Source organism: Paucihalobacter sp. (genome assembly GCF_036825875.1).
Classification (GTDB): domain Bacteria; phylum Bacteroidota; class Bacteroidia; order Flavobacteriales; family Flavobacteriaceae; genus Paucihalobacter.
Genome location: NZ_DAISXK010000010.1, coordinates 1 through 42,312, shown reverse-complemented (window position 1 = coordinate 42,312; position 42,312 = coordinate 1). Strand labels below are relative to the sequence as shown.

The window sequence follows — 42,312 nt, the reverse complement described above, 5'->3', positions numbered from 1 at the left end:
CGCAAGATTCTACATCGGATGGATTGTCAGCTAATGGCGTATCGTTGATTGTGACTTCAAAACTGTTCTCTGCATCTTCACATGAGCCACTGGCTGCTGTGTAAACATAGATGGTTTGGGTGGTCGTAATCTTATCGCCTGCGCTTAATGCTGTGCCTGTGCCGTTTGGTCCTGTGAAGTAGTTACCATTGGTTAACGCTGGTAGTTCGTATTCATCGCAAGATTCTACATCGGATGGATTGTCAGCTAATGGCGTATCGTTGATTGTGACAGTAAAGCTACTTTCTGCGGATGGACAGGGTCCAACTGCTGGACTAAATATATAAATAGTTGCAGTTTCTTTAATAAGATTTCCAGCGCTAAGTGCATTTCCTTCACCATTTGGAGCTGTAAAATAATTTCCACTGGTTAGTACAGGCAACTCATACTCATCACAAGCTTCAACATTTGAAAGTATATCGACTTCAACAGTAACTTCAGTTACCACAACCTCAGCCGTATCACCTTCACAAACATTATCACCTACTATAGTGTAGGTGTAAGTTCCTGCACCAGTTAATGCAGGACTCCAAGCTCCACCTTCATCGGGGTCACCATTTAAAGCATTAAATAAATCTTCCGTAGTAAAGGTTTCACCATCACATATTTCTAAAGCTCCATTCTCGCCAGCGTCGTTTGGCGTTTGTACGGTAACCTGAACCGTGCTGGTAGCTATTTCAAAACAAATATCGGTAGCTGACACAGTAACCTCATAAGATCCCGCTGGTAATCCTCCTACCACTGTCTGCGCATTATTTGTTACAATTGGAGTACCTTCATTAATGGTAATAGTATAAGGGGCATCCGCATTCGTTGTTATATTGACAGTTATAGTTCCATTAGAGGCGCCTTCGCCACAAACTGGAGTGGCCACAAGTTCTGTCACTAAAGGACATAAATTCGCTGAAAGTGACGCCAAACTATCACCTAAATCATTGATATTGTTGGCAACAGCATAATCGGAAGTGGCAACACTTCCAGCATTGCCTCCTGAATTAGGGTCGAATTGTGTGTTTCCTGAAATATCTTGAATTAAACTAAGGCTTAAATCACTTCCCACTCCTAAAATAAACATTTTAGAACCTTTTGCCTTAATAGCATTTGCCAATTGAACAGGATTATAAATTTCAGCTTCTTCAGTAGTAGAACCATTTCCACAAAAATCATAACTAGAGCCGGGTTGATTTGCGTTAACCGTATAGGTTGTTGGTACGCCGTCTGTTATCATAAAAACCAAGTCTGCGGTTGGAAGGGCATTAGCTCGTATAAGGGCAGCTTGCCAATTAGTACCACCCAATACATTATTTGGTTGAGGCACGGTATAAGTTTGACCATTTAAAGCTATTCCGTTAAAATAGTTGTTTACCGATGCAATTAAAGTTGGTGTTACTGGAGTATAAGATGGAATTACGTAATCTGATACGGAACCAAATTCAATAAGTGCTACGTTTACGTTGTTACACTCTAGATTTTGAAGAAGTGCTAACACACCATCGCGAACCAGATTCTGACTACCCGCTAAAGAGTTAGATTCATCTATGATAATCGTAATATTTAAATTATCCTGACAAGCAACCGTTAAATTTGGATTGTTGCTAACCGAATAATCCGGACAACTATTACAGTTGTTACCAGGGGTTCCAGAAGGACAAAAAGTCTGAGCTTGTATTTGTCCAATTCCTAGAAAAAGCAGGATAGTAAAAAAGCCAATGGCCTTGACGCATAATTTTTTACAAATTGAAGAAACATATAAAAATTGTGCTAACAATAAAAGGAAGTAATTAATAGCATTCATAACGTTTGATTTTGGTTAAACCATACATTATAGGAATAAAAGAAGTGTAAATTTGGGTCTAAATGCTATTAACCAACCAAATAATTGCTATTAATCTTTTGTAATGATGTGTAAATTTAGAAATAAAATTAAGACTTGAATTTTATTTTGTTGAATTACTTTTAAAGTGTGTTTAAAAGATTTGACATGTAAGAATAAACTTATTTTAGTAAATGCCGTTCCCTTGCTAAGAGCGTATTTTTAAGCAACATAGCGATGGTCATTGGACCAACACCACCTGGAACTGGCGTTATAAAACTTGCCTTTTTGCTTACATTTTCAAAATCTACATCGCCTGTTATGTAGTAACCTTTTTCTGAGGTTTCATCGGGAACTCTTGTAATACCAACATCAATAATTACGGCACCGTCTTTTATCATTTCAGCTTTTAAAAAGCCAGGTACTCCTAAGGCAGAAATAACAATATCAGCTTGCGAAGTTATCTGCGTTATATTTTTTGTATGACTGTGAGTCAATGTGACTGTTGAATTTCCTGGAAATCCCTTTCTTCCCATTAGAATACTCATTGGTCTTCCAACAATATGGGATCTACCTATAATAACGGTGTGCTTTCCATCGGTTTGTACCTTGTATCTCTCTAATAATTCTAAGATTCCAAAGGGTGTTGCAGGAATAAAAGTGCTCATATCTAATGCCATTTTTCCAAAATTCATCGGATGAAAACCATCCACATCTTTATCTGGGTTAACGGTCATTAATACTTTTTGGGTATCGATTTGTTTTGGTAACGGTAGCTGAACTATAAATCCATCAATTTCTGGATTCTGATTGAGTTCTTCTATTTGTTCAAGCAGTTCAATCTCACTGGTTGTATTAGACATTCTAATCATTGTTGACTTAAAACCAACACGCTCACATGCTTTCACTTTACTATTCACATAAGTAAGACTCGCACCATCGTTACCCACAATTACAGCAGCCAAATGTGGTACTTTTTCGCCCTTGGCTATCATTTTATTTACTTGTGCTGTAATTTCATTTTTAATGTCGTTACTTACTTTTCGGCCGTCTAGGATTGTCATAATTGGTTATTTGTATGAATTAGTTGTTTTAGATACGGATTTACCTTAATCGTTTTACTCTTCTATATTTTATAGAGTTGACCTTTTTTAAACATTAATTTCATTCTTAAAACTACATCACATCTTCCGAGGCTCTTAGTTTTTCAGTGTTTTCAACTAGCATCAATTCGTCTATTATTTTCTGGATGTCTCCATTCATAATATTGGACAAATCGTAGAGTGTTAAACCAATTCTATGATCGGTTACACGACCTTGGGGATAATTATATGTTCTAATTTTAGCACTTCTATCACCTGTTGTAACCATACTTTTTCGCTTTTCTGAGTCGGCTGCTTCTTTTTTTGCTAGCTCTAACTCGTATAATCTGGAACGCAGTACTTTCAATGCTTTTTCTAGGTTTTTGTGGGATGATTTTTCGTCCTGACACTTCACTATCATACCAGTTGGTTCGTGATGCAGTTTAATAGCAGAATAAGTAGTGTTTACCGACTGACCACCAGGACCTGTAGAAGTGGTGCGTTCTATGCGCACTTCGCTCATGTCTAATTCCAAATCAAACTCTTCGGCTTCAGGCAAAACGATAACCGTTGCCGCACTGGTGTGTACACGACCTTGTGTTTCTGTTTGCGGCACACGTTGAACGCGATGCACACCGGCTTCAAACTTTAAGATTCCATAAACATCATCGCCATTAACTTCAAGAATAATTTCTTTATAACCACCGGAAGTGCCTTCATTAAAATCTACCACATTCACACTCCAACCTTTGCTTTCGCAATACTTGGTGTACATTCTGTACAAATCTCCTGCAAAGATACTAGCTTCATCACCACCAGCACCAGCACGTAATTCTATAACAGCATTTTTAGAATCTTCTGGTGATTTAGGAATAAGCATAAACCTTATTTTGTCCTCCAAAGCGGGTAGTTGCGCTTTGGCTTCTTCTAACTGCATTTGAGCCATTTCAACCATTTCAGGATCACTACCATCGGCTATTATACTTTCGGCTTCGCTAATATTATCAGTTAATTCCTTATAGATTTCGCGTTTATCAACAATTTGTTTAAGGTCTTTATATTCCTTATTTAGTTTTATATAGCGCTTTTGATCAGTCATGATATCTGGTTGAATGATTAAATCACCAACTTCATCAAAGCGTTGTTTTATAAAATTTAGTTTTTCTAACATGATATTTTAATGTGAACGCAAAAATACAATATTTTAAGAATTTTAAATGAGCGTTGACCGCTTAAGTTAAACTGAAATTCAGTGTTTTTATAACAGTCACAAATCAAATTTAAAAATCTATGGCCACCCCAATTCCTAAAAGTTGTCGCCATTGTACTTTCGCACCTCGTTCTTCGGTAATATCGTTTTCAGCATCTAAAACGACAGTCCTTTTTATGTCATCGTCATACCGAATATGTGAGCCAAAAGTCGCCCTAATATATTCATTTACCTTAAAATCGAATACAACTTCCCAATCAATATCTATATTCCCAAAATTATTGATATAATCGGTGTAAAGGCTTGTAACGGTTCTTACTTTTACATTTTCAAACGGCTCAAACATATAAGAATTGGCTAACAATATCCCCAACTCACGCCTAATCTTTTTACCGCTTCTTATAACATTACCTTGATCATCAAAAACGGCCGGCTCTACTCCAAAAGCACCTTGGTTGGCTAATTCTTTATCAAGCACGAATGTAGTTTTCAAAGTTAATGGCGAGGCATAAATTGACATTTTGTCAATACGTTTACCATATTCAACACCCAGTCCAAAAAACAGGTATCCTGGTGCCATTAACTGAGAAATCGGTGTTGAGGTATCTGGATAATTATACCCGTTTGAGAATTGAGTAGAAAAACTAAACCTGGCCGAGGCATACCAGTTACTCAAAGTATCTTGTTGATATCCGAAATTTGAAATGATTTCAAACAAATCATCCGTTTTTCTAAGTCCGATATTTTCCTGCTTATTTATACCATATCTAGCATTTAAAGAAGAGTTCCAAAACATATGTTTATACTTATAATTGGCCGCTGTTCTTGTAAAAATCGTAGCGGAAATAGAATTAACACCACCCGCATTCCAATTGGTGAATGATACCTGATTTATATTCAAACCTGCATTTTTCGTAAGTGTCCAAGTTGGTATATCTAGACTTTTATCCTTCTTAAAAAAAATCGAGTCTGGTTGGGCACTTATATATTCAAAACTAATTAAAAAAAGAAAGAAAAATATAAAGCTTACGTTGGGTTTGATTGATGATTTAATATTCAAAGCTTCCAAATTCACTGTTGATAGTTAATTTTTTTGTTTCTGATGGTAACACTTTACCAATAATTTTAGCGTCTACATTAAAAGACTTTGAGATATTGATAAGATCTTGGGCAATTTCTGGATTCACATATAATTCCATTCGATGGCCGCAATTAAAAACTTGGTACATTTCTTTCCAATTTGTGTTGGATTGTTCCTGAATCAATTTAAATAATGGCGGAATTGGAAATAAATTGTCCTTGACGATGTGATTTTTTTCAATAAAGTGTAAAACTTTCGTTTGGGCACCACCAGAACAATGCACCATACCATGTATATCTTTTGAATTATATTTTGAAAGCATTTGTTTTATAACTGGCGCATAAGTTCTTGTGGGTGACAATACCAATTTTCCTGCATTTAAAGGCGAACCTTCAATAGCATCGGTTAGTTTTATACTTCCTGAATATATCAATTCGTTCGGAACCGCAGCGTCAAAACTTTCCGGGAACAATTTGGCTAAATACTTATCGAATACATCATGACGTGCCGAGGTCAAGCCATTACTACCCATACCGCCGTTATACTCGGATTCATAAGTCGCTTGGCCATAAGAGGACAACCCTACAATAACATTACCGGCTTTAATATTGGCATTCTCAATCACATCTTTTCTTTTCATTCTTGCCACTACGGTCGAATCTACAATAATAGTTCGCACCAAATCGCCTACATCGGCAGTCTCACCACCTGTAGAATGAATAGTGATACCGTGCTGTTTTAAATCTTGAATTAACGTTTCTGTGCCATTTATAAGAGCGGCAATAACTTCACCAGGAATCAAGTTCTTATTACGACCAATAGTAGATGACAACATAATATTATCAGTCGCACCAACGCAAATTAAGTCGTCAATATTCATAATGAGGGCATCTTGGGCGATGCCTTTCCAAACGGAAATGTCTCCAGTTGTTTTCCAATACATATAGGCTAAAGCACTTTTGGTACCAGCACCGTCGGCATGCATTACCAAACAATAGTCGTCATCATTTGTTAAATAATCTGGAACAATTTTACAAAAAGCCTTTGGGAATAAACCTTTATCTACATTCTTAATAGCATTGTGCACATCTTCTTTTGAAGCCGAGACGCCGCGTTGTGCATATCGTTTACTGGTAGAATCGCTCATTTTTGAATTTTAAGATACAAAAATAAACAATGCAATTAATTAACGGTTACGAATGGGGTTGGATTTGATAACGGTTGGAACATTTCTCATAATCTCATCTTTTTTGGCTGAACCTCCGAAATAAAAATTAACCCCAAATCCTAATCTAAAGAAGGTGTCATTAGAGTCGCCCGCCTCTAGACCATCTAAAGTGTCGTCAATCATATAATTAAAATCAGAAAATAAGGTGACACCAACCTTTTCTATTATCATATATTCTATACCTGTACCAACTTGTAATTTTTGAAAGGTGTCCTCGAAATAGTTAGACGCAGTAAAACCTGAACCTATAAATAAAAATGGTGATAACTTTTGGTATGGAAGTAGCATAGCATGTACATTGATATCGAATGACATAAAACCATTATTAGCAATATTCTCATTGGCAAGATTAAATTTATGATAATCAATCGATAAAAATATGTGTGATGTTAAATACCGTTTGTAGCCAGCTTTAAAATACATTTCAAAAAGCGGGTTGTCAAAATCGTTATTGGGCACCGAGGTTCCTATACCTAAGTCAAGGATGTTACTACCTCTAAAATCGAAAAATGACGCCTTTTTTACAGCCCTATTTATTTCTGAATCCGGCAGTTGAGCTCTTGTATTATGGGTTATCACAAAGCATGTTATGACACTCAATAAAGTATACTTATATGAATTTTTCATTGCTATTAATCTCATCTATTTTGACCTAACAACTAGCAATTTGAAGTTCACATTTGGGGCAATAAAGAACAAAGTAAGGAATTTATTGACTAAACACCTAATTTTTAACTAAATAAAAAAGACAATAGAATTATAAATCCTATTGTCTTTCTTTTGTAGCGCCAAATTTATGCTGTAAGCAGGAATCAAAACGGAAGTATAAATTAAGACTTTTTAAAGTTCTCAATTTGGGCAACTGCGTCCTGCAACTCTTTATCATTAACAGTGTCTGAATCGTCAATTGTTAATAACACAGTAGCAAAAACTAAAGCGACTACACTGAATAGTAACTTTTTCATTTTTACAAATATTGATTAATAGCACTACAAAAATAACAATTTAACTCACTGCCAATGAATGTTTCATATTTTTTTCGCCTATCAACCCGCTAAACTCGATAACTTGCAAAATTCAATGGTTGAAATGCCAGTTTTCAACAAGTAAACACTTAGTTATTAACACAAAAAAATCCGTTTTTCATAAAACAAACGGATTTTTTAGTAAAAACTGAATTATACTAACTTACTTGGTAAATAGTAATTCTCTGTATTTAGTTAACGGCCAAATTTCATCATCAACTAATAGCTCTAACTTATCCGAATGGTATCTGATTTCATCAAAAAATGGCATTACTTTAAAGCAATAGGCGTCTGCCTTTTTTTCTATATCATCGATATTGTTTGCGGATTTTCTGGCATCAATCATCTGTGTAATCTTGGTATTAATCATTTCGATATGCCCAGAAATTTGCTCAATCAAACTCATTTGCTCTTTGGCTAATTTTTTAAAACCTGTGCCATATACTTCTTTAAGTCCACTCACGTTTTCAATAAGCGTATTTTGATATTTTATTGCCGTAGGTACTACATGGTTTCTGGCAATATCACCAATGACACGACTTTCAATTTGAATTCTTAAAATGTACTCTTCCATTTCAATTTCGTAACGCGCTTCAGACTCTATCCTGTTCATGACGTTTAAATCTTCAAATAGTTTAAGTGAAGATTCAGATATTTTCGCCTTAAGAGCTTCCGGAGTTGTTTTGTTGTTGCTTAACTTTCGCTTCTTCGCCTCCTTCTCCCATTCATCACTGTAGCCATTACCTTCAAATAAAATACGCTTGGATTGTTTTATGTATTCGCGTAAAACATTAAAAATGGCATCATCCTTTTTCATGTCTTTCTTTGCAATTAAAACATCTACTTCTTGTTTAAAATCGATAAGTTGTTTGGCTACAATCGTATTTAAAACGGTCATCGCACTTGCGCAATTAGAGCGTGAACCAACGGCTCTAAATTCAAACTTATTACCAGTAAATGCGAACGGTGAAGTACGGTTTCTATCGGTATTATCGAGTAATATTTCAGGTATTTTACCTACTACGTTTAACTTAAGGTCGGTTTTTTCTTGAGGCGATAATTTACCTTTTGTTACATTTTCTAAATCGTGTAAAACCTTGGTTAACTGCGCACCAATAAATACTGAAATAATTGCTGGTGGCGCTTCATTCGCTCCTAATCTATGATCATTACTTGCTGAAGCAATGGCAGCACGTAAAAGTTCTTCGTATTCGTTTACAGCTTTAATGGTGTTGATAAAGAAGGTCAAAAATTGCAGGTTACTCATGGGTGTTTTACTCGGGCTCAATAAATTAATCCCAGTATCGGTACTTAAGCTCCAGTTGTTGTGCTTGCCACTTCCATTGACTCCTGCAAACGGCTTTTCGTGAAATAATACACGGAAATTATGACGTTCTGCTACCTTATTCATCACATCCATTAATAAGGAATTGTGGTCTACGGCTAGGTTGGCCTCATCGTAAATTGGCGCTAATTCAAACTGATTTGGTGCTACCTCATTATGTCTCGTTTTTACCGGAATTCCTAAAAGCATACATTCGTGCTCTAAATCGCGCATGTATGACAAAGCACGATTTGGAATAGTACCAAAATAATGATCATCTAATTGCTGACCTTTTGCTGAAGAATGCCCTAAAAGCGTTCGCCCTGTTAGAACCAAATCTGGTCTTGAATTAACCAATGCACTATCTATTAAAAAGTATTCTTGCTCCCAACCTAATGAAGCGTTTACCTTTTTCACATTCTTATCAAAATATTTACAAACATCAACTGCAGCACTATCAACTGCTTGAAGCGCTCTTAACAACGGTGTTTTATAATCTAAGGCTTCGCCTGTATAAGCAACAAAAACCGTTGGAATACACAAAGTTGTACCATAAACAAAGGCAGGAGATGTAGGATCCCAAGCGGTATAGCCTCTGGCTTCAAATGTATTACGAATGCCACCGTTTGGAAAACTAGATGCATCTGGCTCTTGCTGCACTAATTGACTACCTTCAAATTTTTCAACAGCCATACCAGCACCAACAGTTTCAAAAAAAGCATCATGCTTTTCGGCTGTTGCGCCTGTAAGTGGCTGAAACCAATGCGTATAATGCGTTGCACCTTTTGACAATGCCCAATCTTTCATAGAGGATGCGACCTGATCGGCAATATTTCTATCAATTTTAGTTCCTTTTTTTATAGCACTCATAACGCCTTTATAAGCATCTTTAGAAAGGTGCTGACGCATAGCGGTTTCATTAAATGTATGGCTCCCAAATAATTCAGAACGTCGTTCACGTTCTTCAATCTGAACAGGTATTCGGGACATCGATTCTTTTACTGCGTGAAATCTTAAGTTTGACATAGGTTGTTTGTTTTAATATAATTAAATGTGACGGTGATTTAACGTTTGCAAAAGTATGTAATCGAAGTGTTCTTTATTGACAAACCAACATCAAATTATTAACAATTTTTCATTTATAGACAAAAATATTATAGTTTTCACAAAACAACCCCATAAAAAATATGGTAGCAATAAAAATATTAATTGCTTTCAACAAAATAACCCTATAAATTTTTGATGAAATGATAAAAATTTATATTTGCTCCGAATAACTAATATCAACACCCTTAAATTATTCAATATGGCAAAGATTAAATTAGAATATATTTGGCTTGATGGTTACTTCCCAACCCAAAATATGAGAAGTAAAACCAAAGTTGAAGAGCACGAAAATTTTAAAGGAACACTTGAAGAAATTGGCAATTGGTCTTTTGATGGTTCTTCTACCAAGCAGGCTGAAGGTGGTTCATCAGACTGTATTTTAAAGCCTGTGGCGATTTACCCAGATCCTGAGCGCATTAATGGCTACTTAGTAATGAACGAGGTATTAAATCCAGATGGAACGCCGCATGTTTCTAATGGTAGAGCTACGATTGATGACGATGATAATGATTTCTGGTTCGGTTTTGAGCAAGAGTATTTTATCATGGATACAGCTACAGAATTACCTCTCGGTTTCCCTAGAGGTGGCTATCCAAAACCGCAAGGAATGTACTACTGCTCCGTTGGTGGATTGAATACTCATGGAAGAGAACTCGTCGAAAAACATGCGGATTTGTGTATTGAAGCAGGCTTAAATTTTGAAGGCATCAACCAAGAAGTAGCTTGTGGACAATGGGAATTTCAATTGTTCGCTAAAGGTGCTAAAAAAGCTGGTGATGAAATGTGGGTAGCACGCTATTTATTAGACCGACTTACCGAAAAATATGGCTATTACATTGAATACCATCCAAAACCTTTAGGTAAAGATATGGATTGGAACGGCTCCGGTATGCATGCTAATTTTTCAAACTCAGTTTTGAGAAGTTGTGGCGACCGTGCGACCTACGAAAAAATATGTGAAGCGTTCAGACCTGTAGTTAAAGAACATATAGAAGTTTACGGAGAATTTAATGATCAGCGTTTGACTGGATTACATGAAACTGCCTCCATTACAGACTTTAGTTATGGTGTTTCTGACAGAGGCGCCTCAATTCGTATACCTATTGCTACTGTTGAAAGAAACTGGAAAGGTTGGTTGGAAGACAGAAGACCAGCTTCAAATGGTGATCCTTATAAAATAGCGGGCAGAATAATTAAAACTGTTAAATCCGCAGTAGTTTAAATTAAAATTGTATTCTTTAAGTTGATTGATTTGGCGTCCTTTAGAGGGCGTCATTTTTTTTGCGAAGCTTACCTAAAAATCAAAACCATAAATACAGCATAACCTAACATCAATGCTGCTCCTTTTATTCTGGAAATTTGATATTTCTTAAGAATGAACAACATGGGCAACAAAACTGCTGAAAATCCAATCATCCAAAAAATATTAGTCGATAAAATTTCTGGAGTGTTAGGGTTTACCACAATTGGCTTTATCATCGCCGTTAAACCGAGCACCGAAGCAATATTAAAAATGTTAGAACCGATAAGATTTCCTAAAGAAATGGCTTTTTCTTGCTTGAGAGCCGCAATTACCGACGCTGCTAATTCTGGTACTGAGGTACCAATGGCAATCACTGTAACCGAAATTGCATAATCGCTCACACCAACTGATTTAGCTAGTTGTTGTGCTCCATCTACCAACCATTCTGACCCAAAATACAAGGCCGATCCTCCAATAATAAGCCATAATATAATTTTGAAATTAGAAACCAATTGAAGCGAATCATCTAATTCTTCCACATTAGCAATACGGTTACGGGCCGCAGACCTTATTAAAATTACTAAAAAAATCAACAATGAAGTAAATAGAATTAATCCTTCAACAAAACTTAAAACATTATCGTTTTTTAAAAAATAATACAAAGCAATTGAGACCATCATCATCATCGGCCAGTTAAGTCTATAAAAGCTTCTATCAACCACAATAGGAGAAATTATAGCAGTAATACCCAACACCAATCCAATATTGGCAATATTTGAACCGATGACATTTCCCAGAGCGATATCAGAATTTCCATCCAAAGCGGCTTGTAAACTTACCAGTAATTCTGGTGCTGAGGTCGCAAACGACACCACCGTCATCCCAATTACCAACTTAGATATTTTAAATTTAAAAGACATGGCTACCGACGAACGCACCAAAAACTCGCCTCCTACTACTAATAATGCCAAACCGACTAAAACTAATACGATACTCATACTTCAATTTCTAAATTTCATCCGCGAAGATAAGATATCAAAATGCATTACAGAATGAGCCACTAGTTTTTTTGTAAACTGCTTTTTAAGTTAATTAACTATTTTTTTAGTTGTATAACTGCTTTTTTAGTTGTTAATTTGTAATTAAATAATTGATATCGTGCAAAAACTAACCAATAAAGAAGAAGAAATTATGCACATTTTATGGCGCCTTCAAAAGGCCTTTGTTAAAGATGTGCTATTTGAAATTAAAGAAGATAAGCCACATTATAACACGCTCTCAACCATTATTAGAAATTTGGAAGACAAAGGATATGTAGGTCACAACGCTTATGGCAAAACACACCAATACTATCCTTTGGTAGAAAAAGAAGCGTATAAAAAACGTTTTATGAATACAGCTATTGAAAATTATTTTAATAGCTCTTATAAAAATGTGGTGTCATTTTTTGCTAAGGAAGAAAAAATTAGCGCTGATGAGCTAAGAGAAATCATTGCTTTAATTGAGAAAAAGCAATAATTATGGACTATATTTTAAAAGCAAATCTCGTTCTGCTCCTATTCTATTTGTTTTATCAATTGATCTTAAAGCGTCACACCTTTTATAATGCAAACAGGTGGTTTTTGTTAGCGGGATTGGCGATTTCAGTTTTAATTCCGTTGGTTACAATTTCCAATTATATCTATTACGAACCCGTTACATTTCACACCAATGCAAATATTAATTTGCTACTTGCTGAGGCAACTGTTAGCGATTCACCGAAATCATTTAACTATATCTATTGGCTTTTTTATGCTTATATCACTGGCATGGTAGCTTTCTTTATTAAACTACTTTTAAACATAAAATCACTTTTTAATTTAATTTCAAAAAGTAAAACAGTACAAAAGAAAGCCCATAAACTCGTATTGAGTGCACAAAATACTGCGCCTTTTTCGTTTTTTAATTGGATTGTTATCAACCCAAAACAATTCAGTACTAAAGAACTTGACTTGGTATTACAACATGAAATTATTCACGTAAAAGAGTATCATTCTATAGACATGATGCTTTCGCAACTATACGCTATTGTGTTTTGGTACAATCCAATAGCTTGGTTCTACAAAAAAGAATTGCAGCAAAATTTAGAGTTTATAGCCGATCAAAAAGTTTATGACCAGGGCGCGAATCAACATCTGTATCAAAAACTCCTTCTTAAAACCAGCATCCCTAATCAAGAGCTGGCATTTACCACTACATTTTATAATTCCACCATCAAAAAACGAATCGTTATGTTACACAAACCAAAATCAAAACAAATTTTTAAAATTCAATTCATATTGATTATTCCAGTTTTAGCAGCGTTTTTACTCAGTATGAACACCAAAGACGTTTATGTGCCTTTAGAAGTTGAGTATCCTGTAAACGATACCACTAGCAACGCTAAAGACATTAAAATTATTTTCACCAAGGACATGAGTGATCCAACTTTAGAATCTATTAAAGGAGATTTAAAGAAAAACGACATTTTAATGATTATTAAAAAGATAAGCCGAAATAATGAAGATGAGATTACTGAAATTGATGTTGATTTTGACACTGAAAATGGCACAGCAAATTATAATATGGTAAACTCAAACGGAATCGCTCCGTTCTATTTTGAAATGAATGCATCCGATGGCAGTTTTGGGGTTGGAAGCATAAAAAATCACAGTTCAACTAATTCTTTAAAATTTATTTCAGAAACGATTAACAAAAGTGAAATCTTAGGCGATTCTATAAGATTTGAAATAGATAGTACGAAATCAATTAAATTAATAAGTAATGCTTTAACAATAATTGATAAAAATGACAGTATAACTTACATAAATGCTTCAAGTGCAAAAAATAACAACATTTTCACAAATACCGATATTGTTGTCTATATCAATAACAAACAAGTGGGTACAGAAGCACTGAAAAATATTCTACCTGATAATATTGAAAGCATGACTGTCATAAAAGATAAAAAAGAACTTAAAAAATTAAATCACGCAGACAAAGATGGCGTTATCCAGATTGTACTTAAAAGTCAAAAAAAATATTCTATTAATCCTGTAGGAGTTTCCAAAATAGAGTCCAAACCAAAATATGAAACAGATCCTACAAAATCATTTATGTTTTATGAGGAATTAATGAAATCTAAATTACTATCTAATATACAATTTGATGATATTGACGCTTCATTATCCAACCTGAAAATGCATTATTACATTACAAAATACGACACTATCGTCATCACCCAAAATGGAAGCCGAATTAGCAGGGCGGAATTTGATAAAATTAATGCAGATGATATTCAATCTATTGAGGTGATAAAAGACTCTAAAATACTTTCTAAATTAGGTTATCCCGATAAAAAAGAAATAATAATATTAAAAACCAACGCATTATCAAATCATCTAGCACTAAAACCAAAAAACACAGTTACGAATTATGAGTTAAATGGCGCTTCTTATCAATATAATGACGACTCAGACAAATCAAAAAATGGTATTACCAATTATATTTATAAAGAAACCACAGATGAAGAATTAAAACTTCAAATTAAAAAATTTAAAGAATTTGGTGTAACCATGAGCTATTCAAAACTTAAGCGCAACAAGAATAATAATATAACCAATATTAAAGTAAGGCTTCAAAATGATGACGGTCAAGAGATAGAAGATACCTTTTCAGAAAAAAACGGTGCCGTTGTTATGGAGTATGGCTTAAGTAATGGCAAGCTAAAAATTTCCAAATTAACTGAATAAAAGCACAAATCTAAATATCAGAAACACCTTAATTTATAATTGAATTAGGGTGTTTTTTATTGCACCAAAATTTTCCTAATTGCTGTTTGACCTTCGCTGGTGATATTAAGCAAATACATTCCTGAAGAAAGATTTATATCCATAATTACATCATTATAAATACGCTGCGATTGCAATTGTCTTCCTTCCATGGTAAGAATTGTAACATCCATAGGGTTATTAACCCCTGTAAATTGCAGATAATTCTTAGCGGGATTTGGATAAACTTTTAGCTGATTTAAAGCAGAGTCTGTGATACTCAACTCTTGATCCCAAACTTCACCAACCATATTGCCCCAAATATATTCAACCAAATCAGGTAAATCAATAAAAGGATTTCGGTTATGTTGCCATTCGTACACCACGTTGTTGCGATTCATTTCAAAATCGTCGGGTGCATCATTTCTGTGCCAAGTAAGAATGGTTTGTAAATCACCCAACTGCCCAGTAACATTAGGAAACCCATCTACAACAGATAGACCATTAAATCTAATATCCATGTAAAGTACACCTCTCGCAACATCACCTTTAAATCCACCTAGAGTCCCAGCTGGACCATTGTATTGACCGTAATGCTGATTGCCGCGACTGCTATTTTCAGAAGCATCTACGGCTCTTAAAGCATGTGCATCGGAGTTACCGTGTCTCAAGGAATCTGCATTGGTTATCCAGAAAAAATCTATACCATCGGCAATATCATCATCATCAATGCTATTAAAACCACCACGCGATCTTGGATAGGTGTGTTCTCTATTCCATTTTCCAACACCGCTAGAACCTGTTTGAAAATCAAGTTTTGGTTTGCCTTCTTCTCTGTACACTAACCAAACTTGATTGCTGTTTAGTGGATTTTGATCGGCGGCTTTAAGTATATCTATAACATCGGCATAGCTATGTATCCTAACCTTGTTTTGATCGGCAATAATATTTTGTAAGGCTTGCTTTAAATCATCGCCTGCTAAACCATTTAATGAATTGTAATAACCATCTGGCCGTGTACTTTCAACTATGCCATAAGTTGGATTGATGGGCGTTCCCCAAGGTGCCATGACAAAATCATTGTCGACGATCCGTACTTCAACAACGCTATTATTTTTTATATAAGGCTCTTCAAGGTTGAGAATTCTTATTTTCATGACTTCGTCGCCTTCGTCAAAATCGTCGTCAATGATGTTAATAGTAGTAGAAACGGCACTTTCCCCATTTGGAATAGTTAAAGTCGTATCTCCTGTAAAATCTTCTTCATTAAATCCATCGTTATTCAAACTAATGGTAAATGTAAAATCTTCACTTACCACAAAATCGGCTGTGAATGTGATATCAAACACATCTCCTTCATTGTACATCTCTTGTGGCACGGAAATAGTGATACCGTTGAAAATAATACCGCTGCCATCGTTATTTTGTCTTGGCGTTGGTGTGGTTGCTTCGTAAAACACATTGCCTTCACCGTCAACAAAACGCTGAATTGAATTTGTGTTATTATTAGGTCCTTCGTTTATTTGTTCGTTCACACCTAATAATTCTAACAATCCTGTTGCTATTGGGTCGTTTGTGCCATACACAAGAGCATCTATTAAATTGGTTTGCGTTGCTAGGGTTTCACCAGGAAAATCATCTATGCATGCTTGATAAATGGCCAGAGCGTCTTCGCCATTTTGAATAACGTTAGGCGGAATAATATACTGCGGAAAAGGAACAACAGTAGTGCTACCAATTAACAACAAACCATTGCTGTCAGTGGTGTAGCCAGCCAAATCTAATGCAAGATAGCTTCGGTTTCCGCCAGAAGCAGAGCCATTAAAAAACACTAAAATAAAACCATCCAACGGGAAATTTGGTGTTGCCGATTTAAGCTCAACAAACTCCTTATCGTCCACACCTGGTGTATCGCAATCTAATTCATTAATAACAACTATTTGGGCAAACATGGAACTGCCAATAAAAGAGGCAATCAGCGCGTAAAATAACTTCATACTTTTATTTAATTTTTAGGGATATTCCTATGGTTTTCTCTTTTAAAATTAAATTTAAAAACACTTTAGAATAGTGTAAATATAGGAATATGCTATTTTAAAATTTAATTTGAAACATTACCAAAAAAGTTAGCAATCCCTAACCGCTTGTAAAGTAGAATTGTAAACCTCAACTTTAACATTTTTATTTCAAATTATTAGAAATTTTGTAATTTGAAGTAATTTAGAGAATACAACTACCATTTGTAGCATAAAACATGACAAAATTAATTTATAAATTTTTAGCCTCGCTCAACAAATTACTGCTACCTAGTTTTACCAAACAAAAACTAGATCTTTCTAAAGCAAAAAAATGGCAGCTAGCCATTATTGGTTGGAGATACTTTATTACAAAAAACGCCATTGATTAATATTTTGATACCTTAGCCTTCTCTTAATACTACTCTATGTTCAGGTTTATTGTTATCTTTTTTTGTTGTTGCCAAGGTACATTGGCTCAAATTCAAATTTTAGATAAAGAAAACAAACTACCAGTATCTTTTGCAACCGTGGCATTTGGTAATGGTCAAGGCTTATTTGCCGATGACGAAGGCATTTTTATTTTTAACAATAATATATATCCAGATATCGATTCTCTTTTTATTTCCGCCTTAGGTTATACCAAGATTTCTATTGCTACTGTTAATCTGAACAATGAAATTTTTTTAACTTCAGAAACTGCTACGCTAGACGAAGTGGTACTAAGTGTAAAGTTGAATAAGAAATTCAAAAAAGAAAAACTTAAACCCTATTTAGACGACGATTATTACAACTGCTGGCTGCCAACTATAGAATCTGAAATTGCTGTATTGTTTCAATTTGATGATTCAAAAACAAGGAAAATCACTTCTGTTCAATTTCCTATTACACCAGAATCTAAAGATTGGAATAAGCGTAAAGTTTCTAATGCTGAAAAATATGAATTTTCTACCCTATTTAAGGTGAAATTCTATCGAAATAATAATGGTATTCCAGGAAAAGAAATTACCAATCAAAACATCGTTTTTGTTGCCAATGAAAAAGATGGTAATTTTTATGAATTAGATCTAAGCAACTACAGTATTTTTATCCCCAAAGAGGGTGTATTTATTTCGCTACAAGTTTTAGGTTATACCGACGATAATGATAAACTACTGCCAAATAAAAAATACAAGGAAATTAAATCGGGCGATGATGTGATTAATATTCCGACTAATTTTAGACCATTATTGCCGTTTACTGATAAAATTGAAGCATCTCGCACCTTTATAAAACGCGTGTTTATAGCCGATAATTCTTGGATTGCCTTCAAAAAAAATAATGGCTTTACCTCAACTTTACTCAATAACGACTTCAAAAATTACGGTATTGGCATTAACTTTAATACTTATAAAAATGACTGAACCTATCCACTTTTATATTATGGCACTTATGTATGTTTTTGCCGGAATAATGCATTTTATCAAACCTAAAGCATACATGCGCATCATGCCACGCTATCTGCCAAATCATAAATTACTAGTTTATTTGAGTGGCGCTGCCGAAATTGCACTAGGCATTTCTCTCTGTATTCCCGCTTTAAAAGTGATTTCAATTTATGGGATTATGTCAATGCTTGCTGTGTTTTTGCTTGTACATTTGTATATGTTATCTGGAAAAAAAGCTTCGGCAGGTATACCGCAATGGATTTTAATATTAAGAATTCCGTTACAATTTGGCTTGATGTTTTGGGCTTATTGGTATTTGTAACGTTCTAATCTATTCTACAAAAAAATCAAAATACGTATCTGGAAACGGTTCATTTCGCAAGGTAAAATGCCACCATTCCTGAGGATAGTTTCTAAATCCGTGTTTTTGCATGACATGTTGCAATATTGCTCTATTAGATTTCTGCTCCAAACTTAATTCTTTATAATTCACGGCGGACTCTAAGCCGAAAAAGTCAAAAGGCGTTCCCATATCTAACTGTTTGCCTGTGTTGCCATCAATAAGCGTAAGATCGATAGTGCTGCCTCGGCTATGACCAGAACGCGACGCGATATAACCATCCCGGAACAAATACCGCTTTTCTACTTTTGGATAAAATTTAGATTTTTGAAGCGTATCATTCAAATCTTTAGCCCAATTTACAAAATGATTCACAGCTGTTTGCGGCCTATAACCATCAAATACTAGAAGGCACAAGTTTTTCGATTGAAGTTCGGCATGTACTTTTGCCAAAGCTTTTGCTGAGGCCGAACTTAATATTAATTTATGCGCACGATATCCATTAATCGTATCGCCTACAAAATTTTCGGTGCCGAAATAACTTAAGGATACTTCTATATCGGGAATAGCTTCTTTAACGTAAACAAACCCTTCGGGTAGCTGCGCTGAAGCGAAAAAACAAATGCATTGAAACCAAAGAATACATTGAACTTTTTGAAAAATGTTTTTGCGCATTTGCATTTCTTTTAGCTAATTTAGATAAAAATTGCTTGATGACTTTATTCAATTCTGAAAAAACACACCTTCAACTACCCAATGCTGAATTAATTTATATTCCAAATTTTTACAACAAGTCAATTGCCGATGTTTTTTTTAACAACCTATTTAAGGATACCGACTGGCAGCATGATGATATTAGGGTATTTGGCAAAACCTACAAACAGCCGCGACTGACGGCGCTTTATGGTAGTACTGAAAAATCTTATTCCTATTCGAATATAACCATGTATCCAAAAAAATTCACAGCACTACTTGAACAAATTAAAAATGAAGTGGAACTAATCGCTGAAACAACATTCAATATTGTGCTTCTCAATTTATATCGCGACGGACAAGACAGCAATGGTTGGCATGCTGATAACGAAAAAGAATTAGGAACTAACCCCGTAATTGCATCGGTCAGTTTTGGTGAAGAAAGACCATTTCATTTTAAACATAGAAAACTGTTAAATGAAAAATACAAGTTAATTCTGAACCACGGCAGCTTACTAATAATGAAAGGTGAAATGCAACACCATTGGTTACATCAAATTGCGAAAACGAAACAATCTATTCAGCCACGAATTAATTTAACCTTTAGGTATATAAAATAGAAAACCGAGGTCCCTCAACCTCGGTTTCCCTAATTTGCTTTATATATGCAGTAGATTTAGGGTCTCTAACATCAACAACATATGCAAATATTAATTAATTAATCCATTGAACTAAAAACTAAATTTTAGTACACTTCAAAAGTAATATTATATTTTAATTGTGACGTTTAAAAACATATTTAATCGATGAAATACATGATAATTTAACATTTAAAGACATAATATCACTTATAATCGATGAAATGCATAATCTTGAGATTTAATTTATCTATTAAATTGACATACATTGTATAATTAAATACAATATCGGAAAGGATTTTACGTACTTTAGATTCAGAATATTATTTTATAAATCAAGACATCATTAAACACATACTTATGAAATTCATCATCGCATTCTTTTTCCTGCTTCAAGTGTTTAGTGCTTCTTCTCAAACAGATAATTTCAAAAGTCAAGAAATTGCTATTAGTGAACATATAGATGGTACCTTACTTGAACTTGACAATAACACTGCAACAACCTTAGCCATCATCATTGCAGGATCCGGACCAACCGATAGAAATGGGAATCAGAATTTCATGAAAAGCAATTCGCTTAAATCATTGGCCGAATCCTTAACCAAACATAACATCGCTACCTTTAGATACGACAAGCGCGTAGTAAAACAAATTCTTAAAGGCAAGGTTGATCCTAATATTATGTTTGACGATTTTGTAACCGACGCCCAAAATATTGTGGATTATTTCAATGAAAAAAATACGTATAAAAATATTGTAGTAATAGGACACAGTCAAGGAAGTTTGGTAGGAATGCTGGCCTCAAGCAAAGCCGATGCTTTTATTTCATTAGCTGGTGCAGGACAAGACATAAGCATGGTTATCACGGAACAAGTTGGCAAAACGGCACCATTTTTTATTGAAGAAACCAAACGTGTGTTCGGTATTTTGAAATCTGGAAAAACCACTACTGACTATTCTCCAGCACTAGCTTCGCTTTTCAACATAGAATTACAACCGTTTATGATGAACTGGATGCAGTACAATCCCGCTGAAATCATTTCCAGCCTCGAAATACCTGTGCTAATTGTTAATGGCACCAAAGATTTACAAGTTTCAGTTGAAGAAGCAAAACTACTGAATGAAGCTTTGCCAAATTCTGAAATCGTAATTATAGATAATATGAATCACGTATTGTTTACCATTGATGGAGACGATTTAGAAAATTCCAAATCCTATAACGAAGGTTTTAGAAAAATAAATCCGGAGTTGATCACCACTATAACAACTTTTATTGACAAACTCAATAAATAAAAAAAAGCACCAACCACGGTGCTTTTTACTAACCAACCAACTTACTATGAAACTTTTTGAAAAGATATTCAAAAATAATGTTTCACAATAAACTATAATATAAAAATCAAATCTCATGCCAAACACAAATCTTGTTTGGTAATTTCTTCTATTTAACTTTTTGTTTTATTTAAATTATCTTAAGGAGATATAATTTCTCTAATTTATTTTATTGGTCTTCTTATTTTTATTAAGCAACAAAAATTTTATTTGCACAATCGTAATTTTTATATATCTTTACGATATCATTTTAATACCATAATGATTCAACCTAAAATTTAAAAAAATGAAAGAAGAAAAAATTATTGAACTTGCAAATGGCTACTTTATGCTTTTTATGTTTATAGCCATGTTTTTTGGAAGTATTGCTTTATTAGTCGCATTTAGACACCCATTAATCGTATTACTGGTTGTAGCTTCGCTCTTTATGGCTTTTGGATTTGTAATGGTTCAACCCAACAATTCGCGTGTACTTTTGTTATTTGGTGAGTACGTCGGCACCATTAAGAAAAATGGATTTTATTGGGTAAATCCTTTTTATACCAAAAAGAAAATTTCATTAAGGGCTAGCAATTTTGATAGCGAACGACTTAAAGTAAACGATAAACTTGGTAATCCCATAATGATCAGTACCATTTTGGTTTGGCGGGTTTTTGACACTTACAAAGCAGCCTTTGACGTTGACAATTTCGAAAATTTTGTCCGTGTGCAAACCGATGCAGCGGTTAGAAAATTAGCGAGCATGTATCCTTACGATAATTTTGCTGATGAAGGTCATGATGAAGACATCACCTTACGTTCCAGCGTTAACGAAGTAAGTGAAGCACTTGAAAAAGAAATTGAAGAACGTTTACTAATCGCTGGTATTGAAGTGTTAGAAGCGCGCATTGGTTATCTCGCATACGCTCAGGAAATTGCCAATGCCATGCTTAAAAGACAGCAAGCCACGGCCATTGTTGCGGCAAGACATAAAATTGTTGAAGGTGCTGTTAGTATGGTTGAAATGGCTATTGACCAACTGAGCAAAAAGAAAGTTGTGGACTTAGATGATGAACGCAAAGCCGCCATGGTCAGTAATTTAATGGTAGTACTTTGCGGAGATAAAGAAGCTGCGCCCGTTGTAAATGCTGGAACTTTAAATCACTAGAAAATGAAAGAGTATAAAACCATCACACCTAGTTTAGGCATCACAAAACGAGCACAAAAGATTGAAGATATTCTTAATCAATATGCGCGTGAAGGTTGGCAATTAAATCACATCAATCAAGCGCAAAACCTAATTATTTTTGAAAGAGAAAAAAACAGGTAATGTATAGCGACAGACCAAAAATAAAAGTTCCTTTTGAAACTGTAGATTATATCGCAGAATTAGCTAGTATAGCTATTCTTATTATTATGTGGTGTTATGTCTTTATGGAGTATCAATCCTTACCAGATATAATACCAACACATTTTAACGCGGCAGGGATTGCAGATGATTACGGTAGTAAAAACACACTTTTTATCATTCCTTCTGTTGCTACTGGAATTTATATTCTATTATTTATTTTAAACTTATATCCGCATATACATAATTACAGCGTAAATATTACACAGGAAAATGCGCATAAAAATTACAAATTTAGTGTTAGATTTTTGAGGATATTCAATTTTTTTATGTGCCTAATGTTCGGCTATATTACACACAATATTGTAATAAGCACACATTTTCCAGAACAAGGCATAAGTCCTTATTTTCTGCCAATTTTAGTAGGTTTTTGTGTGGCATTACCTGTTTTGGCAATTTACTTTCAACGAAAAATTAACAAATCAAAAAAATAATGTCCAAAAAAAAGGCTTTTGCTTTGAGAATAAATGAAGAACTGCTGAATGCCGTTGAAAAATGGGCTGCTGACGAGTTTCGCAGCACCAATGGCCAAATAGAATGGATGCTGTCGCAATATCTAAAAGAACACAACCGCAACACAAAAAATAAAGAGTGACCTAATAGTCACTTTTTTTATGATATTAATTTTGGTATTTTGCAGCCCTAACAAAAAACAATTATGAACTATCCAACCATCTTCACCAATGACGCGATTGTCTTTGGAATTTTAATGCTATGCTTAGGATTTGTTTTTTACACCGAATCCATCAAAACAGGTTTTTGGAAAAAATTCTACACTATAGTACCCGGCCTTTTAATGTGTTATATGTTGCCTGCAATTTTCAATTCATTAAATATCATTTCAGCTGAAACTACCCAAACCTATTATATCGCAAGTAGGTATTTACTTCCAGCTTCTTTAGTTCTATTAACTATAAGTATAGATTTAAAGGCTATTTTCAATTTAGGCTGGAAGGCACTCATCATGTTTTTCACTGGCACAATTGGTATCGTCATTGGCGGACCAATAGCCATTTTAATTATTTCTACATTTTCTCCAGAAACTGTTGGAGGTGCAGGTTTCGATGCCGTATGGCGAGGCTTGGCAACCTTGGCAGGAAGTTGGATTGGTGGTGGCGCTAACCAAGCGGCCATGTTAGAAATTTATGAATACAATCAAGAACTCTACGGCGGTATGGTTCTAGTTGATATTGTCGTGGCTAATATTTGGATGGCTGTTATATTACTTGGTATAGGAAAACGGAAGAAAATTGACAAATGGTTAAAAGCCGATAATTCAGCCATAGACGAATTGCAGCAAAAAGTTGAAGAATTTAGTAAAAGTGTTACCCGCAACCCCACTTTAACTGATTACATGATTATTTTAATGTTTGCTTTTGTTGCGGTAGGTTTAGCCCATTTTGGGGCGGATCATATATCAAGTTTTTTGTATTCCAACTTTGAATCGGTAAGCAATCCGAAAAGCGCTTTATCTTCATTTGGAAGCGGATTTTTCTGGTTAATTTCTATCGCAACTTTTATTGGCGTATTACTTTCCTTTACCAAAGCACGTAACTACGAAGGCGTTGGTGCGAGCAAAATAGGAAGTATTTTTATTTATGTGTTGGTTGCCACTATCGGAATGAAGATGGATCTAGGGAAAATTTTAGAAAATCCCGGGTTAATTTTGATTGGTTTAGTTTGGATGGCCATTCATGCAGGCTTATTAATATTAGTGGCAAAATTGATAAAAGCACCTTATTTTTTCTTGGCTGTAGGAAGTCAAGCAAATGTTGGCGGCGCGGCCTCTGCTCCGGTTGTAGCGGCAGCTTTTCATCCTTCGTTGGCAACTGTAGGTGCCTTGTTGGCAGTTTTTGGTTACGTTGTTGGAACCTACGGCGCCATTCTTTGTGCCGAACTTATGAAAATAGCAGCAGCAGGATAAATTTTAAACAAATAAAACTGATATTTGCAAACTCTAATTTAAATCTTAATGCGCAATTTATATTTATTACTTACGGTTATTGCAATTTTCAGCTGTACCGATAAACCTGCCGATTTAGTAATATCAGGAACCATAGAAGACCTTAAAAAAGGAAGTTTATACCTTGAAAAATTTCAGGATACCACAATGGTGATTATCGATTCGGTATATTTTAATGGTGACAATACTTTTAAATTCGAACGCGATTTAGCAGAACCTGAAGTGCTGTTTCTAAGACTCAATAAAAGCAAAAGTGATAATAATGCTTTGGCCATTTTTGCTGACAAAGGTGAAATTGTCGTTAATTCTAATCTGAAAAATTTCGTTTTTGATGCTAAAGTAACTGGTTCCGAACAACAAAAAGTACTAGAAGAATATTTAAAAATAATGTCGCGGTTTAATGATAAAAATTTAGACCTTATTCAAGAGCAGCTTCAAAAGGCGTCAGAAGATTCAACCTATATAATGAATTATGATAAGCAATATAGCAAACTGGTAACTAACAAATACTTATATACCATCAATTTTGCAATTAATCATAAGAATAGTGAAGTTTCGCCGTATCTTGCTTTAACTGAAATACCCGACGTGAACATCAAATACTTAGATACTATTTATCAAGTATTAACTCCGAAAATTAGAAAATCCAAATATGGAGTAAAACTAAAGGAAACTTTAGATGAATTGAAACGCAACCACAATTAAGTTGACACCTTAAAAAACTTCAATCCTTTTTCAAGATAGGAGTTTTATTTGAGTAAATAGAGTGACTTCCCTCGACCGTCCTTGAGAATAAACTTTTTGTCCCTTTACCCTATAAAATAAAAAAATCCAACACTTTTTAAGTATTGGAATTTTAAGAGCCGATAGAGGGACTCGAACCCACGACCTGCTGATTACAAATCAGCTGCTCTAGCCAGCTGAGCTACATCGGCATTAATAGACCGCAAATTTAATTTAGAAATTTAAATATGCAAATCTAATTATCCTAAATTGTTTATTTTTTCGATAAGTGCGCGACCCTTGGCTTCTAGCTCAGTATTAATCGCTTTAAAATGAGCTTTCTTATCTTCAACACTACGATCGTTTACTTTTGCAATTAGTTCGTCAAAAACTTCAATAGCTTCGTCAATTATCGCATCACCTTCTTTGGTAGCTTTTTCAGCATTGGTGAGTTCCCATACTTGAACAGCTTCAATGATATCGCCCAAAACGTAATTTATATCTTTTTTTAAATTTCTTTTATTAGCCATAATTTGATTTATTTAATTTCGATGCAAAAGTAGTAAATATGTGGCTCATAAAGTGTATAAATCAGTAATTTCAACTAAACATAAACTTCTAATAATTTTGCTTCAGAAGATGATAACTGATAAGTCTTAATAGCTGCTGGTAATAATATGGTTTCACCTTGTTTAACTCTAGTCATGTTACTACCTACTTTTATAGTGAAAACGCCTTCTACACATAGATAAATGATAAATGAATCAAGGTTATTGTGCTTTTCAATTTCACCAGCCAAATCGATGTAATTGGTTGTAAAATAAGGACAAGTTACCATCTCGTTAGAGGTATTTAGTTGTTTTGAATAACTTACCTTATAGTTGTTCTCCATTTTAAAATTGATAGCATCTATAGCCAAATCGTTGTGGAGCTCACGTTCATTCCCTTGGTCATCTACTCTATCCCAATCGTAAACCCGGTAAGTAATATCACTGGTTTGCTGAATTTCTGCCAGCATCACACCGGCTCCTATAGCGTGCACACGACCAACTTCAATAAAGAAAGTATCACCAGTTTTTACAAGTTCGAAATTTAAAATTTTGGTAAGCGTTTTAGATTGCAAATGCCGAAGATAGGTTTCGGGTGTCATATTTTGATTGAACCCAACAATTAAATTGGCATTTTCATCGGCTTGCATTACATACCACATTTCGGTCTTTCCGAAGGAATTGTGTCGCTTTGCCGCCAATTCATCATTCGGATGTAGTTGGATAGATAAATCTTCTTTGGCATCGATAAACTTGATGAGTAAAGGAAATTTGGTTCCAAATATGACCGCATTCTTTTCTCCTAAAATTTCATGGCTAAAATTATTTAGTAGCCAACTCAGCGATTTTCCTGAAAATTCGCCATTATCAATAATAGACGTATCACCTTCAACATCGCTAATTTCCCAACTTTCGCCAGTATTTTCAGAAACCGATGGTTTATTTAAAACTGATTTTAATTTAGTGCCACCCCATATTTTTTCTTTTAAAATGGGCCTAAATTTTAAGGGATAAAACGATTGCACGCTCATAGTTTAATTGCCAGAATAGCGCACAAAGTTACGAGGTGTTTCGTAAAGTGTCACTTCTAAATCTAAATTTTTATCCAATTTAGCTTTGATCTTGTTGTAAATTACTACGACGATATTTTCGGCTGTAGGATTTAAATTTTCGAATTCAGGTACATCAAGATTCAAGTTCTTATGGTCGAAAGCGTCCTCAACTTCCAGCTTGATTATATCTTTTAACACTTTTACATCTATCACATAACCAGTTTCTGGATCAATACTGCCCGTTACACTCGCTATAAGTTCGTAATTATGCCCGTGATAATTTGGATTGTTGCATTTTCCGAAAATTTCATCGTTTTTCTGATAACTCCAGTCTTTACGGTATAAACGGTGGGCAGCGTTGAAATGTGCTCTTCTACTAACGGTTACTTTCATGTGGTGCGCTTATTAAATGTTGGTAAAACTTATCGAATATAATCTTAAACCATTCAGTGTAAAGTTCTGGATGAATTTTCATATCGCTTTTAACGTCTTCTAACGGCATCCATTTCCAATCGGAAACTTCGTCTGGATTTAAAATGGGCTCATTGTTAAAATGACCTACCAAAATATGATCAAATTCATGTTCGGTTAATCCATTATCAAATGGTGCTTTGTAGATAAACGAAATGGTGTCCTTTAATTCGGTTACGAAACCCATTTCTTCTTGTAATCTTCTGCGTCCGGCTTCAATATTAGTTTCGCCAACACGTTGATGGCTACAACAAGTATTGGTCCACAAACCTGGTGAATGATATTTAGAGTACGCGCGCTGTTGCAGCATGAGCTCATTATTCTCATTAAAAACAAAAACAGAAAAGGCTCTATGAAGTAAAGCTTTTTCATGAGCTTCCATCTTTGGCATGGTACCAATTTGCTCGTCGTTTTCGTTAACTAGAATTACTTTTTCTTCTTCCATAGCACACAAAAATACCAACTAAAAATAAAAAAAGTTGTAATCTTTTCATAAAATTAAAAACCCAAAAACCATGTCTTATAATTTGATTTTGAAGTAGTATCTTTGCACGGCTTTTGCATTTTATAACTATGACTTTTACTGAAGAAATTAACAGACGACGCACTTTTGGAATCATCTCGCATCCCGATGCTGGAAAAACAACACTTACCGAAAAATTATTGTTATTTGGTGGTGCCATTCAAGAAGCTGGGGCTGTAAAAAATAACAAAATTAAAAAAGCAGCTACTAGCGACTTTATGGAAATCGAGCGCCAACGTGGTATATCAGTTGCTACCTCGGTTTTGGCTTTTGAATATAATGGTTATAAAATTAATATTCTAGATACGCCTGGCCACAAAGATTTTGCCGAAGACACGTTTAGAACACTAACAGCGGTAGACAGTGTAATTGTTGTGATTGATGTTGCCAAAGGTGTAGAAGAGCAAACCGAGAAATTGGTTGAAGTTTGTCGCATGCGAAAAATTCCGATGATTGTATTTATTAACAAAATGGATCGTGAAGGTAAAGATGCATTTGACTTGTTAGATGAAATTGAACAAAAGCTCGGCCTGACTGTTACACCACTAAGTTTCCCCATAGGAATGGGGTACGATTTCAAGGGTATTTACAATATTTGGGAGCAAAACGTTAATTTATTTAGTGGTGATAGTCGAAAAGACATTGAAGAAACCATTGAAATTTCTGATATAAACACCCCAGAATTAGACAAACTCATCGGTGAAAAATCTGCTAATACTCTAAGGGATGAATTAGAGTTAGTGGAAGGTGTTTACCCTAAATTTGACCAACAAACCTATTTAGACGCACAGCTTCAACCTGTGTTTTTTGGTTCCGCCTTAAATAATTTTGGTGTAAGAGAATTGTTAGACTGTTTTGTCGCCATTGCTCCAAAACCAAAACCAAAATATAGCGAAGAACGCTTGGTAGAACCAAAAGAAGATAAGTTTTCAGGATTTGTATTTAAAATCCATGCCAATATGGATCCTAACCATAGAGATAGATTAGCATTTGTAAAAATAGTGTCGGGGATGTTTAAACGCAACACCCCTTATCTGCATGTTCGACATGGTAAAAACTTTAAATTCTCAAGCCCAAATGCTTTTTTCGCAGAGAAGAAAGAGATTGTTGATATTTCATATCCTGGCGATATTGTAGGTTTACATGATACCGGAAACTTTAAAATTGGTGATACTCTAACCGAAGGAGAAGAAATTCACTACAAGGGTATCCCAAGTTTTTCACCTGAGCATTTCAGATATATAAACAATGCCGACCCTTTAAAAGCTAAACAGCTTTTTAAAGGTATAGACCAATTAATGGATGAAGGTGTTGCACAGCTGTTCACCTTAGAACTAAACGGAAGAAAAGTAATCGGAACCGTTGGTGCGTTACAATATGAGGTTATTCAATACAGATTAGAACACGAATATGGTGCAAAATGTTCATACGAAAACCTGAACGTACACAAAGCTTGCTGGATTGAAACTGATAATGAAAAAAGCGAAGAATACCTCGAATTTATAAGAGTAAAACAACGGTTTTTAGCAAAAGACAAACAAAATCAATTGGTGTTTTTAGCGGACTCTGCTTTTTCTTTGCAAATGACGCAACAAAAATATCCCAATATTAAATTTCATTTTACTTCGGAATTTAAATAGGAAAAATCTTGCAGCATGTGTAACGAAATAGCTTGTTTTTCATAGACTTAGCAAATTATGATATGTATTTTATCGAAGTTTTATGTTTTTAATCGAATTTTTTGATTACATTTGATATAGTATCAACCCCAAATTGAGCTACTAATGAATACAGATCCAAATGTGTTTAGTAACGATGAAATTACTGTCACCTACAATCCCCGCAAATGTATTAACGCTGAAAAGTGTGCTAAAGGATTATCTGCTGTTTTCAGACAAACGGTTATACCGTGGATTAATTTAGATGGTGCACCAGCATATAAAATTATGTCGCAAGTAAAGAAATGCCCTTCGGGAGCTTTACAGTGCTTTAAGAAAAAAATGGAAGTGGCTTAAATATCTAAACTGCTTTAAATAAAAAACCCTCAGATGAAATAATCTAAGGGTTTTTACCATTTTATGCTTGACCAGTTGGCCCAAAGTTTAAAGGAATCGGTGGTTGTTCATAATCCTTTATTTCACCATGAGCAGTTTCAAAACGCTTAACGTTTTCAGCCATTGCTTTTAAAAGCCTTTTGGCGTGTTGTGGCGTTAATATAATTCTGGATTTAACTTTACTTTTCGGAGTTCCAGGCATAATGCTCACGAAATCGATCACAAATTCTGACACCGAATGATTGATAATTGCTAAGTTAGAATAAATACCTTCCGCAACTTTTTCATCTAGTTCGATATTGATTTGTCCTTGTTTTTTCTGGGCTTTCTTTTCTTCTGCCATAATTTAAAGATTTTTTATCAAAACAAAAAGGCTTCCGTAAAGAAGCCTTTTATGTTAGTTATAATTCATTTCTTCTTTCGCTTTCATCATTTGATTAAATTCTTCTTTAGAACCTACAATAATGGTATCGTAGCGTCTAACACCTGTACCTGCTGGAATTTTATGACCAACAATTACATTTTCTTTTAATCCTTCTAGCGTATCAATTTTACCATTCACAGCTGCTTCGTTAAGAACCTTGGTAGTTTCCTGGAACGATGCTGCTGAAATAAATGACTTGGTTTGAAGCGATGCTCTTGTAATACCTTGAAGAATTGGAGTTGCGGTTGCTGGCTGTGCATCGCGCGCTGTAGCTAGGTCCTTATCTTCTCTTCTCAATGAAGAATTTTCATCCCTCAATTGTCTGGCGGTTACAATTTGACCTGGTTTTAAATTATGCGATCCACCTGCATTTTCAATTACCTTCATTCCGAAAATTTTATCATTTTCTTCAATAAAATCTGAGGCGTGAGCCAATTGATCTTCTAAGAATAATGTATCTCCAGAATCGATAATACGAACCTTACGCATCATTTGACGTACAATAACTTCAAAGTGTTTGTCATTAATTTTCACACCTTGTAAACGGTAAACTTCCTGAACTTCGTTCACCAAATACTGTTGTACAGCTGCAGGTCCTTTAATACTTAATATATCATTAGGTGTAACAGAACCATCAGATAAAGGCATTCCTGCCTTCACGTAGTCATTTTCTTGTACTAAAATCTGGCTAGATAATTTTACCAAATATTTGCGGATATCACCTGTTTTAGATTCAATAACAATTTCTCTGTTTCCACGTTTTATTTTACCAAATGAAACCACGCCATCAATTTCACTAACCACTGCTGGGTTGGAAGGATTACGAGCTTCAAAAAGTTCAGTTAATCGCGGAAGACCACCAGTAATATCACCAGATTTAGCTGAGCGACGTGGTATTTTAACTAAAACTTTACCTGTTTTAATTTTTTCACCATTATCAACCATTAAATGCGCTCCTACTGGTAAATTGTATGACCTGATAGTATTGCCTTTTGCATCTTGAATTAAAAGTGTTGGAATTAACTTTTTATTTCTCGATTCTGAAATTACTTTTTCTTGGAATCCGGTTTGCTCATCTATTTCTACTTGGTAAGAAACACCTTGTTCTATATCTTCGTAGGCAATTTTTCCTGGAAATTCAGAGATAATTACGCCGTTATATGGATCCCATTTACAGATGACATCACCTTTGGCTACTACATCCCCACTTTTTATGGCAATATGAGAACCGTATGGGATATTACTTGTGCTTAATGTAACACCCGATCTTTTTTCAACGATTTTCAATTCAGACGTTCTGGATATTACAATATCAACTGGTTCGCCACCGGATGTTTCGCCTTTAACTGTCGTTAATTCGTCAATTTCAGCAATACCATCAAACTTAGCAGTAAGTTTATTCTCTTCAGATACACCACCTGCTACACCTCCAACGTGGAATGTTCTAAGTGTAAGCTGCGTTCCTGGTTCTCCAATAGATTGCGCTGCCACTACTCCAACAGCTTCACCTCTTTGAACCGTTTTACCAGTTGCAAGATTTCTACCGTAACATTTTACGCAAATTCCCTTTTTGGCTTCGCATGATAACGGTGATCTTACTTCTATAGATTCAATAGGTGCTTCACTAATTTTCTTAGCAATTGCTTCAGAAATTTCATGACCTGCTTCAACTAAAAGTTCGTCATTTAGCGGGTTATAAACGTCATTTAAGGATGTTCTACCAACGATTCTTTCTTCTAAAGTTTCGACGACTTCTTCATTTTTCTTAAGTGCACTTACTTCAACACCTCTCAGCGTACCACAATCTTGATCGTAAACTATTACATCCTGAGAAACATCTACCAATCGTCTAGTTAGGTAACCCGCATCTGCAGTTTTAAGTGCGGTATCGGCAAGACCTTTACGCGCACCGTGAGTTGAGATAAAGTATTCTAAAATTGATAAACCCTCTTTAAAGTTAGATAAAATTGGGTTTTCAATGATTTCTCCACCACCTGCATTGGACTTTTTAGGCTTAGCCATTAAACCACGCATTCCAGTAAGCTGACGAATCTGTTCTTTAGATCCACGAGCTCCTGAATCAAGCATCATATATACAGAGTTGAAACCTTGTTGATCTTCACGAATACGCTTCATAGACAATTCAGTCAATTCGGCATTCGTTGAAGTCCAGATGTCAATTACCTGATTGTAACGTTCGTTATTAGTAATTAGACCCATGTTATAATTTGCAATGATTCCTTCTACCAATTGATTGGCACCATCAATCATTCCTTGTTTTTCAGCAGGGATAATAATATCACCTAAACTAAATGACAATCCACCTTTGAATGCAAAGTGGAAACCAAGGTCTTTAATTTCATCTAAAAACTCAGCTGTTTCCGGTACACTAGTAGCTTTTAATACATTACCAATAATGTCTCTTAAAGACTTTTTAGTAAGTACATCATTTACGTAACCTGCACGTTCTGGCACTTTTTCATTAAATAGAACTCTACCAACAGTGGTTTGAATGATTTGTTTAACCAAATCACCATTTTCGTTGAAGTCTAAAGTTCTAACTTTTATGCCCGCATTAAGGTCTACACGCTTTTCGTTGTAAGCAATAACTACTTCTTCTGGCGAATAAAAAGTTAAACCTTCACCCTGAACTTTCACATTATCAGTTGACTTACGCTCTTTGGTCATGTAATATAAACCTAGAACCATATCTTGTGATGGCACCGTAATTGGTGAACCGTTTGCCGGGTTAAGAATATTATGCGAGGCCAACATTAACATTTGAGCCTCAAGAATTGCTTCTGGGCCTAATGGTAAGTGAACCGCCATTTGATCCCCATCAAAATCCGCATTAAATGCGGTGGTAACCAATGGGTGCAATTGGATTGCTTTTCCTTCAATTAATTTTGGTTGAAAAGCTTGAATCCCTAATCTGTGCAAAGTAGGAGCTCGGTTTAATAATACTGGATGCCCTTTAAGAACATTTTCTAAAATATCCCAAACTACTGGTTCTTTTCTGTCTATAATTTTCTTAGCCGATTTTACTGTTTTTACAATACCTCTTTCTATCAGTTTTCTGATAACGAAAGGTTTGTAAAGTTCAGCAGCCATATCTTTTGGCAATCCGCACTCATACATTTTTAATTCTGGTCCTACAACAATTACAGAACGTGCTGAGTAATCTACACGCTTACCTAAAAGGTTTTGACGGAAACGACCTTGCTTACCTTTTAAAGAATCGGAAAGCGATTTAAGTGGTCTGTTTGAATCTGTTTTAACTGCCGAAGATTTTCTTGTATTATCGAATAACGAGTCTACCGATTCTTGTAGCATACGTTTTTCGTTACGTAAAATCACCTCAGGTGCTTTTATTTCAACCAAACGCTTTAAACGATTGTTTCTAATAATCACACGTCGGTATAAATCGTTTAAATCGGAAGTAGCAAAACGACCACCATCTAAAGGCACTAACGGACGTAATTCTGGTGGAATTACCGGAATAGCCTTCAGAATCATCCATTCTGGTTTGTTTTCTCTATTTAAATTAGATTCTTTGAACGCTTCAACTACTTGAAGTCTTTTTAAGGCTTCCGTTTTACGTTGCTTAGAAGTTTCAGTATTTGCGTTGTGTCTTAATTCAAACGACAATTCTTCTAAATCAATTCTTCCCAAAAGTTCTATTAAACATTCAGCGCCCATTTTAGCAATAAACTTATTAGGGTCTGTATCTTCTAAATATTGGTTTTCTTTTGGAAGCGATTCTAAAATATTTAAGTATTCTTCTTCAGTTAAAAAGTCTAATTTGTGAACAGCTTCACCTTCTGGAGTTACGGCGTTACCTGGTTGTATAACCACGTATCGTTCGTAGTAAATAATCATATCTAATTTCTTAGATGGTAATCCAAGAAGATATCCAATTTTGTTTGGTAAAGAACGGAAGTACCAGATGTGAGCAACTGGTACTACTAAGTTAATATGACCTACTCTTTCACGACGCACCTTCTTTTCAGTTACTTCAACGCCACAGCGATCACAAACAATTCCTTTGTAACGAATTCTTTTATATTTTCCACAGGCACACTCGTAATCCTTAACAGGACCAAAAATACGCTCGCAAAACAAACCATCTCTTTCAGGTTTGTGTGTTCGATAATTGATAGTTTCTGGTTTTAGAACCTCGCCGCGAGAAGCTGCCAAAACAGATTCTGGTGAAGCCAAACCAATAGAGATTTTATTAAATCTTTGTATCGTGTTATTATCTTGTCTTTTTGCCATTTTCTTATTATAGTATTGAGTGGGAAGTAATCGGTGTGAAGTTAAACCTACACACCGAATACTGCTAACTATTTTGTTATTCTTCTAATCTAATATCTAATCCCAAACCTTTTAATTCGTGCATTAACACGTTAAATGATTCTGGTAATCCAGGCTCTGGCATTGGTTCTCCTTTCACGATAGCTTCGTAAGTTTTGGCTCTACCAATAACATCGTCAGATTTTACAGTCAAGATTTCTCTTAAAGTACTTGAGGCGCCATATGCTTCAAGTGCCCAAACTTCCATTTCTCCAAAACGCTGACCTCCAAATTGGGCTTTACCGCCAAGTGGTTGCTGCGTAATAAGTGAGTATGGTCCAATTGAACGTGCGTGCATTTTGTCGTCAATCATATGACCTAGTTTAATCATATAAATAACACCAACAGTTGCAGGTTGATCAAAACGATCGCCCGTACCGCCATCATATAAATAGGTGTGACCAAATCTTGGAATTCCAGCTTCATCTGTAAATTCATTAATTTGATCTAAAGTAGCTCCATCAAAAATTGGCGTTGCATAAGTTCTATTTAACTTTTGACCAGCCCAACCTAATACGGTTTCGTAAATCTGACCAATGTTCATACGTGAGGGTACACCTAATGGATTAAGAACAATGTCAACTGGTGTTCCATCTTCTAAGAAAGGCATATCTTCTTGACGAACAATACGCGCTACGATACCTTTATTTCCGTGACGACCTGCCATTTTATCACCCACTTTAAGTTTACGCTTTTTAGCGATGTAAACTTTAGCAAGTTTTATGATACCAGCTGGCAGCTCATCTCCTACAGATATGGTAAATTTCTCACGACGTAGTGAACCTTGTAGATCGTTTTCCTTAATCTTATAATTGTGAATAAGATCGGCAACTAAAGTATTGCTCTGATCATCGGTAGTCCATTTTCCAGAAGTTAAATGTGCATAATCATCAACCGAATTTAACATCTTTAAAGTATACTTTTTTCCTTTAGGTATAATTTCTTCACCTAAATCATTATAAATACCTTGAGCTGTTTTTCCATTGACTATAGCAAACAATTTATCAACTAAAATATTTTTAAGTTCATCAAAACGTGCATCGTAAAGCACTTCTAAAGCTTCTATGTCTTCTTTATCTTTTGCTCTCTTACGCTTATCTTTTACTGCTCTTGCAAATAATTTTTTCTCAATTACAACACCGTTTAATGATGGTGAGGCTTTTAACGATGCATCTTTAACATCACCTGCTTTATCACCAAAAATGGCACGTAATAATTTTTCTTCCGGAGTTGGATCGCTTTCTCCTTTTGGAGTAATCTTTCCAATTAGAATATCGCCTGGCTTTATTTCTGCACCAATACGAATCATTCCGTTTTCGTCTAGATCTTTAGTTGCTTCTTCAGAAACATTAGGAATATCGTTGGTAAGTTCTTCATTACCTAACTTAGTATCTCTAACATCTAAAGAATATTCATCTATGTGAATGGAAGTAAAGATATCATCTCTAACTACCTTTTCAGAAATCACAATAGCATCCTCAAAATTATAACCTTTCCAAGGCATGAATGCAACTTTCATGTTTCTACCTAAAGCTAATTCGCCATTTTTAGTAGCGTATCCTTCACAAAGTACTTGTCCTTTTTCAACCTTATCACCTTTTTTAACAATTGGCTTTAGGTTGATAGACGTACCTTGGTTAGTTTTTCTAAACTTCACTAACGGATAGGTTTTAATATTACTATCAAAACTCACCATAGCTTCTTCCTCGGTACGGTCGTATTCAATTGTGATTTTATCAGCATCGACATAAGTTACAGTTCCAGCACCTTCAGCATTAATTAAAACGCGCGAGTCTTTTGCAACTTGTCTTTCTAAACCGGTACCAACAATCGGTGCTTCTGGTCTTAATAATGGTACAGCCTGACGCATCATGTTTGACCCCATCAATGCACGGTTGGCATCATCATGTTCCAAAAACGGAATTAACGAGGCAGAAATAGATGCTACCTGATTAGGAGCAACATCGGTATAGTTGATTTGCATTGGGTCAATTACAGGGAAATCGCCTTCTTGACGGGCAATAACTTTATCATTCTGGATTTTCCCATCAGCATCAACAATAACGTTGGCCTGTGCAATTTGCATATCTTCTTCTTCCTCTGCACTTAAATAAGTGGGTGCATTTTTTATATCTACTACACCGTTTTCAACCTTGCGGTAAGGTGTTTCAAGGAATCCCATAGAATTCACTTTAGCATAAACCGAAAGCGAAGAAATCAAACCAATGTTTGGACCTTCAGGAGTTTCAATAGGACACAAGCGTCCGTAATGCGTGTAATGAACGTCACGAACCTCAAAACCAGCACGCTCTCTTGATAAACCACCTGGACCTAATGCCGATAAACGACGTTTGTGAGTGATTTCTCCAAGCGGATTTGTTTGATCCATGAATTGAGATAACTGATTTGTTCCGAAGAAAGAATTAATAACCGAAGACAAAGTCTTGGCATTAATCAAATCTATAGGAGTAAAAACTTCGTTATCACGAACATTCATTCTTTCGCGAATGGTTCTAGCCATACGGGCTAATCCAACACCAAACTGAGATGACAATTGCTCACCAACAGTACGCACACGTCTGTTTGAAAGGTGATCGATATCATCAATTTCAGCTTTTGAGTTGATAAGCTCAATTAAATATTTAATGATGGTAATGATATCAACTTTGGTAAGCACTTGCTTGTCCATACCGATATCAAGGCCCAATTTCTTGTTCATTCTATAACGACCAACTTCACCAAGTGAATAACGTTGCTCACTAAAGAACAATTTATCTATAATGCCACGCGCCGTTTCTTCATCTGGCGGTTCAGCGTTACGCAATTGTCTGTATATATGTTCAACCGCTTCTTTTTCAGAGTTGGTTGGATCCTTTTGAAGGGTATTGTGAATAATGGCATAATCGCCTTGTTGTTCACTTTCTTTGTGGATTAAAACTGTTTTAACATCAGCATCGATAATCTCTTCGATGTTATCTTTATCGATGATGGTATCACGATCTAAAACAATTTCGTTTCTTTCAATAGATACAACTTCTCCTGTATCTTCATCTACGAAATCCTCATGCCAAGTATTTAAAACTCTTGCGGCTAATTTTCTTCCTATTAATTTTTTTAATGCTGCTTTTGAAACTTTAATTTCTTCTGCAAGATCAAATATTTCTAAAATGTCTTTATCTCTTTCAAAACCGATAGCTCTGAAAAGCGTTGTTACTGGTAATTTTTTCTTTCTATCGATATAGGCGTACATCACACTGTTGATGTCGGTAGCAAATTCAATCCAAGAACCTTTGAAAGGGATAACTCTCGCTGAATATAATTTTGTACCATTAGCATGGAAAGACTGACTGAAGAATACACCAGGTGATCTGTGTAACTGAGACACCACAACACGTTCGGCGCCATTAATTACAAATGTTCCGCTTGGTGTCATATAAGGAATTGTACCTAGATAAACGTCTTGTACAATGGTTTCAAAATCTTCGTGTTCAGGATCTGTACAATATAATTTCAGACGTGCCTTTAACGGTACGCTGTAAGTAAGACCACGCTCAATACACTCTTCAATAGTGTATCGTGGTGGATCGATAAAATAATCCAAAAACTCTAATACAAACTGGTTGCGTGTATCAGTTATTGGAAAATTTTCCATGAAGGTATTATAAAGGCCTTCGTTTCCTCTTTCTTCTGACTTTGTTTCTAACTGGAAAAAATCCTGGAAGGATTTTATTTGAATATCCAGAAAATCCGGGTATTCCGTTCTATTTACAATAGAAGAGAAATTTAATCTTTCAGCTGTTTTTGCTAACATCGATAAACGAAATTTTGATTAAAAAAAATGTATTTTTTTATGCTATACTTTAATAACACAAAATGGTTTAGGTCTTGGAGCAATACTCCAGACCTAAACCTTGATATGTAAGGCTAGTTAAACTTACTTAAGCTCAACCTCAGCTCCGGCTTCTTCTAAAGAAGTTTTAAGACCTTCGGCCTCATCTTTAGAAATGCCTTCTTTGATAGCACTTGGTGCGCTATCTACTAATTCCTTAGCTTCTTTTAAGCCAAGACCTGTTAATTCTTTAACAAGTTTTACTACTGCTAATTTAGAAGCACCAGCTGCTTTTAACATTACTGTAAATTCAGACTGCTCTTCTACTGCTTCAGCAGCAGCGCCACCACCTGCAGCAACTGCAACAGCTGCAGCAGCAGGTTCTATACCGTATTCTTCTTTTAAAATACTAGCTAATTCATTAACTTCTTTTACTGTTAAATTCACTAATTGTTCTGCGAAATCTTTTAAATCTGCCATTTTTTCTATCGTTTTAAAAATGTTTAATAATTATAATTTGTTTAAAGTGCGTACTTGTTTGTATCCTTATTTTTCGGATAGGGTTTGTAAAATTCCTGCTAGTTTTCCACCACCAGATTTTAGTGCTGATATCACGTTTTTAGCTGGAGATTGCAACAATCCAACTATATCGCCAATCAATTCTTCTCTTGATTTGATATCTACTAAAGCATCTAATAAATCGTCGCCTAAATAAATAGTCTCCTCAATAAATGCACCTTTTAATAAAGGTCTCTCTGATTTTTTACGGAAAGCTTTAATTACCTTTGCAGGTCCGTTTCCAGCTTCTGAATACATTACCGAGGTGTTTCCTTTTAACACTGTTGGCAAATCGCCAAAGTCTTTATCGGAAGCTTCCATTGCTTTGTGTAATAATGTATTTTTAACAACTGCTAATGTCACATTCGCTTTAAAACAAGCACGTCTTAAATTAGTAGTATCTGAAGCGTTCAATCCAGAAATATCCGCTAAATAAATAACCGGACTTCCTGCTAGTTGTGCAGTTAATTCTTCAATTACTTGTGATTTTTCTTCTCTTGTCATAATATTAAAGTTTTAACTACTAAATTTTAGGGTCTACAGCAATTGAAGGACTCATGGTACTTGAAATAAAAATGCTTTTCATGTACGTTCCTTTTGATGCTGTTGGTTTTAACTTGATTAAAGTTGAAATTAACTCATGCGCATTTCCTGCAAGTTTATCAGCACTAAATGATGCTTTACCTATTGGAGCATGAACAATACCAGTTTTATCAACTTTGAAATCAATTTTACCTGCCTTTACTTCACTTACAGCTTTAGCCACATCCATAGTAACAGTTCCTGTTTTAGGGTTCGGCATTAAGCCTCTTGGACCTAACACACGACCTAAAGGTCCTAATTTACCCATGATACTTGGCATGGTAATAATTACATCAACATCAGTCCAGCCGTCTTTTATTTTTTGTAAATAGTCGTCTAAACCAACGTAATCTGCACCAGCTTCTTTGGCTTCTGCCTCTTTATCTGGAGTTACCAATGCTAAAACTTTCATGTCTTTCCCTGTTCCATGAGGTAAAGAAACCACACCACGAACCATTTGGTTTGCTTTTCGTGGATCTACACCCAATTTTACAGCGATATCTACAGAGGCATCAAATTTTGTATAAGTAATTTCTTTTACTAAATCTGAAGCTTCTTGCAAAGAGTAAAGTTTATTTTTTTCAACTTTAGCTCTAGCTTCTTTTTGCTTTTTTGTTAATCTTGCCATTTGAAAAGGTTTTAATTTGGAGCTTCTCCGCCTTTAACGGTTATACCCATTGATCTTGCAGTTCCTGCCACCATTTTCATTGCTGAATCTAATGTAAACGCATTTAAATCCTGCATTTTGTCCTCGGCGATAACTTTAACTTGATCCCAAGTTACTTTCGCGATTTTCTTTCGGTTTGGTTCTCCTGATCCTTTTTTCACTTTGGCCGCTTCCATTAATTGTACTGCAGCTGGTGGTGTTTTTATTACAAATTCAAATGATTTGTCTTTGTAAACAGAAATCACAACTGGTAAAATTTTACCTGGTTTATCTTGGGTTCTAGCATTAAACTGCTTACAGAACTCCATGATATTTACTCCAGCAGCACCTAAAGCGGGTCCAACCGGTGGCGACGGATTCGCAGCACCTCCCCGAACTTGTAATTTGACTAATTTGCTTAGTTCTTTTGCCATTTTCTGAAAATTTACGCATTATCTTAATTGGAAGCTTTAAGATGTATGCTATTTTAATTGTAACAATTTATATTAAACTTTTTCTACTTGCATGTAACTTAATTCCAATGGTGTTTTTCTTCCAAAGATTTTCACCATAACTTCGAGCTTACGTTTTTCTTCATTAATTTTTTCAATCGTTCCATCAAATCCATTGAACGGACCATCAATTACTTTTACGGTGTCTCCAATCGTAAATGGAATTGCAACATTTGCATCAGCCTCAAGAGATAATTCATCTACTTTACCAAGCATTCTGTTAACTTCAGATTGTCTTAACGGCACAGGATCACCACCTTTTGTCTCACCTAAGAAACCAATTACGTTAGTAATCGATTTAATTATGTGAGGAATCTCACCACTTAAATTGGCTTGAATCATTATGTATCCAGGAAAATATACACGCTCTTTGTGTATTTTCTTTCCGTTTCTTATTTGAATTACTTTTTCGGTAGGTACTAATGCTTGATCTACATAATCTTGCAAACCTAAGCGTGCTACTTCATTGAGAATATAATCTTTAATTTTATTCTCTTGACCGCTTACCGCTCTAACTACATACCATTTTTTATTTCCGATTGCCTCAGCCATAATCATTTAATTATTTTTAGTTTATCCAGCTAAAATAAGTCTCGATAACTCCACTAAAAACCGTATCCACACCCCAAATTGCCAATGAAAAAATTATAGAAAATACTGCAACTAAAATCATTAATTTTTGACCTTCTGCCCAAGTTGGCCAGCTTACATGATTTTTTAATTCATCAAAAGATTCTTTCACGTAGTTTACAATTCCTGCCATTGATTTAATTTATTTTCAGACCTTTAAGGTCGTACGTGTTATTTAATTTATCAGAGCACATTTACTCTTTTTTTTTGAGGGCAAAAGATGAGATAACTCTTTCTCACTTCTCTACTCGTGTACTTGGCACGGGTTGAGAGGCTCGAACTCCCGACACCTGGTTTTGGAGACCAGTGCTCTACCAACTGAGCTAAACCCGTAAATATAAATCAAGGCGTCCGCCAAATGGTGGACACCTTAATTTAATATTGTAATTTATAATTAATTAATAATTTCAGTCACCTGACCAGCACCTACGGTTCTGCCACCTTCACGGATAGCGAAACGTAAACCAACATTCATCGCAATAGGCTGGATTAAATCTACAGTAATAGTTAAGTTATCACCTGGCATAACCATTTCAACTCCATCAGGTAACGCAATGTTTCCTGTTACGTCAGTTGTACGAACATAGAACTGTGGGCGATAGTTATTGTGGAATGGTGTGTGACGACCACCTTCTTCTTTTTTAAGGATATAAACCTCAGCTTTAAATTTAG

The 42,312-nt window shown here is 35.2% G+C and carries 40 protein-coding genes, 2 tRNA genes and 1 pseudogene; 16 read left to right on the top strand and 27 right to left on the bottom strand.

Annotated elements, in window-relative coordinates; translation table 11 throughout:
• The 8 genes from V7Z48_RS04795 to V7Z48_RS04760 all read right to left on the bottom strand — a co-directional run.
• On the bottom strand, positions 1-1,834 hold a 1,834-nt coding region (locus V7Z48_RS04795), incomplete at its 3' end, for a vWA domain-containing protein (RefSeq protein WP_334112261.1).
• 200 nt (positions 1,835-2,034) lie between these two features.
• Positions 2,035-2,916, bottom strand: a complete 882-nt coding sequence (locus V7Z48_RS04790; RefSeq protein ID WP_334112260.1) for a bifunctional 5,10-methylenetetrahydrofolate dehydrogenase/5,10-methenyltetrahydrofolate cyclohydrolase — start codon at positions 2,914-2,916, stop codon at positions 2,035-2,037.
• 112 nt (positions 2,917-3,028) lie between these two features.
• Positions 3,029-4,105: a peptide chain release factor 1 gene (gene prfA / locus V7Z48_RS04785; protein WP_334112259.1), complete on the bottom strand. Its 1,077-nt coding sequence runs from the start codon at positions 4,103-4,105 to the stop codon at positions 3,029-3,031.
• A gap of 109 nt (positions 4,106-4,214) precedes the next feature.
• Positions 4,215-5,045, bottom strand: coding sequence for a DUF3078 domain-containing protein (locus V7Z48_RS04780; RefSeq protein WP_334112258.1), 831 nt, complete (start codon positions 5,043-5,045; stop codon positions 4,215-4,217).
• A gap of 148 nt (positions 5,046-5,193) precedes the next feature.
• A complete protein-coding gene (locus V7Z48_RS04775) occupies positions 5,194-6,372 on the bottom strand; it encodes an AIR synthase related protein (protein WP_334112257.1) in 1,179 nt (392 codons plus the stop codon).
• A gap of 39 nt (positions 6,373-6,411) precedes the next feature.
• Positions 6,412-7,095, bottom strand: coding sequence for a Curli production assembly/transport component CsgG (locus tag V7Z48_RS04770; protein WP_334112256.1), 684 nt, complete (start codon positions 7,093-7,095; stop codon positions 6,412-6,414).
• A gap of 188 nt (positions 7,096-7,283) precedes the next feature.
• Complete coding sequence (locus V7Z48_RS04765) at positions 7,284-7,418, bottom strand: hypothetical protein (protein WP_334112255.1); 135 nt, start codon at positions 7,416-7,418, stop codon at positions 7,284-7,286.
• Positions 7,419-7,641: 223 nt separating this feature from the next.
• Positions 7,642-9,828 (bottom strand): glutamine synthetase III family protein, encoded by a 2,187-nt coding sequence (locus V7Z48_RS04760; RefSeq protein ID WP_334112254.1) that lies wholly within the window; start codon positions 9,826-9,828, stop codon positions 7,642-7,644.
• 280 nt (positions 9,829-10,108) lie between these two features.
• Between V7Z48_RS04760 and V7Z48_RS04755 the strand changes: the two genes are divergently transcribed.
• Positions 10,109-11,131 (top strand): glutamine synthetase beta-grasp domain-containing protein, encoded by a 1,023-nt coding sequence (locus V7Z48_RS04755; protein ID WP_334112253.1) that lies wholly within the window; start codon positions 10,109-10,111, stop codon positions 11,129-11,131.
• Positions 11,132-11,199: 68 nt separating this feature from the next.
• Here V7Z48_RS04755 and V7Z48_RS04750 read toward each other — a convergent pair whose 3' ends face one another.
• Positions 11,200-12,150 (bottom strand): calcium/sodium antiporter, encoded by a 951-nt coding sequence (locus tag V7Z48_RS04750; RefSeq protein WP_334112252.1) that lies wholly within the window; start codon positions 12,148-12,150, stop codon positions 11,200-11,202.
• Positions 12,151-12,310: 160 nt separating this feature from the next.
• On the opposite strand from V7Z48_RS04750, the gene V7Z48_RS04745 reads away from it, so the two are divergent.
• On the top strand, positions 12,311-12,670 hold the full coding sequence (locus V7Z48_RS04745; RefSeq protein ID WP_334112251.1) for a BlaI/MecI/CopY family transcriptional regulator: 360 nt from the start codon (positions 12,311-12,313) through the stop codon (positions 12,668-12,670).
• 2 nt (positions 12,671-12,672) lie between these two features.
• Positions 12,673-14,922 (top strand): M56 family metallopeptidase, encoded by a 2,250-nt coding sequence (locus V7Z48_RS04740; RefSeq protein WP_334112250.1) that lies wholly within the window; start codon positions 12,673-12,675, stop codon positions 14,920-14,922.
• A gap of 56 nt (positions 14,923-14,978) precedes the next feature.
• Here the strand turns inward: V7Z48_RS04740 and V7Z48_RS04735 are convergent, their stop codons facing one another.
• On the bottom strand, positions 14,979-16,937 hold the full coding sequence (locus V7Z48_RS04735) for an endonuclease (protein ID WP_334112249.1): 1,959 nt from the start codon (positions 16,935-16,937) through the stop codon (positions 14,979-14,981).
• Between the two features lie 257 nt (positions 16,938-17,194).
• Between V7Z48_RS04735 and V7Z48_RS04730 the strand changes: the two genes are divergently transcribed.
• Genes V7Z48_RS04730 through V7Z48_RS04720 form a run of 3 tightly spaced genes read left to right on the top strand, consistent with a single transcriptional unit; the run spans position 17,195 to position 18,704 of the window.
• Positions 17,195-17,347 (top strand): SsrA-binding protein, encoded by a 153-nt coding sequence (locus tag V7Z48_RS04730; protein ID WP_334112248.1) that lies wholly within the window; start codon positions 17,195-17,197, stop codon positions 17,345-17,347.
• Between the two features lie 36 nt (positions 17,348-17,383).
• Positions 17,384-18,358, top strand: coding sequence for a hypothetical protein (locus tag V7Z48_RS04725; RefSeq protein WP_334112247.1), 975 nt, complete (start codon positions 17,384-17,386; stop codon positions 18,356-18,358).
• Positions 18,351-18,704 carry a DoxX family protein gene (locus V7Z48_RS04720; protein ID WP_334112246.1) on the top strand — a complete coding sequence of 118 codons (354 nt, stop codon included), beginning with the start codon at positions 18,351-18,353 and terminating at the stop codon, positions 18,702-18,704. The genes V7Z48_RS04725 and V7Z48_RS04720 overlap by 8 nt, the downstream gene beginning before the upstream one ends.
• Positions 18,705-18,713: 9 nt before the next feature.
• Here V7Z48_RS04720 and V7Z48_RS04715 read toward each other — a convergent pair whose 3' ends face one another.
• Positions 18,714-19,397, bottom strand: coding sequence for a M15 family metallopeptidase (locus tag V7Z48_RS04715; protein ID WP_334112245.1), 684 nt, complete (start codon positions 19,395-19,397; stop codon positions 18,714-18,716).
• Positions 19,398-19,435: 38 nt separating this feature from the next.
• On the opposite strand from V7Z48_RS04715, the gene V7Z48_RS04710 reads away from it, so the two are divergent.
• From V7Z48_RS04710 to V7Z48_RS04675, 8 genes are all read left to right on the top strand, one after another.
• Positions 19,436-20,035 carry an alpha-ketoglutarate-dependent dioxygenase AlkB family protein gene (locus V7Z48_RS04710; protein WP_334112244.1) on the top strand — a complete coding sequence of 200 codons (600 nt, stop codon included), beginning with the start codon at positions 19,436-19,438 and terminating at the stop codon, positions 20,033-20,035.
• Between the two features lie 378 nt (positions 20,036-20,413).
• On the top strand, positions 20,414-21,346 hold the full coding sequence (locus tag V7Z48_RS04705; RefSeq protein ID WP_334112243.1) for an alpha/beta hydrolase: 933 nt from the start codon (positions 20,414-20,416) through the stop codon (positions 21,344-21,346).
• 325 nt (positions 21,347-21,671) lie between these two features.
• On the top strand, positions 21,672-22,532 hold the full coding sequence (locus V7Z48_RS04700) for an SPFH domain-containing protein (protein ID WP_334112242.1): 861 nt from the start codon (positions 21,672-21,674) through the stop codon (positions 22,530-22,532).
• A gap of 3 nt (positions 22,533-22,535) precedes the next feature.
• On the top strand, positions 22,536-22,694 hold the full coding sequence (locus tag V7Z48_RS04695; RefSeq protein WP_334112241.1) for a DUF4177 domain-containing protein: 159 nt from the start codon (positions 22,536-22,538) through the stop codon (positions 22,692-22,694).
• Entirely contained in the window at positions 22,694-23,206 is a 513-nt protein-coding gene (locus V7Z48_RS04690; protein ID WP_334112240.1) for a DUF1648 domain-containing protein, read from the top strand. Before V7Z48_RS04695 ends, V7Z48_RS04690 begins: the two co-directional genes overlap by 1 nt.
• Positions 23,206-23,367 carry an Arc family DNA binding domain-containing protein gene (locus tag V7Z48_RS04685; RefSeq protein ID WP_334112239.1) on the top strand — a complete coding sequence of 54 codons (162 nt, stop codon included), beginning with the start codon at positions 23,206-23,208 and terminating at the stop codon, positions 23,365-23,367. Before V7Z48_RS04690 ends, V7Z48_RS04685 begins: the two co-directional genes overlap by 1 nt.
• A gap of 63 nt (positions 23,368-23,430) precedes the next feature.
• Entirely contained in the window at positions 23,431-24,696 is a 1,266-nt protein-coding gene (locus tag V7Z48_RS04680; protein ID WP_334112238.1) for a DUF819 family protein, read from the top strand.
• A gap of 48 nt (positions 24,697-24,744) precedes the next feature.
• The gene (locus tag V7Z48_RS04675; protein ID WP_334112237.1) at positions 24,745-25,440 is read left to right on the top strand and encodes a DUF4369 domain-containing protein; all 696 of its coding nucleotides are present in this window, start codon (positions 24,745-24,747) and stop codon (positions 25,438-25,440) included.
• Between the two features lie 156 nt (positions 25,441-25,596).
• Here V7Z48_RS04675 and V7Z48_RS04670 read toward each other — a convergent pair.
• The 5 genes from V7Z48_RS04670 to idi all read right to left on the bottom strand — a co-directional run bounded on the left by V7Z48_RS04670 (position 25,597) and on the right by idi (position 27,974).
• Positions 25,597-25,670 (bottom strand) — tRNA-Thr (locus tag V7Z48_RS04670).
• A gap of 48 nt (positions 25,671-25,718) precedes the next feature.
• Positions 25,719-25,988, bottom strand: a complete 270-nt coding sequence (locus V7Z48_RS04665) for a hypothetical protein (RefSeq protein WP_334112236.1) — start codon at positions 25,986-25,988, stop codon at positions 25,719-25,721.
• A gap of 74 nt (positions 25,989-26,062) precedes the next feature.
• Complete coding sequence (locus tag V7Z48_RS04660; protein WP_442954709.1) at positions 26,063-27,031, bottom strand: type I phosphomannose isomerase catalytic subunit; 969 nt, start codon at positions 27,029-27,031, stop codon at positions 26,063-26,065.
• 9 nt (positions 27,032-27,040) lie between these two features.
• Positions 27,041-27,451: a 6-pyruvoyl trahydropterin synthase family protein gene (locus tag V7Z48_RS04655; protein WP_334112234.1), complete on the bottom strand. Its 411-nt coding sequence runs from the start codon at positions 27,449-27,451 to the stop codon at positions 27,041-27,043.
• The gene (idi, locus tag V7Z48_RS04650; RefSeq protein WP_334112233.1) at positions 27,435-27,974 is read right to left on the bottom strand and encodes an isopentenyl-diphosphate Delta-isomerase; all 540 of its coding nucleotides are present in this window, start codon (positions 27,972-27,974) and stop codon (positions 27,435-27,437) included. Before idi ends, V7Z48_RS04655 begins: the two co-directional genes overlap by 17 nt.
• 128 nt (positions 27,975-28,102) lie before the next feature.
• Here idi and V7Z48_RS04645 point away from each other — a divergent pair, with 128 nt between their 5' ends.
• Positions 28,103-29,692, top strand: a complete 1,590-nt coding sequence (locus V7Z48_RS04645) for a peptide chain release factor 3 (protein WP_334112232.1) — start codon at positions 28,103-28,105, stop codon at positions 29,690-29,692.
• 144 nt (positions 29,693-29,836) lie between these two features.
• Complete coding sequence (locus V7Z48_RS04640) at positions 29,837-30,067, top strand: (4Fe-4S)-binding protein (RefSeq protein WP_334112231.1); 231 nt, start codon at positions 29,837-29,839, stop codon at positions 30,065-30,067.
• A 61-nt stretch (positions 30,068-30,128) separates the two neighbouring features.
• On the opposite strand, the gene V7Z48_RS04635 is transcribed toward V7Z48_RS04640, so the two are convergent.
• The 11 genes and pseudogenes from V7Z48_RS04635 to tuf form a co-directional block, all read right to left on the bottom strand.
• On the bottom strand, positions 30,129-30,449 hold the full coding sequence (locus tag V7Z48_RS04635) for a DUF3467 domain-containing protein (protein ID WP_334112230.1): 321 nt from the start codon (positions 30,447-30,449) through the stop codon (positions 30,129-30,131).
• A 54-nt stretch (positions 30,450-30,503) separates the two neighbouring features.
• Entirely contained in the window at positions 30,504-34,805 is a 4,302-nt protein-coding gene (gene rpoC, locus V7Z48_RS04630; RefSeq protein ID WP_334112229.1) for a DNA-directed RNA polymerase subunit beta', read from the bottom strand.
• A 76-nt stretch (positions 34,806-34,881) separates the two neighbouring features.
• Complete coding sequence (gene rpoB / locus V7Z48_RS04625; protein ID WP_334112228.1) at positions 34,882-38,694, bottom strand: DNA-directed RNA polymerase subunit beta; 3,813 nt, start codon at positions 38,692-38,694, stop codon at positions 34,882-34,884.
• Between the two features lie 123 nt (positions 38,695-38,817).
• Entirely contained in the window at positions 38,818-39,192 is a 375-nt protein-coding gene (gene rplL / locus V7Z48_RS04620) for a 50S ribosomal protein L7/L12 (RefSeq protein ID WP_334112227.1), read from the bottom strand.
• A 66-nt stretch (positions 39,193-39,258) separates the two neighbouring features.
• Complete coding sequence (rplJ, locus tag V7Z48_RS04615) at positions 39,259-39,774, bottom strand: 50S ribosomal protein L10 (protein ID WP_334112226.1); 516 nt, start codon at positions 39,772-39,774, stop codon at positions 39,259-39,261.
• A 19-nt stretch (positions 39,775-39,793) separates the two neighbouring features.
• Positions 39,794-40,480 carry a 50S ribosomal protein L1 gene (rplA, locus tag V7Z48_RS04610; RefSeq protein ID WP_334112225.1) on the bottom strand — a complete coding sequence of 229 codons (687 nt, stop codon included), beginning with the start codon at positions 40,478-40,480 and terminating at the stop codon, positions 39,794-39,796.
• A gap of 11 nt (positions 40,481-40,491) precedes the next feature.
• The gene (gene rplK, locus V7Z48_RS04605) at positions 40,492-40,932 is read right to left on the bottom strand and encodes a 50S ribosomal protein L11 (protein WP_334112224.1); all 441 of its coding nucleotides are present in this window, start codon (positions 40,930-40,932) and stop codon (positions 40,492-40,494) included.
• A 72-nt stretch (positions 40,933-41,004) separates the two neighbouring features.
• Positions 41,005-41,562 carry a transcription termination/antitermination protein NusG gene (gene nusG / locus V7Z48_RS04600; RefSeq protein ID WP_334112223.1) on the bottom strand — a complete coding sequence of 186 codons (558 nt, stop codon included), beginning with the start codon at positions 41,560-41,562 and terminating at the stop codon, positions 41,005-41,007.
• Positions 41,563-41,578: 16 nt separating this feature from the next.
• Positions 41,579-41,773 carry a preprotein translocase subunit SecE gene (gene secE, locus V7Z48_RS04595; protein WP_334112222.1) on the bottom strand — a complete coding sequence of 65 codons (195 nt, stop codon included), beginning with the start codon at positions 41,771-41,773 and terminating at the stop codon, positions 41,579-41,581.
• Between the two features lie 124 nt (positions 41,774-41,897).
• Positions 41,898-41,973, bottom strand: a tRNA-Trp gene (locus V7Z48_RS04590).
• Positions 41,974-42,034: 61 nt separating this feature from the next.
• Positions 42,035-42,312 (bottom strand): annotated as a pseudogene (gene tuf / locus V7Z48_RS04585) (elongation factor Tu); the annotation flags it as partial.

Bases quoted from the DNA above. Each gene is read 5' to 3' on its own strand.
- V7Z48_RS04700 (WP_334112242.1), top strand. From the start codon at position 21,672: ATGAAAGAAGAAAAAATTATTGAACTTGCAAATGGCTACTTTATGCTT.
- V7Z48_RS04760 (WP_334112254.1), bottom strand. From the start codon at position 9,828: ATGTCAAACTTAAGATTTCACGCAGTAAAAGAATCGATGTCCCGAATA.
- prfA (WP_334112259.1), bottom strand. From the start codon at position 4,105: ATGTTAGAAAAACTAAATTTTATAAAACAACGCTTTGATGAAGTTGGT.
- idi (WP_334112233.1), bottom strand. From the start codon at position 27,974: ATGGAAGAAGAAAAAGTAATTCTAGTTAACGAAAACGACGAGCAAATT.
- V7Z48_RS04725 (WP_334112247.1), top strand. From the start codon at position 17,384: ATGTTCAGGTTTATTGTTATCTTTTTTTGTTGTTGCCAAGGTACATTG.
- V7Z48_RS04750 (WP_334112252.1), bottom strand. From the start codon at position 12,150: ATGAGTATCGTATTAGTTTTAGTCGGTTTGGCATTATTAGTAGTAGGA.
- V7Z48_RS04770 (WP_334112256.1), bottom strand. From the start codon at position 7,095: ATGAGATTAATAGCAATGAAAAATTCATATAAGTATACTTTATTGAGT.
- secE (WP_334112222.1), bottom strand. From the start codon at position 41,773: ATGGCAGGAATTGTAAACTACGTGAAAGAATCTTTTGATGAATTAAAA.
- V7Z48_RS04695 (WP_334112241.1), top strand. From the start codon at position 22,536: ATGAAAGAGTATAAAACCATCACACCTAGTTTAGGCATCACAAAACGA.
- rplK (WP_334112224.1), bottom strand. From the start codon at position 40,932: ATGGCAAAAGAACTAAGCAAATTAGTCAAATTACAAGTTCGGGGAGGT.
- V7Z48_RS04665 (WP_334112236.1), bottom strand. From the start codon at position 25,988: ATGGCTAATAAAAGAAATTTAAAAAAAGATATAAATTACGTTTTGGGC.
- V7Z48_RS04720 (WP_334112246.1), top strand. From the start codon at position 18,351: ATGACTGAACCTATCCACTTTTATATTATGGCACTTATGTATGTTTTT.
- V7Z48_RS04710 (WP_334112244.1), top strand. From the start codon at position 19,436: ATGACTTTATTCAATTCTGAAAAAACACACCTTCAACTACCCAATGCT.
- V7Z48_RS04645 (WP_334112232.1), top strand. From the start codon at position 28,103: ATGACTTTTACTGAAGAAATTAACAGACGACGCACTTTTGGAATCATC.
- V7Z48_RS04705 (WP_334112243.1), top strand. From the start codon at position 20,414: ATGAAATTCATCATCGCATTCTTTTTCCTGCTTCAAGTGTTTAGTGCT.
- V7Z48_RS04680 (WP_334112238.1), top strand. From the start codon at position 23,431: ATGAACTATCCAACCATCTTCACCAATGACGCGATTGTCTTTGGAATT.
- rplL (WP_334112227.1), bottom strand. From the start codon at position 39,192: ATGGCAGATTTAAAAGATTTCGCAGAACAATTAGTGAATTTAACAGTA.
- V7Z48_RS04685 (WP_334112239.1), top strand. From the start codon at position 23,206: ATGTCCAAAAAAAAGGCTTTTGCTTTGAGAATAAATGAAGAACTGCTG.
- rplA (WP_334112225.1), bottom strand. From the start codon at position 40,480: ATGGCAAGATTAACAAAAAAGCAAAAAGAAGCTAGAGCTAAAGTTGAA.
- V7Z48_RS04675 (WP_334112237.1), top strand. From the start codon at position 24,745: ATGCGCAATTTATATTTATTACTTACGGTTATTGCAATTTTCAGCTGT.
- V7Z48_RS04740 (WP_334112250.1), top strand. From the start codon at position 12,673: ATGGACTATATTTTAAAAGCAAATCTCGTTCTGCTCCTATTCTATTTG.
- V7Z48_RS04715 (WP_334112245.1), bottom strand. From the start codon at position 19,397: ATGCGCAAAAACATTTTTCAAAAAGTTCAATGTATTCTTTGGTTTCAA.
- V7Z48_RS04730 (WP_334112248.1), top strand. From the start codon at position 17,195: ATGACAAAATTAATTTATAAATTTTTAGCCTCGCTCAACAAATTACTG.
- V7Z48_RS04735 (WP_334112249.1), bottom strand. From the start codon at position 16,937: ATGAAGTTATTTTACGCGCTGATTGCCTCTTTTATTGGCAGTTCCATG.
- nusG (WP_334112223.1), bottom strand. From the start codon at position 41,562: ATGGCTGAGGCAATCGGAAATAAAAAATGGTATGTAGTTAGAGCGGTA.
- V7Z48_RS04765 (WP_334112255.1), bottom strand. From the start codon at position 7,418: ATGAAAAAGTTACTATTCAGTGTAGTCGCTTTAGTTTTTGCTACTGTG.
- V7Z48_RS04755 (WP_334112253.1), top strand. From the start codon at position 10,109: ATGGCAAAGATTAAATTAGAATATATTTGGCTTGATGGTTACTTCCCA.
- V7Z48_RS04655 (WP_334112234.1), bottom strand. From the start codon at position 27,451: ATGAAAGTAACCGTTAGTAGAAGAGCACATTTCAACGCTGCCCACCGT.
- V7Z48_RS04775 (WP_334112257.1), bottom strand. From the start codon at position 6,372: ATGAGCGATTCTACCAGTAAACGATATGCACAACGCGGCGTCTCGGCT.
- V7Z48_RS04635 (WP_334112230.1), bottom strand. From the start codon at position 30,449: ATGGCAGAAGAAAAGAAAGCCCAGAAAAAACAAGGACAAATCAATATC.
- V7Z48_RS04790 (WP_334112260.1), bottom strand. From the start codon at position 2,916: ATGACAATCCTAGACGGCCGAAAAGTAAGTAACGACATTAAAAATGAA.
- rpoB (WP_334112228.1), bottom strand. From the start codon at position 38,694: ATGTTAGCAAAAACAGCTGAAAGATTAAATTTCTCTTCTATTGTAAAT.
- V7Z48_RS04640 (WP_334112231.1), top strand. From the start codon at position 29,837: ATGAATACAGATCCAAATGTGTTTAGTAACGATGAAATTACTGTCACC.
- rpoC (WP_334112229.1), bottom strand. From the start codon at position 34,805: ATGGCAAAAAGACAAGATAATAACACGATACAAAGATTTAATAAAATC.
- V7Z48_RS04690 (WP_334112240.1), top strand. From the start codon at position 22,694: ATGTATAGCGACAGACCAAAAATAAAAGTTCCTTTTGAAACTGTAGAT.
- rplJ (WP_334112226.1), bottom strand. From the start codon at position 39,774: ATGACAAGAGAAGAAAAATCACAAGTAATTGAAGAATTAACTGCACAA.